Source organism: Vibrio sp. A2-1 (genome assembly GCF_021728355.1).
Classification (GTDB): domain Bacteria; phylum Pseudomonadota; class Gammaproteobacteria; order Enterobacterales; family Vibrionaceae; genus Vibrio; species Vibrio splendidus_K.
The window spans coordinates 1-57,671 of record NZ_JAKKCO010000005.1 but is presented as its reverse complement, the minus strand read 5'-3'; the positions used below and the strand labels follow the sequence as shown (position 1 = coordinate 57,671).

Here is a 57,671-nt window from a genome sequence, read left to right as displayed (position 1 = left end):
TTTACCGCGGGTTTGCCTTTCGATTCCGATTAATGATCCACACAGCATACATGCTGCGAGGCCTGCCCAGCTAAAGGGGGCAAGGTTGAGAGTTTGTTCTATAAATTGTGACATATCACCCCTCCTAAAGATTTAGAATAGAGCCGAGTATGCTAATAATAGACCGGACGATCGAACAAAAACTTTTTGTCTTAACGATTGGATTGTCTGCTTAAGGTTTAACAGCCGGTGGTGGTCAACGAGAAGGTAGGGGAGTTTTCTTTTGTCGCTTCTTGATGTTTAAGACGATAAGAAGCGACGATTATTCCAGATAGGGTTATTCAATGTGTAGATCGAGTGGCGTCTTGCTGCTACGGCCGCCAATCTCGCGAGTTAACTTAGGTACGAGGTAGCCAGAAACCTCAGAGATCAAACCCTTAAAGTGCATCTTTGCTTCTTCATCGGAGATATAGAAGTGAGCGGCGCCCTGAACTTTATCAAGTACATGCATATAGTAAGGTAAAACACCGGCATCGAATAGCTTTTCGCTTAATTCTTTCAATGAGTTAGCGCTATTGTTAACGCCTTTTAGCATCACCCCCTGATTAAGCAGAGTCGCCCCAGTTAGCTTTAGCTTATGAAAGGCTTGTTTGAGTTCTAAATTGATTTCATTGGCGTGATTGATATGACTGACCATCACCACGTTGAGGCGAGTTCGAGCTAACAATTGGCATAGCTCATCCGTCACTCGAGCAGGGATCACAACCGGTAATCGGCTATGAATTCGAACGGTTTTTACATGCGGAATCTGTTCGATGGCATTGATCAGCCATTCGAGTTCGCTGTCTTTGGCTATTAAAGGGTCGCCACCGGATAAGATAACTTCGTTGATCTCTGGATGAGTGGCTACATAGTCGAGGCTGGTTTGCCACACAGACTTCGAGCCCTTGTTATCTTGATAAGGGAAATGGCGGCGGAAGCAGTAGCGGCAGTTTACAGCGCACCCCCCTTTTACAATCATCAGTGCGCGGTTTTTGTATTTATGCAGCAGTCCAGGAATCGCGTTTTCTTGCTCTTCTAATGGGTCGGCTGAATAGCCTTGATGAACCTCGAACTCTTCATTGAGTGGTAACACCTGACGCAATAGAGGGTCGTGTGGGTTGCCTTTTTCCATTCGTTCTACAAAGCTAAGAGGGACTCGAAGTGAAAACAGCTCACGTGCTGCGAATCCTTTTTGCCACGGTGTTGGGTCTATTTCCAATGCTTGAAGCAGTTTTGTCGGGTCAGAGATCGCATTCGATAGTTGTTTGAGCCAGTTTTGCTCAACAGATTCGACTTTTCGGGTTATGATATGCGGCATTGAAATTAACTCAAAGATGTGGAAGAGAAAATCATGGCGTCAGTAAGCACCAATGAATTCAAAGGCGGTTTAAAATTCATGTTAGATAATGAGCCTTGCGCAATTATCGACAATGAATACGTTAAGCCAGGTAAAGGCCAAGCGTTTAACCGTGTAAAACTTCGTAAACTGCTGTCAGGCAAAGTGTTAGAGAAAACATTCAAGTCAGGCGAAAGCTTTGAGCTTGCAGATGTTGTTGACGTTGAACTAGGTTACCTATACAACGATGGCGAATTCTACCACTTCATGAACAACGAAACATTTGAGCAAATCGCAGCAGACATAAAAGCAGTCGCTGATTCAGCAAAATGGTTAGTTGAAAATGACGTTTGTACTCTAACGTTGTGGAATGATAACCCTATCACTGTTACTCCGCCAAACTTTGTTGAGATCCCAGTAACTGAAACTGATCCTGGCCTTAAAGGCGATACACAAGGTACGGGTGGTAAACCTGCAACTCTAGCAACAGGCGCGGTCGTTCGTGTACCTCTATTCATCGCTATCGGTGAAGTTGTTAAAGTTGATACTCGTACTGGCGAATACGTTGGTCGTGTAAAATAATTTGATTGTGCCCACCTTGTTTGAGGTGGCTCAGTGAAATAGAAAAGGTCGCTTATGAGCGGCCTTTTTTGTATCTGGCGATCTGGAAAAGCAGAAGGGCAGATGCGAGTAAACGAGATTCGGGATACGAAGAGCTTGAAGAGCAGGAAGAGCAGGAGCGAGTTAGAGGATAATAGATTCGACAAGCAATAAAAAAGCAGAGCTGGATAACCTAGCTCTGCTTTCGCTTTTCTGCTTTTAAGCTCTTCGATACTCGGTTACTCGAATTCCGTATCTGCTTTTAAGCTCTTCGATACTCGTTTACGCGAATCTCGTATCTGCTCTTAAATCATAAAGATGAAGATAACAGATAGCGCACTGATTAGGCCTGCAACGAAGTAGCAGCCAACTTTACCTGCAACGCCGACGTGGAACTTAAGGTCGTGCATGCCGTGGTGAAGACGGTGCATTGCGTGCCACATTGGTAGTGCTAGTGTACCGATGATGAATAGCGCACCGATAATGCTGGTGGCGAATTCAGAAACACGTTCGTAGCTCATTGCATCCGCATCGATAATGCCCATAGGCACTAAGATACCCAGCACTAGAATCGTGATTGGTGTGATCATCGCGAACCAAGTACCGCCAGCGCCGAATAGGCCCCACCAGATTGGCTCATCAGAGCGTTTAGGGTTTTGGTTAACAGACTTAAGGCGGTTAACATTGTAATTTGTGTTCATAACGAAGCTCCTTACACCACCATAAGAACGATTAAAGAAATAAATGCCACCGCTGCCCACTGGGTCAGTACGATGATTCTTTTATCTACCAATTTGCCTTTAAGACGGATTGGCATTACTTGAGGCATCATGCTGAAGAAGGTCTGAGCGTGCAGTAAGCTGCCTAGCAGTGCCACGATATTAATACCGATAACGATAGGGTTAGCCATAAAGCTTAACCAACCTTCCCACGCTTCAGGACCTTTCACTAGCGAACCCAAACCGAAGGTTAGGAACAGAGTGAATAGAATCAAAGGCAGTACAGTCGCTTCACGTAGCATGTAGAAACGGTAGAACGGATGGTTGCTCCACCACGTTCTCTTCATCTCACGAACATAAGGTTTACGATTGCTCATATTACGCTTCCTCCGTCGCTTTAACCGGTTCGCCATCAGGTTTGAACATCGAGATAACGAAGTCCATTGAAGACTCAACTTTACCTTGGTTTACTGCAGCCGCTGGGTCTACTTTCTTCGGACACACATCAGAACAGTAACCTACAAACGTACAGCCCCAAGCGCCATTGTCGCCATTGATAAGCTTCATACGTTCAGCTTTACCATTGTCACGGCTATCTAGATTGTAGCGGTGAGCAAGAGCAAGTGCCGCAGGGCCGATGAACTCAGGGTTTAGACCAAACTGAGGACACGCTGCGTAACACAAACCACAGTTGATGCAGCCAGCGAACTGTTTGTACTTCGCCATTTGCTCTGGAGTTTGGATGTTAGTGCCGTCTTCTGGCTTACGGTCGTTACCAATGATGTAAGGCTTGATTGCTTCAAGGCGCTCGATGAACGGCGTCATGTCGACAATCAAATCTTTCTCGATTGGGAAGTTAGCCAATGGTTCAATCTTGAAGCCATTCGGGTAGTCACGTAAGAAGCTTTTACATGCCAGTTTTGGCACGCCATCAACCATGATGCCGCAAGAACCACAAATCGCCATACGACAAGACCAACGGTAAGACAGGTCTTTATCTAGGTTATCTTTGATGTAACCAATCGCATCAAGTACTGACATGGTTTCATCAAACGGAACTTCAAAGGTTTGAAAGTGAGGTTCTGCATCGTGCTCAGGGTCATAACGCAGGATTTCAATTTTTTGGATTCGATTCGCTGACATTATGCTTGCTCCTCTTCGCTCTTCTTCGCATTCTCTTCTGCTGCTTTTTCAGCGGCAGCGGCTTTCTCGGCTGCTTCACCGTATAGACGAGCTTTAGGTTGAGATTTAGTAATCTTAACGCCGCTGTAGTCGATAGTTGGTGCTGCATCTTCGTTGTAGAAAGATAGAGAGTGTTTCAGGAAGTTCACATCATCACGTTCTGTGCAGTTGTCGTCTAGACGTTGGTGTGCACCGCGAGATTCTTTACGAAGAATCGCTGAGTGAACCATTGCTTCTGCAACTTCAAGGCCGTAACCCACTTCGATAGCGTAAAGTAGGTCAGTGTTGAACACTTTGCCTTTGTCTTTAATGCTGATCTTCTTGTAGCGCGCTTTCAGTTCAGTGATTTTGTCGATGGTTTCTTGCATCAAGTCTTCTTGACGGTAGATACCACAACCCGCTTCCATGGTGTGACCCATTTCAGTACGTATATCAGCCCAGTTCTCATCGCCTTCTTGAGCCAAGATGCCTGCAATGCGATCTTCAACCGCTTTAATTTGCTTAGTGATGGCTTCTTCATTCCAGCCTTTGAATTCAGCTGCACGTTTCACGGCTTGTTCACCGGCTACGCGGCCAAATACTACAAACTCAGCCAGAGAGTTAGAACCTAGGCGGTTTGCACCGTGCAGGCCAACTGAAGCACATTCACCAACGGCGAATAGGCCTTTAATGCGAGTCTCACACGTACCGTTAGTTTCAATACCACCCATGGTGTAGTGAACGGTAGGGCGAATTGGGATTGGCTCTTTTGCTGGGTCAACGTTTACGTACGCTTTTGCAAGCTCACAGATGAACGGAAGACGCTCTTGCAGATACTCTTCACCAAGGTGGCGAAGGTCAAGGTGTACGACATCACCAAGCGGGTGCTTGATGGTGTTACCTTTCTGCTGCTCGTGCCAGAATGCTTGAGAAACTTTGTCTCGAGGACCCAGCTCCATGTATTTGTTTTTCGGCTCGCCCACTGGAGTTTCAGGGCCCATGCCGTAATCTTGCAGGTAACGGTAGCCGTTCTTGTTGACGATGATACCGCCTTCACCACGACAACCTTCAGTCATCAAGATGCCAGTACCCGGTAGGCCTGTTGGGTGGTATTGAACGAACTCCATATCACGCAGTGGAACACCGTGGCGATAAGCCATTGCCATACCGTCGCCAGTCACGATGCCGCCGTTGGTATTACAGTGGTAAACACGACCTGCGCCACCGGTTGCTAATACAACAGATTTCGCTTTAATCGTAACAAGCTCACCTTCAGACATATGAATCGCGATTAGGCCTTGTACTTCGCCATCTTCAACGATCAAATCCACCACAAAGTACTCATCAAATCGTTTGATTGTGTCGTACTTCATCGAAGTCTGGAACAGAGTATGAAGCATGTGGAAGCCGGTTTTATCCGCTGCGAACCACGTTCTCTCTACCTTCATACCGCCGAATCGGCGTACGTTTACTTCACCGTTTTCTTTACGACTCCATGGGCAGCCCCATTGTTCCATTTGGATCATTTCGCGAGTCGAGTTTTCAACAAAGTATTCAACAACATCCTGTTCACATAGCCAGTCGCCACCGCCAACAGTATCGTTGAAGTGGTTATCTAGGCTATCTTCGTCTTTAATTACTGCTGCTGAACCGCCTTCTGCTGCTACCGTGTGCGAACGCATTGGGTAAACTTTAGAAATCAGTGCTACTTCCAATTCAGGATTAGCTTCAGCCGCAGCGATAGCTGTACGAAGACCAGCGCCGCCTGCGCCGATGACTGCGATATCTGTGGTAATTGTCTTCACAGTTATTCTCCAGTGTGATGCGGAGTATTCCGCTTGTTATTATAAAAAGCTTATTGGTAGTACTTACTAATTGGCAGTACTTACTTATTGAGAGCACTTACTAATCGATAGTACGTAAACGGCATCAACCGTTTATCACCCCTAAGCCTTAAGTGGTAGGTTCAGTGTACGAGAGGAAGGTATTTGAAAAGTTGATGTATTTGGGTTTTTAGGTCGGTAATGCATATGGAGGCATAGAAATTATAGGTTATGTGACTGCAATCACGGCAATGAATTGTTGATAACGATTAACCCACAGGACTGGTGTTAACGGCTTGTTGAGTATGATTTTCGTTATCAATGTTGATGTGGAAGCTGTATTGATAATTGTATTGTAGAACGTAATTTTCTGGCTTCATTAAAACAACATTTTGCTTTCATCAATAGACAGATAGAAGCTTACAAAAGAGACGAAAGGTGGTAATTTTCGTCGCCTAGAATTCAGTGATATGGAACTTAATAATGCACTCTACATGGCAACCGGCCGCAACCATTAAGCAGTTAAAGCAACGTGCTGATATCCTTAATCAAATTCGTCAGTTCTTTACAGAACGAAACGTGATGGAAGTGGATACGCCTGCGATGAGTCACGCTACGGTGACGGATGTGCATTTGCATACGTTCAAAACTGAATTCGTAGGGCCGGGTTATGCGCACGGCCAGCCATTGTTCTTTATGACCAGTCCAGAGTTTCATATGAAACGACTGTTAGCGGCGGGCAGTGGCTGTATCTACCAAATTTGTAAGTCTTTTCGTAACGAAGAAAATGGTCGTTACCATAATCCTGAGTTCACCATGTTGGAGTGGTATCGCGTTGGCTTTGATCATCATGACTTGATGGATGAAATGGATTTGCTGTTACAGCAGGTTCTAAAATCAGGTGTTGCGGAGCGAATGACTTACCAACAAGCCTTTATTGATGTGTTAGGTGTTTGTCCGTTGGAAGGCTCGATGGATACTTTAAAGCAGGCTGCCGCAAAACTAGGGCTCAGCGACATTGCAGATCCAGAAGACGATCGTGACACCTTGCTGCAGCTGCTGTTTAGTATTGGGGTTGAAGCTAAGATAGGGCAACAAGTACCTGCATTTGTTTATGACTTTCCGGCTTCACAAGCCGCACTAGCCAAGATTAACCCGAATGATTCACGAGTGGCGGATCGCTTTGAGGTGTATTTCAAAGGGATTGAACTAGCAAACGGCTTCCATGAGCTAGATAAACCTCAAGAGCAACTCAAGCGCTTTGAAGGTGATAATGCCAAACGTGTTGATATGGGCTTATCGCCTCAACCGATTGACCATCACTTGATTGAGGCATTAAAAGCGGGCTTACCAGACTGTGCCGGTGTTGCTTTAGGTATCGATCGTCTGATCATGTTGGCTTTGGGCTACGACCATATCGATGACGTGACGGCTTTTCCGTTCCCGCGTTCTTAGCTTTCTGTTCAGTTAGTCCTACTTACTGCTTGGCTAACTGACCAAAATACCAGTACCCACGACGGCAACAATAGCACCTATCCAAGCGTAGGCATTCGGCCTTTGCTTGGTGTAAAACCAAAGTATTGGTAACAACATGATTGGCGTGGTCGAAGATAACAGTGCGACCATACCGACATTGCCTTCCTGCAACGCATACAAAATCAGCGTCATTCCCACGGCCATCGCTAAAAAGCCATTAACCGCAGTAATTGCGAATATTTGTTTATTCATTGGATTGATCGCGCGTGAAAGTTTAGCGCCTGTTAAACGAAACAGCGAGTGAGCAACAAAGGCGGTGATCATTCGAATGGCAGAGGCTGCAATTGGGTCGATACTGGTTTGCATCACGGGTTTGGCAATAATGCCGCCCAATGCTTGGCAGATCGCGGCGGTGATTCCCAACGCAACACCAATCCACACCGTGCCCTTAATGGTTTCTAATTGGTTGTTCGCTTGTCCACGACGACCAAAGAAGATTGCGGTTAATACCCCACTAAACACCAACGCTGAGCCAATCAGCTCAACCGAAGTCATGCTTTCGCTAAACAGGAAGTAGCCGAGAATAGCGGAAAATACGGCGTGACAAGAGAACAGCAAACCCGCTTGGCGCGGTCCCATGCGGTTCAAACAGGCAAATAGGGCGGTATCACCAATGAAGATGCCAATTAGGCCAGATAGCATCATCGGCGTGACTAAGTCAGCTTCCACACTTGACCACCCACCCGTAAACCAAGCCATGCTCGATAAGATGATCGCGGTACAACCCATTCGCCAGCGGCTATAGGCAAAAGATCCTAAGTGTTGAGCAGGCTTTACTGACATCAGGCTCGCAATCGCCCAAAGAAAAGCGGCAGCTAGAGCTAACCATTCAAATCCCATCTGAATAACATCCTTGTGTCTGGGATAAATTAGCTCATCAATATGCATCAAACCGAACTGAGAACAAAGTGATTCTTATGAAAGAACGACTTTGTTTCAGTGATTAGTTTATGTCAGCTGTCGCTTGCTGGTGTGGTTCAACTTACTTTGCTTGAGGCGCGCTATACCTCAAAGCACTATACCTCAAAGTGCTATACCTTAAAGCGCTCTACGTCTTGGCGCATTGACTCTGCAGCGCTGCTCATCTCATTTGAGCTATTGCGGCTGCTTTCCGCTTGTTGTGCTAGATCGTCAGAGGCATCTTTGATTCCTTGCGTATTGCGGCTGATGTCCTCGCTTACGGCGCGTTGCTCTTCTGCAGCACTCGCGATTTGCAGCGCCATATCGTTGATTTCAGTGATCGCTTGCGTGATTTTAGTCAGGCTGCCATGGGCTTGTTCTGCGAAGCCAACACTATTCTCTGCCAGTTGAGTGCTGGTGGTCATGCTTTCAACGGCATGTTCGGTATTCTTTTGCAGCGTATCAATCATCACGCGGATTTCTTCGGTCGAGCCATGCGTTCGTTGGCTGAGCACTCGAACTTCATCGGCCACAACCGCAAACCCACGACCTTGTTCACCCGCACGAGCGGCTTCAATCGCTGCATTCAATGCCAACAGGTTGGTCTGTTCGGCAATGCCTTGAATGGTGGATAGGATCTGATTGATGCTTTGCGCATTGCTCTCTAATTCACGAATAACATTGGCGGCGTCTTCAACTTGAATCGCAAGGCCAGTAATCGCATCACGGTTTTGTTGGATTACCTCTTGGCCTTCATTACAAGCGGTAGCGGATGCCTGAGAAGCGGATGCCGTTAATTCGGCATGGCTAGCCACTTCGGCTGCGGTAGCCGACATTTCATGAATCGCGGTCGCAATTTGGTTGATATCGTTTTGTTGATTCTCAACGCTAATCGAAGATTGGGTCGCCAGTTGATTGGCTTTCTCTGCATGGTTGTTGAGATCGTGGCTGTGTTCTATCACGCCCTTCAACATGCTTTGCATCTGGCTTAAGAACTGGTTCACAAGCTCGGCAAGTTTACCAATCTCATCCATACGTGTGATATCAATGCGTTGGGTGAGGTCACCTCTGCCTTGAGCGAGCTGAGTCAGCGCTTCTGACAAGGTTTGTAATGGAGAAAGTAGGCGGTTGATGACCATTGTGCTCGCAATTGAAATGACGATGTACAAAATTAAAGAAGTCAGAGCGATGAATTGAATGGCATCGGATACTGCAGAAAACGCCATGTCTTTATCGATAACGATACCTAACGACCAATCGGTGTTCGGGACATTGGCAATATAGACCAGCTTATCGCCTTGACCAGGCCAAGTTAGAGTGGTGATCATTTGGTCTTGGAGCAGTTGTGACACCTTGCTGGTTGTTAGTTCTGGATTCAAACTGGTCAGTGGTTTCTGACTCAGTTCTTCATCACTGTAGGCCACAATGTTGTTATTGCCGTCGACTAAAAACGCAAAACCATCGTTCTCCAGTTTTACATTAAGCACGGTATCAATAATGCTGGTTACGGTTAGATCGGCCGCGAGAACACCTTGTCTATCACCACTGAATGCTTTCGCAAAGCTGATGACAATGCTGCCGTCAAAGTCCTGATAAGGTTCGGTAATGATGAGGTCTGATGTTGCGTTGGCATCTTTATACCAAGGGCGAGTGCGCGGGTCGTAGCCTGCTGGCCAATCTTCACCTTTGTCGCCATAGGCGATAGTGCCATCGCTGAACCCTGCATAAACAGACAAGAATTGTCCGGCTTGCTTGGTGATCAATAACTCGCGATCAGAGTTGCTATTGCTTGAAATGGTCGATTCATTGGCAAGCATCATATCACTGCGGATTGACAGCCAATCGGCAATGTAATTGGTGGTGCCAACACTGACATTTTTCATTTCTTGGTTGATCGCGACTTCAGTCTCTTGAGTCAGCTGATTAACCGATATCCAAGCTTGAGCGCCACTTACGACGGCAATAATGACCGCAATGGCGACCTGAATTTTAAACTTAATAGTATGTCTCAAGGTCCATTCCTCTTTATTAGACAAAAACCTAACTACGTACTTGATGGTGAATTGGTGTGTTTCTTATAGGGGTATATTGTCGTTGTCTTAGGCAGAATGAATGTGTTTAAAATCATAAATTCTAAATATATTTACTCTGATTTTTGTAAAACAGTGAAGTAAAGTCACAGTTATTTATTGATTTAAAAATCAATCACTTGTTGTGGCCATTGTGCGTAAGATAGCGCTAATAGGCGCTAAATTTACATTTAGCACCTTAGTCGGAATAAAAGTGATCGTTGAACGTCTATTAGGTGATGATGAACAACGCGAGGTAGACCATCAGCAAGCCGACGATCCCTAAGATGATACCCATCTTCGCCATGTCTTTACTTTCGATAAGCCCGGTCGAGTAGGCCAACGAGTTTGGTGGTGTCGATACGGGTAAAATCATACCTAGCGATGCAGAGAAGGCGACCACAACCAGTAGTCCTTGCAGGCCTCCTATCGCAACCAAGCTTTCCATGGATGCGCCAATCGCAGCGGCGATCGGCATCAGTAAGTTGGCCGTTGCGGTGTTTGACATGAAGTTCGCCATTAACCAACATACGATGGATAACGTTAGCACTACCGCCGTTGGTGAGAGCGACTCATAATCAATCGCGTGTGCGAGTGCCACGGCTAAGCCTGTTTTATCTAGTCCTATGCCAATCGCAATACCACCTGCTACTAGCCACAATACATCCCAGTTAATCAGCTTAAGTTCTTCTTTGCCCATGATGCCCGTTAGGGTAAAGACAGCCAGTGGAATGATAGACACCACATAGGTGTTCATACCATGCAGCTTGGTGGTCATCCACAATAGGATGGTGGCGGCGAAGGTGACGTAAACCACAATCGCACGCCAGCTTTTTCTAAATTGGCCATCAAGCTTGAGCACCATGTTTCTTTCCTTGGACGGGAAAAATTTCTGTAGAAGGAACCAAGCGATGGTCAGTTGAATGATTACGAAGGGCAAGCCCATCATCATCCAGCTAAGGAAGTCGATACTGTTCTCACCCGTCAGGTATTGAAGTGCGATGGCGTTGGGTGGTGTACCTATGGGTGTCGCGATACCACCGGTGTTAGCAGCAATTGGAATACACAACACCAACGCCTTGATCCCCATGTCGCCTTTTGGTGCTGACGCCACGATTGGACCTAGCAGTGCGAGCATCATTACCGTTGTTGCGGTATTTGACATGAACATTGAGAACACGGCGGTGATCAGCATTAAGCCGAGCATAATGAAGCGCGGTTCTGTACCAAATGGTTTGAGCAATACTCGGGCTAAGTTGTTGTCGAGTTCGTACTTAGATGCCGATATCGCGAGCGCAAAACCACCCATGAAGAGGATGATGATTGGTGACGAAAATGCACCGAATATGTCGGTATATTTGATTAAATCACCGAGATCGTGTCCCGCTGGTGGATTTCTAAATAGGTGTAAGCCTTTGTCGGAAATCATCACCAGTTCAAGCGCAATGATCAAAATGGAAGTGGCGAATACCGGAACGGGTTCAAGCACCCACAGTAGAGCGGCCAACAAGAATATTGCCAACAAGCGGTGTTGAATCAGCGTGAGATCATCGATTGGTATTGAATCTATCGGCATGAATAACACGCCCAAGGGAATCGCAAAACAAATCAACAGCTTGGCCAGAACGCCAACATTGAGTTTAGGCATGTACAAAGACCCTATGAATAAAATATCTTCAAATAGAGTAAGTTATCTGGATTTTTGGTACTTGGAGACGGGTTGTAAAATCGGAAAGTTGTTTAAGGTTTCGACAGTTGTTTTGTTTTTGGTCAATCTTTTTATGAGGCAATTCGACGTACTGCTCGTTGAGAATAAGGTTATCGGTAGTTAGATTGGTTGAAACCTTGAAGGGAAATGTCTCGAACTAGATAAGAAAAAGGCGCGTTATTCTCTAAAAATAGAAAACTAACGCGCCCTTAAAGCTTACTAAGTTAACTCAGAGAGTTAGACTTGGTCTGTGTTCTCTGTTGAATCAACAGCTTCAGTCTCAGCGTCTTTGCCCGCGATATGCGCGAAAGGGGTGCCTAGAACGGTTTTCTCGCCATTTTGCATCGTTTCGTCAAACTTGATTGCGTCTTTAGCGAACAGGTTGATAACCGTTGAACCAAGCTTAAAGCGGCCCATCTCTTCGCCTTTCTTCAAGACGACGGCTGTATCACCTTGTGCAGGGTAATCCCATTTGTAAACTGAGTTACCACGAGGTGGAGTAATGGTGCCAGCCCATACTTGCTCGATGCTGCCAACGATGGTTGCGCCAACCAGCACTTGTGCCATTGGGCCAAACTCAGTATCAAAGATACAAACTACACGCTCGTTACGTGCGAATAGGTTTGGAACGTTCTCTGCCGTTAACGGGTTTACAGAGAAAAGGTCACCCGGAACGTAGATCATTTGACGCAGTGTGCCGTCACATGGCATGTGCACGCGATGGTAATCACTTGGCGACAAGTAAAGCGTTGCGAACTTGCCGTCTTTAAATTCATCCGCTAGAACAGCATCACCACCAAGCAACTCACGTGCTGAGTAGTTGTGGTTCTTAGCTTGAATCAGTTGACCATCAGTAATTGGGCCAAACTGGCTTACACGTGCATCAGCGGGGTGAACAATCACGGATTCGCCTTCAGCGATAGGGCGCATGCCTTCTTTCAATTCACGTACGAAGAATTCATTGAATGTTTTAAAGTGTTTTGGATCGCTATGCAGAGCTTCATCCATGTTTACTTTGTATTGCTTGATGAACCAGTTGATGATCGCTGTCGTTAAGCCACCCGCTTTAGCAGATGCTAGTTTACCGACTAGGCGAGTTAGCCCATGCTGTGGGATCCAGTACTGCAATCCAACTTTAATCTTATCCATTGTATTAATTTTCCAATGCTAATTGTTTTTCAATTAAATCTGTCGATGACGGTTTAGGGCGCGAGATGTTACTTAAATTCGCGCCAATTGTCAGTAAATGCACACGTTTGTTCACAAAAACGCGATTAGAGATCGGCTTTCTTGCTTCGTGAGTACTGACGGTTATCTTTGTTGTCAGCCATTGTTTCAATAATGCGATGGTAGCTAGCAAAACGTAAGCGGCTAATTTTACCGTCTTCAACGGCTTCACGTAGCAGACATCCAGGATCGTCATTGTGTTTACAGTCACGGAATTTACAACCACCTAGGTATGGTTTGAATTCAATGAAAGCATCAGTGACTTCATCGGGTTCTAAATGCCATAGGCCAAATTCACGTACCCCTGGGGAATCGATAAGATCACCACCAGAAGGGAAGTGATACAAACGCGCTGCAGTCGTCGTGTGTTGACCCAGTCCTGAGTTTTCAGAAACCGCGCCTTCTTCAATGTCTAATGTTGGCATGAGTGCATTCACGACGCTGGATTTACCTACGCCAGATTGACCAACGAAAATGTTGATACGATCTTTCAGTTCGGCTTCCAACTCTTTGATGCCGTAACCCGACTCTTTACTGACGAACATGACTTTATAGCCGATTTTCTCGTATATTTTCAGCGTTTCGCGGTATTCGCTAATTTGTTGTTCTGTCAGCAAGTCGACTTTATTGAGCACAACTAACGGGGCAATATTCACCGTTTCAGAGGCGATCAAGTAACGGTCGATGATATTAAGTGATAGCTCTGGCAGTACAGCTGAAACGATAACCATTTGGTCAACGTTAGCAGCAACCGGTTTTAGGCCGTCGTAGTAATCAGGGCGAGTTAGCATTGACGTTCTTGGCTCAACGGCTTCTACAACACCAGAGATGCCGGCCATTGATTCAAGTCCTGCGCGCCAAATGACTTTGTCTCCAGAAACTAACGTTTCAATACTGCGGCGTAAGTTACAACGGTGAACTTCGTTGGTTTCAAGATCTTCGATATCGGCATGTTGACCAAAGCGCGTAATTACGAGTCCGCTTTTTGTTCCGCCAAGCATGTTCTCATCCCACTGGATAGAATCTTCTTTCTTGAGTCGCTTGTTCTGGTTGCTACGTACACGACGCACTTGACCTTTGGTTAACTTCTTTTTTTTAGCCACAATTTTTCACTTAACACATCTAACTTGATGATTGAGGACTCAAACGGAATGTTGTTGGTACCATTGATTTCGATGGCCCTAAAGCTAGTTTGAGTATAGTTATTTGGGTATAGTACCTCTTTTATACATAAACAAATAGGCGACGCCTTATGTCCTTTAGCGATCAGAACCTTATTTGGGTTGATCTAGAGATGACAGGACTTGATCCTGAAACTCATAAAATCATTGAAATTGCTACTATCGTTACTGATAGTGAGCTTAACATCCTGGCTGAAGGACCTGTTTTGGCTATTCACCAACCTCAGAGTGAATTGGACAAGATGGACGAGTGGTGTACAACCACCCACACCGGCAGCGGCCTAGTGAAACGAATTCAAGAAAGCACGGTTTCAGAGCAAGAGGCTATTCAACAAACGATTGAGTTTCTTGAGAAGTGGGTACCAAAAGGAAAATCACCGATTTGTGGTAACAGCATTGGCCAAGACCGCCGTTTCCTATACAAACACATGCCAGAGTTGGAAGAGTACTTCCATTACCGTTATGTCGATGTAAGTACCCTGAAAGAGCTGACTCGTCGTTGGAAACCCGAAGTACTCGATGGTTTTTCAAAGTCGGGAAGTCACCTTGCATTGGATGATATTCGTGAGTCGATCGCTGAACTGCAGTACTACCGAAAAACGATTATTAACATCTAATCAGATCAAATGATCACGTTTATCTAACTTTTCAGGGACATAAGAGCTGATTTTTTTGCAAATCTGCGTGCTTTTACAGCAGTTGAGTAAAAACTTTCGTAATTTTGCATTAAGGACTTGCATCACAAAAAAATGCTCTTATAATTCGCAGCCCTGAACGACGAAAGACGTTTCAGATTGCGATACTAGCTCAGTTGGTAGAGCGCAACCTTGCCAAGGTTGAGGTCATCGGTTCGAACCCGATGTATCGCTCCAAATTCTTTCTTAGGATTGATGTTGGAAATATAGAGTCATTAACTCAAATAATGCATCCGGACGCGGGATGGAGCAGTTTGGTAGCTCGTCGGGCTCATAACCCGAAGGTCGTCGGTTCAAATCCGGCTCCCGCAACCACATTACAGTTACACGTTGAACACTGCCTTGCAGTAGAACTTAGCTTCTTAGCAGACAGGATTAACGGTTAACTAATGCGATACTAGCTCAGTTGGTAGAGCGCAACCTTGCCAAGGTTGAGGTCATCGGTTCGAACCCGATGTATCGCTCCAATTTCTTTCTTAGGATTGATGTTGGAAATATAGAGTCATTAACTCAAATAATGCATCCGGACGCGGGATGGAGCAGTTTGGTAGCTCGTCGGGCTCATAACCCGAAGGTCGTCGGTTCAAATCCGGCTCCCGCAACCACATTACAGTTACACGTTGAACACTGCCTTGCAGTAGAACTTAGCTTCTTAGCAGACAGGATTAACGGTTAGCTTATGCGATACTAGCTCAGTTGGTAGAGCGCAACCTTGCCAAGGTTGAGGTCATCGGTTCGAACCCGATGTATCGCTCCACTTTTATTCGAACAAGAAGTAATATTCTTAGAAGTCATCTCCTAGAGAAAGTACTCAGAATGAAAATGGTTTAGTCTCATTGTCCTTAAACGGTAATGATGCGAAAAGAGAAACATCCGGACGCGGGATGGAGCAGTTTGGTAGCTCGTCGGGCTCATAACCCGAAGGTCGTCGGTTCAAATCCGGCTCCCGCAACCACATTACAGTTACACGTTGAACACTGCCTTGCAGTAGAACTTAGCTTCTTAGCAGACAGGATTAACGGTTAGCTTATGCGATACTAGCTCAGTTGGTAGAGCGCAACCTTGCCAAGGTTGAGGTCATCGGTTCGAACCCGATGTATCGCTCCAAATTTCTTTCTTAGGATTGATGTTGGGAATATAGAGTCATTAACTTAAATAATGCATCCGGACGCGGGATGGAGCAGTTTGGTAGCTCGTCGGGCTCATAACCCGAAGGTCGTCGGTTCAAATCCGGCTCCCGCAACCACATTACAGCTAAACGTTGATAGCTTCTTTGCAGTAAGAACTTAGTTTCTAGCAGACGAGTTTAACGGTTAACTAAGCGATACTAGCTCAGCTGGTAGAGCGCAACCTTGCCAAGGTTGAGGTCATCGGTTCGAACCCGATGTATCGCTCCAATTTCTTTCTTAGGATTGATGTTGGGAAATAGACTCATTGACTTAAACAATGCATCCGGACGCGGGATGGAGCAGTTTGGTAGCTCGTCGGGCTCATAACCCGAAGGTCGTCGGTTCAAATCCGGCTCCCGCAACCACATTACAGTTGAACGTTGATTACTTTCTTGCAGTAAGAACTTAGCTTCTTAGCAGAAAAGATGAACGGTTAGCTTATGCGATACTAGCTCAGTTGGTAGAGCGCAACCTTGCCAAGGTTGAGGTCATCGGTTCGAACCCGATGTATCGCTCCAAATTCTCTCTTTTTAGAGAACAGAGTCATTAACTTAAATAATGCATCCGGACGCGGGATGGAGCAGTTTGGTAGCTCGTCGGGCTCATAACCCGAAGGTCGTCGGTTCAAATCCGGCTCCCGCAACCACATTACAGTTGAACGTTGATTACTTTCTTGCAGTAAGAACTTAGCTTCTTAGCAGACAAGATGAACGGTTAGCTTATGCGATACTAGCTCAGTTGGTAGAGCGCAACCTTGCCAAGGTTGAGGTCATCGGTTCGAACCCGATGTATCGCTCCAAATTCAGTTCTTAGAAGTCATCTCCTAGAGAAAGTACTCAGAATGAAAATGGTTTAGTCTCATTGTCTTAAACGGTAATGATGCGAAAAGAGAAACATCCGGACGCGGGATGGAGCAGTTTGGTAGCTCGTCGGGCTCATAACCCGAAGGTCGTCGGTTCAAATCCGGCTCCCGCAACCACATTACAGTTACACGTTGATCACTGCCTTTCAGTAAGCGCTTAGCTTATTAGCAGAAAAGATGAACGGTTAGCTTATGCGATACTAGCTCAGTTGGTAGAGCGCAACCTTGCCAAGGTTGAGGTCATCGGTTCGAACCCGATGTATCGCTCCAATTTAAGCCTCATTGTCTTAAACAATGCATCCGGACGCGGGATGGAGCAGTTTGGTAGCTCGTCGGGCTCATAACCCGAAGGTCGTCGGTTCAAATCCGGCTCCCGCAACCACATTACAGTTACACGTTGAACACTGCCTTTCATTAAGCGCTTAGCTTCTTAGCAGACAGTATTAACGGTTAACTAATGCGATACTAGCTCAGTTGGTAGAGCGCAACCTTGCCAAGGTTGAGGTCATCGGTTCGAACCCGATGTATCGCTCCAGCTTTCTTCTAAAAAGCTATTAAGACTCTTTAAACCACCGTGTTTTTCTTTAGATCACAGAGTTTAAAGACGACCTTAAAGGTCACGCTCTTTCTTTAATGCTGCGAAGCATAATCCCCCCAAAAAGCAAATAATCCTCCATCATGGTGGATATTTTTTTGTCTTAAATTTTTCTTAGCAACTGGAATGCTAGTAAACATCAGGTCTCTGAAGCAGATACTTGAGGTTTTTCATATCTATAAACAGACTTATCCACAAAATGTTAGGTGTGGATAACTTGGTTGATAAAGTTATTTCAGACTTAATTCTTTACATATCCCCAAAAGATCTTTCTTGTTTTCAATATATTAGCTGAATTGTGGCGATCGTAACTTGTTGTTTTTTATCAGTTTGAGTGTTTATCTTGAATTTGATAAAAGATCGTTAACTTGTTGTTTTTTGATCTTAATCATTTATCGGTACTGTGTTTAACTTTGTGAGAGTGTCGGAAGTTTACGAGAGTTCTGAATTTTTTCCACATTGCTAAAATTGAGAACAAGGTCAAACATTGTTCTAAAATTATGTGCAACGAGTTGTCTTAAATCTTGGACTGTTGGCGTCCGCTAGTCCGCCAATCGTTGGTACCTAAAGGCTAGGCGTCTCTCGGTAGTCCTTTTTCCACGATACGGATAAGTCTGTGCTTTTTGGTGGAGACTTTATTCTTGCCTTCTTGGATGCTACTGGCATTCGGCAACTGTTGTAGTTGTTTATTCAAAGCCCACTCAATATGCACATCTAGCATTTCATTTTTGCCTTGATGAGATTCTAGTGTTTCAACAATGCGTTGTTGAAATGGCGCATTGCCCATCGCAACAAAGATATTGCGCAACCACTGGGTGTGGCCGATACGTCTTATTGCTGAGCCTTCCATTTTCTTTAGGAAGGTTGCTTCGTCCCAACTTGAAAGTGAAACCAGATCGGCTTCTTGGAAATCTTCTCTACGATGAAAGTCTGTTTGCTCTGTGAGTTCGGCATGACGATTCCACGGGCAAACTAACTGGCAGTCATCACAACCATAAATACGGTTACCAATTGCGTCTCTAAATTCTTCCGGGATCACACCATCGTATTCGATGGTTAAGTACGAAATACATTTTCGAGCATCCACTACGCCATCAGCAATAATGGCACCCGTTGGGCAAGAAGTGATGCATGCGGTGCATTTGCCGCACTCATCAACACTGGGCTCATCAACAGGAAGCGGGATATTAACCAACAGCTCTCCTAGAAAGAACCAAGAGCCCGCGTCTTTATCGAGAATTAACGAGTGTTTACCTGTCCAACCTAGCCCCGCTTTTTGAGCGAGCGGTCTTTCTAAAATAGGCGCTGAATCCACGAAAGGACGTGAGTCTAAACCTTCGACCTCTTTTTCGATTCTTTGTCCCAGCTTTTTCAACTGGTTACGGAACAATTTGTGATAATCGCGGCCTAAGGAATAACGGCTGATATAGCCTTGAGTGGTATCGCTTAGATTAGAAGCAAACTGAGCTTCTGGTGGCAGGTAGTTCATTCGGGCGCTGATCACTCGAATGGTGCCTGGATGAAGTTCATCAGGACGTGCACGCATCATTCCATGTCGAGCCATCCAATCCATTTCGCCGTGGTTGCCAGCATCTAGCCATGCTTGAAGAGGGGCTTCGTGTTCACTTAAATCAACATCGCAGATGCCAACTTTTTGAAAGCCTAGCTCTTTTCCCCAGATTTTAATTTTTTCAGCAAGATGGTCTAGATTCATGGCTTCATTCTTAATTCTTATTTCTTATTTTCTCTGTTTTACAATTAGAGATAAGGCTAATTAAAACTAGGTTCGGCAAAAATGGGGGCGGATCTTAACGGATCTTAGTGATATTGACCAGAACTGACGTGTTTTGATCAGTATTTTTCATAGAACTTACACTTGAGTGCTTGTCTACTAAAAGCATCACGGTTTACTATTCTTGTTCTTTTGATTTTTATATAGTCAACGATCGATTTTTAGAGAACGTATTCATGAGCACGAAACAATTTACTTTGAAAGATGAACAAGCAACGATTCAATTAGGGACGGAGCTTTCTAATCTTTGCTCACAGCAGACGACTATTTATCTGCATGGTGATCTTGGCGCAGGTAAAACGACCTTCAGTCGTGGCTTTGTAAAAGCACTTGGCCATCAAGGAAATGTAAAGAGCCCAACGTATACTTTAGTTGAACCTTATCAACTTGCCGATTGGCAGGTATATCACTTCGATCTTTATCGCTTAGCTGATCCTGAAGAATTAGAGTTCATGGGGATTCGTGATTACTTCACACCAGATGCTATCTGTTTGGTTGAATGGCCTGAGAAAGGCTATGGGATGCTACCAGAAGCCGATTTGGACATTGATATTCGTTACCAAGACGACCACCGTATTGTTTCTTTAACCGCTAATAGTGAATACGGACAGCGCTTACTTAGTCAGTTGGAGTTATGTTGATTTCTAGACGCCTTATTTCAGCAGTAGCCATGATGGCTGCTGTTTTTTCTATACTGTTTTCTTCACTTGTTTCTGCAAACTCACTGAAAAGTTTAAGGGTTTGGCCTTCCCCAGAAGAAACTCGTGTGGTTATTGACTTAAAATCAGAAGCGGACTTTAGCTATTTCACCTTGAGTAGCCCGAGTCGTTTAGTGGTCGATTTAAAACATACTAACCTTGCAACTAAGTTACCGGTCGTGGTGAAAGATAGCCCCGTTCTATCTAAGATTCGTAAGAGTTCTCCGCCAGACAAAAACACCTATCGCTTGGTTTTTGAGTTGAAGAAATCCTCTACAGCGGAGTTGTTTAAACTCAGCCCGACTCCTGGTGGTCAGTACGGACATCGTTTGGTGATCGATCTACCTCATGGTGCGGCAAGCAAGGGGACTACGACGTCGAAGCCGAGTAAACCAACGGTGAGCAAAAATATTAATCAGGTTAAACGTCAGAAAGACATTCTGATCGTGATTGACCCTGGTCACGGTGGTGAGGATCCAGGCTCTATTGGTCCAAGTCGTAAGTATGAAAAGAATGCGACTCTGAGTATTTCTCGTAAGCTTGCTGCACAGTTGAATGCGGTTCCTGGGATCAAAACTCGTATGACCCGTAACGCCGACTACTTTGTAAACCTTAACCGACGTGTCGCGATTGCTCGTGAAAACGAAGCTCATCTGTTTATCTCTATTCACGCCGATGCTTTTACGACCCCTCAACCAAGAGGTGGTTCGGTGTTTGTATTGAATACTCGACGCGCAAATACTGAGATCTCTCGATGGATCGAGAACAAAGAGAAGCAGTCTGAATTACTCGGTGGTAGCGGTGCGGCTTTCACTGGCAATATTGATGATAAGAACGTAAACCAAACTCTGCTTGATTTGCAGTTCAGCCACTCACAGAAAGAGGGCTATAAGCTCGCAACCACCATTCTGTCTGAGATGGGTAAGGTTGCTAAGCTTCATAACAGTAAACCAATCAATACCAGTTTGGCGGTATTACGTTCACCACAGATACCATCGGTCTTGGTCGAGACGGGTTTTATTTCGAATCCGACCGAAGAGAAGCTGCTCTTCCAACGTTCGCACCAAGATAAATTGGCACGAGCAGTGACCAAAGCGGTCGTTAAGTATTTGAAGGCTAACCCGCCAGAAGGGATTATCTTGTCTAATGCAACGTCGTCAACGGGTAGCGTGAGCCAACATAAAGTGTCTCGTGGTGAGTCTCTGTCTGTGATTGCGAGTAAATATGGCACCTCGACACAGACGTTGATGAAATTCAACAATCTGAAATCGAGCAGCCTAGCGATCGGCCAAGTGCTTAAGATCCCAAGCAGTGCTTCAGGGTCATCATCAAGCAGCGCAGTGAAAACCAAGACCATAACCCACACGGTTAAGTCTGGAGAGTACCTAGGCAAGATAGCCAGCCGTTACAAAGTACGGGTGGCAGATATCAAACGTGAGAACCGCTTGAAGTCTGAAACATTGAAAGTGGGTCAGAAGCTACGTATTACGGTTGAAGTGAAAGATGTCCCTCTGCGTAAACATAAAGTCGCAAGAGGTGATTATCTTGGCAAGATTGCGTCGAAATACGGCGTGAGTGTTAACAGTATTCGCCAAGCGAATAAGCTACGATCTGACAGCCTAGCGGTAGGGCAGGTGTTGATTATTCCGCACAAGTAAGCTTTTTAACGCAGACATGTTTCCATCAATGGCAGTAAGGTAGCTGTAAATATGACGATCAAAATACTGCCAGCTCGGTTAGCTAACCAAATCGCAGCGGGTGAAGTGGTAGAAAGACCAGCCTCTGTTGTAAAAGAGTTGGTTGAGAACAGTTTGGATTCAGGTGCCACACGTATCGATATTGATATCGAGAAAGGTGGCGCTAAGATGATCCGCGTTCGTGACAACGGCAAGGGCATCGTCAAAGATGAGCTTGCCTTAGCGCTGAGCCGTCATGCTACCTCTAAGATTCATACCCTTGATGACCTTGAGGCGATCGTCAGCCTTGGTTTCCGTGGTGAGGCGCTCGCGAGTATCAGCTCTGTTGCACGCTTAACCATGACTTCACGCCCTGCCACTCAAGATCAAGCTTGGGCAGCACACAGTGAAGGCCGTGACATGCAGGTGAAACTGCAGCCTGCGGCGCATCCCATTGGTACTTCGGTCGAGGTGTTAGACCTGTTCTTCAATACGCCAGCACGCCGCAAGTTCTTACGCACCGAGAAAACCGAATTCACGCATATCGATGAGCTGCTTAAACGCATCGCATTGAGTCGCTTTGATGTGACGATTAACCTTCGTCATAACGGCAAAATGATTCGTCAGTACCGCGCTGCCAAAACACAAGTTCAAGCAGAAAAACGCATCGCTGCGGTATGTGGCAATCCTTTTGTTCGTCATATGCTTAAGATCGAACTTGAGCATCAAGGCCTAAAACTTCATGGCTGGATCACCACGCCAGAAGGAGCAAGACAACAAAGCGATCTGCAATACTGCTATGTGAATGGTCGTATGATGCGTGACAAGCTGATCAATCATGCGATTCGTCAAAGCTATGAGACTAGCCTGCGTCCAGACCAATTCGCAACTTATGTACTGTTTATTGAATTAGACCCGCATCAGGTGGATGTGAATGTTCACCCTGCAAAACATGAAGTGCGTTTCCACCAAGCTCGCCTTGTGCATGATTTCATTTATCAGGCATTGAGTGATGGACTAGCCCAAAGCAAACAGATTAATGCGGTACCAATCAAGCAGTCTGCGTTTCATCAATCAGAAGCAACGAATTATCAGCAAGATAATGCAATTCCTGAATCTAGTGATGCGACGGGTTACCCAACGCAAGAAAGCACTGTCCCTGCTTATTCGGATCAAAACCCAGTATCTGATCAAAGCCCTCCATCTGAAAGGGCGCGACATGCTATTGAGCAAACGCCAGCCTACCCGAGAAAAGCTGAGTCTGAACAAGCGAATGATCAACCTCAACACAGCGTTAATGATGGTGGGCAACACTATGGATCAACAGCCAACCGAGGTTCATCGTCTAACAGAGGTTCTTCATCGAGTCTTGGTTCGTTATCTAGCCGAGGTTCGTTATCTAACATAGGCTCGTCGGCTCGCGAAACCAGTTTTACTGGGTCTCCTCGTCAAGAGTGGATCGAGTCTCGACCTGAACCTAAAAAAGAGAAAGAGCCACACCAGCATCATGGTGACCCGGCACCCTCTAAGCGAGAAGTGAAAGCCTACAAAGAGCTTCTGAAAACGCCAGATTTTGATGATCAAGTTGTAGCTCCATCATCTCCTCAAGAGCATGTGGCACCAGTAGGAACCAGAGACAACATAGAAAATAGAGAAAACATAGAAAATAAAGAAGCTAAGCCTGCTCAACAGAATCCTGTTCATTCAAAGCCAAGAGCACCTGTGACGGACTTGGGCAAAGCCGTCTCGGTAGTGGAACGCCAATATTTGGTAATGGGAAACAAAAACGGCAGTGTATTGGTGTCTCTAGCCAAAGCGGAATTGCTACGTGTGATTGGCCAACTTGATACTCGAGAAGGGGCGTTAAAAAGCCAACCGTTATTGGTGCCTTTATCGATTAAGCTTGGTAGTGAACTTGTCGAGGTTGCTAAGGCGTTGAGCCAAACACTGGCGTTATTGGGGATTGAGCTTAAGGCGCGAAACAGTGAAGCGGTAATGGTGATGGGCGTGCCTTCTCCTTTGAGGCAGCAAAACTTACAAATTTTGATCCCAGATCTGTTATCTTACGCGGCTTCATTAAACGCTCAGATTGTCGATAATCACGCAGATACTGTTTTTAACGATATGTTGCCATCATTGGTCAACTGGATCGGGATTCAAACGGCACAAGTAAAAAGCGACTACACTTTATCTGAAGCGGTTCAACTAGTTGGGGAACTTGAACAGCTTTGGCATGGTCTACTTCCACTAGATGATCCAGAGTTTGTCAATCCTATCGACTTTTCAGCGACCATAGCCGCGTTTACGGTTTAACTTTTTCGCGATGGCATTTGTCTTTTTAGCTGAATACGTCGCGACACAAAGCCCTTTTTTATAAAGCGCTCTAACAGAGAAACAAATACAAAATATCATGACTGAAAAATTACCTTTAGCGTTGTTTTTAATGGGCCCTACGGCATCAGGAAAAACAGATTTAGCTATCCGCTTACGTCAGAAATACCCAGTAGAGATCATCAGTGTCGACTCAGCATTGATCTACAAAGACATGGATATCGGCACCGCTAAACCGGATGCAGGAGAGCTCGCGCTCGCGCCCCATCGTTTGATTGATATTCTCGATCCAAGCGAAGCGTATTCTGCGGCAGATTTTCGTCGTGATGCGATCAATGAAATGAATAAGATTGTAGCGGAAGGAAAAATTCCGTTACTGGTTGGTGGCACAATGCTGTACTACAAAGCATTGTTGGAAGGCTTATCGCCATTACCGGCCGCGGATCAAGAGATTCGTAAGCAGATTGAAGCGGAGTCTATTGAACAGGGTTGGCAGGCATTGCATGATCAATTAAGAGAGATAGATCCCGTATCCGCTGAAAGAATACACCCAAATGATCCACAAAGGCTTTCAAGGGCATTGGAAGTTTACCGAATTTCGGGTAAAACATTAACAGAGCTAACTCAAACGAAAGGCGATAGCCTGCCATTTCGTGTAAAACAATTTGCAATAGCTCCCAAGGAAAGGAAAGAGCTCCATCGCCGCATTGAACTTCGCTTTGAGAAGATGATAGAGGCGGGGTTTGAAGATGAGATGAAGGCGTTATATGCCAGAGACGATCTTCACCCTGAACTGCCATCGATCCGATGCGTTGGTTATAGGCAGATGTGGGATTATTTAGATGGGAATTGCGATTTAGACGAAGCGGTTTTCCGTGGTGTCTGCGCAACCCGTCAATTGGCCAAGCGACAAATCACCTGGTTACGCAGTTGGGATGATTTAACTTGGTTGGATAGCGAAAACATTGATCAGGCGTTAGAAACTCTTTCAGATGCAATAGCATCTGATTAGTATTGCTGTGTATAATGTGATCGCTTTTTGCGTGAATATACTCTGAAAAGGATCAGTTATTGAGGCTTTTAAAAATCACAGCCTTTCAATAACAACGGAGTTTTTTTATTCGTTTAGCTCAGATGCAAAGGCCGCACCTTTTTGTGCACCACTAGCTAAATAATTACAACAAAATATAAATAAGGAAAATAAAATGGCTAAGGGGCAATCGCTACAAGACCCATTCCTAAATGCACTCCGTCGTGAGCGCATTCCAGTCTCTATCTATCTTGTTAACGGCATCAAGCTGCAAGGTCAGATCGAGTCTTTCGATCAATTCGTGATCTTATTGAAGAACACAGTAAACCAAATGGTTTACAAGCATGCGATTTCTACTGTGGTTCCTGCTCGTGCAGTTAGTCACCACAGCGGCGAGCAACAGCGTGCGCCATCTGATCGTCCAGAGAAGACTGAAGATTAATCGTTCAATTGATACAGCTTGCGCTGTAATAAGGAGTTGGTTGCTTGTTTGACCGTTATGAATCCGGCGAGCGAGCCGTACTTGTTCATATCAACTTCACGCAAGAGGGAGAATGGGAAGACCTAAGCGAATGTGAAATGCTGGTCTCCTCAGCGGGGGTAGAAACGCTACAAGTGATTACTGGTAGCCGACAATCCCCACTCCCTAAATACTACGTTGGAGAAGGTAAAGCCCTAGAAATCGCTCAAGCCGTTCAGCTGACCGGTGCTGAAATTGTGATTTTTAACCACTCTCTCTCTCCTGCCCAAGAGCGAAACCTCGAGCAATTGTGTAAATGTCGTGTGATTGATCGCACGGGTTTAATCTTAGATATCTTTGCACAACGTGCGCGAACTCATGAAGGTAAGCTACAAGTTGAGCTCGCTCAGCTTCGTCATATCTCTACCCGATTGATTCGTGGTTGGACTCACCTTGAAAGGCAAAAAGGTGGTATTGGTCTTCGTGGTCCAGGTGAAACTCAACTGGAAACCGATCGACGTTTGTTGCGTGACCGTATAAAAGCGATATTACGTCGTTTAGCGAAAGTGGCTAAGCAGCGTGAACAAGGACGACGTGCTCGTAATCGAGCTGAAATCCCAACAATTTCTTTGGTTGGTTATACCAACGCAGGGAAATCAACACTTTTCAATCAAATCACTAGTGCAGGTGTTTATGCGGCAGACCAACTGTTTGCAACTCTAGACCCAACACTACGTAAGATTGAATTGGCAGATGTCGGGCCTGCAATTCTCGCAGATACCGTAGGTTTTATCCGTCATCTACCACACGACTTGGTCGCTGCGTTCAAGGCTACGTTACAAGAGACGCAGGAAGCTGACATTTTGTTACATGTTGTTGATGCCAGTGATGACCGCTTTCGTGAGAACATTCAGGCTGTTCATGAAGTATTAGAAGAAATCGATGCTCATGAAGTGCCAACCCTTGTAGTCATGAACAAAATTGACTGCATGGAAGACCAAAAACCTCGAATTGAAAGAGACGAAGAGGGCGCACCACGCGCTGTTTGGGTTTCTGCAATGGAAGGAGAAGGGATTGAACTGCTGTTTGAGGCTTTAACTGAGCGTTTAGCGAGTCAAATGGTTCAATTCCGGTTGTGTATTCCACATCAACATCAAGGCCGTATTCGCAGCTTATTCTTCGAGATGAAATGTATTCAACAGGAAGAGTATGATGAAAATGGTAACTTGTTGATAGATATCCGAATGCAACAAATAGATTGGTCTAAACTTGAAAAAAGAGAAGGGGCGCTCTTAGGTGACTTTATCGTTACCAAAGAGACTGCTACAGTATAACGTCATATCAAATGATGGAGCTTTCTAATGGCGTGGAATGAGCCTGGAAATAATAACAACGGCGATAATAACGGCCGCGATAATGACCCTTGGGGTAAGAACAATAATCGCGGCGGCCGAGATCAAGGACCGCCAGACTTAGACGAAGTGTTTAGTAAACTAAGTCAAAAGTTAGGTGGCAAGTTTGGTAAAAAAGGTGGCAACGGTAACGGGCCATCTATTGGTGGTGGCGGTGCGATTGGCTTTGGTGTCATTGCTGTCATTGCGATTGCTATCTGGTTCTTCGCTGGTTTCTACACCGTTGGCGAAGCAGAAAGAGCCGTTGTACTTCGACTGGGTCAATTCGACCGTATCGAAGAACCGGGTCTTAACTGGCACCCACGCTTCATCGATGAAATTAAAGATGAGCAACTGGTTAACGTTCAAGCGATTCGTTCTCTACGTGCTTCTGGCACCATGCTAACGAAAGATGAAAACGTTGTGACGGTTGAAATGGGCGTTCAATACCGTGTTTCTGACCCGTACAAGTACTTGTATCGTGTAACGGATGCGGATGATAGCTTACGCCAAGCAACTGATTCTGCGCTTCGTGCGGTAATTGGTGACTCACTAATGGATAGTATCCTAACAAGTGGTCGTCAGCAGATTCGTCAGAGCACTCAAGAAACGTTGAACCGTATTATTGATAGCTACGACATGGGTATTCTGATTGTTGACGTGAACTTCCAGTCAGCACGTCCACCTGAGCAAGTGAAAGATGCATTTGATGATGCTATCGCGGCTCGTGAGGATGAAGAGCGTTTTGAACGTGAAGCTGAAGCTTACCGAAATGACATTCTTCCAAAAGCAACAGGTCGAGCTGAGCGTTTGAAGAAAGAAGCGGTCGGTTACTCTGAGCGTATTGTTAATGGTGCTTTGGGTCAGGTTGCTCAGTTCGAGAAGCTTTTACCTGAATACCAAGCTGCTCCTGAAGTAACACGTAACCGTATGTACCTTGATACAATGGAAAAAGTGTACTCAAGCACATCGAAAGTCCTGATTGATTCTGAATCAAGCGGTAACTTGCTATACCTACCAATTGATAAGCTAGGCGCACAAGGTGGTTCTCAGTCGGGTACTCGCCCTGCAAAAGCATCATCAACTTACGATCAAATTGAGTTAGAAACTCAAGCGGATCCAAAGTCTAGCACTCAAACTCGTTCAGACAGTTCACGTCAAGGGAGATACTAATAATGCGTAAATTAATGATCCCTGTATTAGTTGTGACGATTGCCCTTCTATTGATGTCACTATTTGTGATTCAAGAAGGCGAACGTGGCATGGTAATTCGTTTTGGTCGAGTTCTCGATGACAACGGCGTATCACGAATCTATGAACCAGGCTTGCATTTTAAACTGCCACTGTTTGATCGCGTAAAAGTACTTGATGCTCGTATTCAAACGATGGATGGTCGTTCTGACCGTTTCGTAACATCAGAGAAAAAAGACGTTCTAATTGATACCTACGCAAAATGGCGTATTGCTGATTTTGGACGTTTTTATCTGAGTACCGGCGGCGGCAATATCATGACGGCAGAAGCACTTCTTGAGCGTAAAGTGACAGATGTTCTTCGTTCTGAAATTGGTGCTCGTGAAATTAAGCAGATCGTGTCAGGCCCTCGTAATAAGGACATCCTGCCAGACTCTGCTGATAGCGAAGTTGTTACAACGGTAGCGGCTGCAGAAGCTCTAGAAGTTGATGGCGAACGCGACAAGATCATGGAAAACGTTTTGTCTGGAACGTCAGAAAGTGCGATGGCTGATTTAGGTGTTGAAGTTGTTGATTTCCGAATGAAGAAGATTAACCTTCCTGACGAAATCAGTGAATCTATCTACCGCCGTATGCGTGCAGAACGTGAATCGGTTGCTCGTAGACACCGTTCTCAAGGTCGTGAGAAAGCAGAAGTTATCCGTGCTCAAGCTGAGCTAGAAGTAGCAACAGTTCTTGCAGAAGCTGACCGTACAGCTCGAATCACTCGTGGTGATGCAGATGCAGAAGCAGCGAAGATCTACTCTGATGTGTACAGTAAAGATCCTGAGTTCTATGGCTTCATGCGTTCATTGCAAGCTTATGAGACTTCATTTAGCGATAAGAGCGACATTCTAGTACTGGATCCGAAGACTGACTTCTTCCAATACATGAATCAAGCGAGCGGCGCTCCAGCAAAATAAGCTGATGCGTTAGCGGATGCTTAGCTCAATAAGCAAAATACGTTAAAACTTAAAAGGCTCCCATTATGGGAGCCTTTTTGTTTTCTATTCTTTGAAGACTAAAGACTAAAGACTAAAGACTGAATATTGGCCATTGCGTCCTCGAGGGAAATCAAGCGACAGAGCCTTGCTTTGAGAGAGCCTAGCGGTAGGTCATGAAAGCGATAACGACGCCGGCAACCACAAGGCAACCGCCAATTCGGCGCAGTTGCGTGTCTGGCTGTTGGCTTAATTGAGCAACCATGTTTCTCCAGCCATTAGGTGCAATCAAGGGCCCTAGCCCTTCAACGATAAGAACAAGCCCGATTGCGAGCCAGATAGAATTAGACATGTTGCTGCCTTTTGCCTGTAAAAAGATAATAATATCAGCATCTTTACGGATCTTCGCGGTGTCATTGCAAATTTGCTTGTCGTTAGCTTTAACAATTATGAACAAAAAATGACTGCAAGAAATGTGATTCGGTGCTAGAATCCATTTTTAATTAGCAACAGAAATTGGAAAGATGGGAAATAACGTAGTCGTTCTAGGCACCCAATGGGGTGATGAAGGTAAAGGTAAAATCGTTGACCTTTTAACTGAAGATGCAAAATACGTGGTTCGCTACCAAGGCGGTCACAATGCAGGTCACACACTTGTAATTGACGGTGAAAAAACCGTTCTTCACTTAATTCCATCAGGTATCCTACGCAATAACGTTAAATGTGTTATTGGCAACGGTGTAGTATTATCGCCTGACGCACTTCTTAAAGAAATGAAACCTCTTGAAGATCGCGGTATCCCAGTACGTGAGCGTCTTTTCATCTCTGAAGCTTGTCCTCTAATTCTTCCGTACCACATTGCAATCGACAACGCGCGTGAAATCGCTCGTGGCGCTAAAGCTATCGGTACAACGGGTCGTGGTATCGGTCCTGCTTACGAAGATAAAGTTGCTCGTCGCGGTCTACGCGTTGGCGACCTTTTCGATAAAGAAGCATTTGCTGAGAAGCTAAAAGAAGTTATGGAATTCCACAACTTCCAACTAGAGCACTTCTACAAAGCTGAAACAGTAAGCTACGAAGAAGTTCTTGAGCAAGCGATGAGCTACGCAGACATGTTAACTGCGATGGTTATCGACGTAACTGACGAACTAGACGCAGCACGTAAGCGCGGCGACAAGATCATGTTCGAAGGTGCTCAAGGTACGCTACTAGATATCGACCACGGTACTTACCCATACGTAACGTCTTCTAACACGACTGCTGGTGGTGTTGCTGCAGGTTCTGGTTTTGGTCCTCGTCACATCGGTTACATCCTTGGTATTACTAAGGCTTACTGTACTCGTGTTGGTTCAGGTCCATTCCCAACTGAGCTATACGATGGCCTTGAAAAACAAGACCCAGTTGGTAAGCACCTAGGCGATGTTGGTCACGAGTTTGGCGCAACGACTGGTCGTCTACGCCGTACTGGTTGGTTCGATGCTGTTGCTATGCGTCGTGCAATCCAAATCAACTCTCTATCTGGTATCTGTCTAACTAAACTAGACGTTCTAGATGGCCTAGAAGAACTGAAAATCTGTACTGGTTACAAGATGAAAGATGGTTCTATCCTAGAAGTTTCTCCAATGGCTGCTGAGTCATTCGAAGAAGCGACGCCAATCTACGAAACAATGCCTGGTTGGTCTGAAAACACATTTGGTGCTAAATCTATCGACGCGCTTCCACAAGCTGCTCTAGATTACATCAAGCGTATCGAAGACCTAACTGGCGTTCCAATTGATATCGTATCAACTGGCCCAGATCGTAACGAAACTATCATCAAGGTTCACCCATACGGCGCATAATGCCCGCTGAGTGATTACCAGGCACTAACCGTGCTGTGGTAATTAAAGTACTTTGTTACTTTGTTAATTAGTTAATTAAAGTGCTCTGATAATGAAATAGTTTTCTAAAAGCCGACTTTATTAAGTCGGCTTTTTAATACCTGCAATTTAGCCACGCACTCTTTGATGGTGATCTTTTAAGCGTCATCAGGCAAAATATTGCCCATTAGCGGCAAGTTTTGTCTAAAGCCGTCAGGGTTATTGCCGATACAGATATCATGGAAAGTGAAGTTCACCCTGTTTTGTGCGTGTAGAAATCCTCTGCGGCCCTCAATAGATAACTTTAGCGACAGATAATAGAGTGCAGGTATGAAGCTACGAATTGTAGCAGCTTCATTAATAATGGCGCTGAGCTCACCCTTGAGTCATGCAAATTTGACTGACGTGGGAGAGCCCGTTCCAATATATACAGAAGCTGAACTGATTAATTTAATCGAGAATAATCAACATCTAGAGCGAGTGAAAGCTGATAAGTGCCAGTTAGTTGAAGATATCGTTGCTCGTGCGACGCGTATTAGCTTGCCTTCTTATGAGTTTTTATACGGTGATATGTTGGCTTGGGGCGTGTGTGTTCCACAAGATGTCGAGCTTGGCATTTACTATATGGAAAACGCGGCGCATCAAGGTTTACCGGCTGCACTAGAGCAGCTAGGTCGTTATTATTCTCGTGGAACCTTGGTTCAACAAGACAAAGAGCGTGCGATTCCGTATTTACGTGAAGCGGCCTCTATGGGTAATCTAAGTGCAAGCATTCACTTAGCGGAACTCTTGCTGCGTGATTACGGTAGCCCGTTAGATTATGAAGATGCTTACCGCTGGTTATACAACTCGGTGACTGCGGATGATAGGCAACACAAACGCATCACCGTGCTTCGTAGCGGTCTGGAACAGAGAATGCCGGACAACATTATCGCTCGAGCAAAACGTCGAGACGTGTTCTGGTAATTACGAATATTTATTAAGGTTGATGGTGAACGACTGCACTCGTTAGCTATCTATCTTGATATAGAAAGATATCGTATTAAAAAGGCCTCGTAGGTAAATACCTATGAGGCCTTTTTTGATCTTAACTGCTTTTTTGTTTAACCGCTTTTTAGATTAAAAAGAAAGCGCAGTGATTTATAGTCCTAGCCATTATTGAACAACTTCACCAGATTCAATCACCGTCTTACGAACGACTTTGGTGAAATCGAGTGCTTCTTGGCGAATCTTATCTTCATCGACCGTTAGCATGTCGCGGTCTTGCATGATGATCTTACCGTCAACGATGGTGTGGCGAACGTTACCAGAATTAGCTGAGTAAACTAATGCAGAGTATGGGTTGTAGACTGGAACCATGTTTGGCGCTTTCGTATCGATCACTATGATGTCGGCGAGTTTACCTGTTTCAAGAGAACCGATCTTATCTTCCATGTGTAGCGCTTTTGCTGCGCCCATTGTTGCCATGTCGATCACTTTGATCGGCGGCATTGCGGCACGATCTTTATTAACCAGCTTGTGAACTTTAGCGACTTGGTTGAATTCATCAATGGTGCTCAGTGTGTTACCAGACATCGGGCCATCAGTACCTAAACCAATACGAACGTTTTCGTCATACATCTTAAGTGCAGGAGATACGCCTTTTGCTGACTTGATGTTAGCACTCATGTTGTGAGCCACACCCATATCCGATTTTTTCACCAGCTCGATATCATGATCGTCAACAAGGATCATGTGTGCACCCACCAAGTTTTTGTTGAGTGCGCCAATGCTGTCCATGTATTGAACCGGTGATAGCCCATCTGAACGCTCGGCGATTTTCTCTTCTTCACGGTGTGATTCTGCTAGGTGAATCATTACTGGTACATCGAGCTCTAGAGAGAGCTTAGAGATCTTCTGCAGTATCTCTGTGGTGTTGGTGTAAGGCGCGTGTGGTGCAAACGCGGGTGTGATACGCGGGTGGTCTTTGTATTCTTCAATGAAATTCAGCGCGTATTGGATGCCTTCTTCCGCGTTGGCTGCGTCTGCGACTGGGAACTTAATCACGGTTTCACCAAGAATGGCACGCATGCCGATCTTATCGACAGTTTTCGCAACTTCATCTTCGAAGTAGTACATGTCGGCGTAAGTCGTGACACCGCCTTTTACCATTTCAACGTTACCGAGATTAGCGCCAATGCGTACCATGTCTCGCGATACCAGTTTCTTCTCTAGAGGGAAGATATAACGGTGAAGACGGTCAGGCACATCATCGGCCAACGAACGGAAAACCGTCATCGATACGTGAGTATGAGTATTGATGAGACCTGGCATCACGATATCGCCATCCACGTCTAACACTTGTTTCGCTTGGTACTGCTTCTCTAGTGAAGCATCACCAACGGCAATGATTTTGTTGTCTTTTACGACAACCGTTCCGCTCTCATAAACCGTTTTGTCTTGGTTCATGGTTAGAACCATCGCATCGGTAATCATCAAGTCAGCTTTTTCCATTGCTGAACTCGCAAATGGAAATAGAGCGAGGCTTGCCATTGCTGAAGCCAATAGGGTGCGTTTTAGTTTCATATCAATACTCAGAACAGGAGTTGGTAAAGTGTCAGGATAATAGTGTATTTCATTCATGGCGCAAACGTTTGTTTTATCGTTTGCTTGAAATTTTGATGATAGTCCGCCTCTATGAAGCGATGTTTCACAAAGTGAAGATATGTATCAATCTTAGGTTATTTTAGGCTTTTCCAAAGCATATCTGTAGCTTACCCCTAGCATCAGATATACTAGGGGTATATACATTCCTTGCTTAAGCAGGCCCGCCTATGTCAAAAAACACACCAATGTCAGAAAACACGACAGCGACAACCACTGTTGATCCTTTTGCCGACCGAGAGTCGAAAAATTACGAAAACCCAGTACCAAGCCGAGAGTTCATTATTTCGTTTCTAACAGACGCGAATATCCCAATGAACCGTAACGATCTATTCGAAGCTTTGGGTTTGGCTGGAGAGGAACAATATGAAGGGCTGCGTCGTCGTTTACGTGCAATGGAACGTGATGGACAGCTTATCTTTACCCGTCGTCAGTGCTACGCATTGCCTGAGAAGATGGAATTGATTAAAGGCTATGTGATTGGTCATAAAGACGGTCATGGTTGGGTTCGCCCAGACGGCAGTGTGGGTAAAGACAATGATATCGTGTTGCCGCATCACCAGATGAAAACCATCATGCACGGTGATTACGTACTGGCTCAGCCTACTGACAACAGTAAGCGTGGTCGTCGTGAAGGTCGTTTGGTTCGTGTTCTTGAAGAGCGCAAAACCCCACTTGTTGGTCGCTTCTTCTTAGAATATGGCCATTCTTACGTGGTTGCTGATGATTCGCGTATTAGTCACGACATCCAGATCCCTACCGAGCATAAAGGCGGTGCTCGAATGGGTAATGTGGTTGTGATTGAAATTACGGATCGTGGTGGTCGTTCTCGTAACATGATGGGTAAAGTGACCGAAGTTCTTGGTGAAAACATGGCTCCGGGTATGGAAACGCAGATCGCGATCCGTACTCACCAGATCCCACAAGAGTGGCCTGAAGCGGTAGATAAGCAAATCGTAAACCTCGGTGAGCACGTTCCTGAAGAAGCAAAAGAAGGACGTGTTGATCTACGCAAACTGCCATTGGTTACCATTGATGGCGAAGATGCACGTGACTTCGATGATGCGGTTTACTGTGAAGCGAAGAAAGGCGGAGGCTGGCGCCTGTGGGTAGCGATTGCTGACGTAAGTTACTACGTTCGCCCAGACACTGCGCTAGACAAAGAAGCGATTAACCGTGGTAACTCGGTATACTTCCCGTCACAAGTTGTGCCAATGCTGCCAGAAGTCCTTTCTAATGGCCTATGTTCATTGAACCCTCAAGTCGACCGTTTATGTATGGTGTGTGAGATGACTATCTCAGACAAAGGTAAACTGTCAGGTTACAAGCACTACGAAGCGGTAATGAACTCTCATGCCCGTCTGACTTACAACAAAGTTGGCGCTATCTTAGATGGCAATGAAGAACTTCGTGAGCGTTACGAGCCTGAAGTACCACATCTTGAAGAGCTTCATAAGATGTACAAGGTACTTAAGAAAACGCGTGACGAACGTGGTGCGATTGAGTTTGAAACGGTAGAAACTAAGTTTATCTTCAATGCGGATCGTAAGATTGACCGTATTGAACCCGTCATCCGTAACGATGCACACAAGATCATCGAAGAGTGTATGATTCTTGCGAATATCGCATCGGCGTCTTACGTAGAAAAAGCGAAAGAACCTGCACTGTACCGTGTTCACGATACTCCGGGAGAAGAGCGCTTAACTGGCTTTAAGAGCTTCCTTAGTGAGCTAGGTTTAACGCTGGAAGGTGGCCTGTCGCCATCACCAGTAGACTATGCACAACTGATGCAACAGATTAATGAGCGTGAAGATCGTGAGTTAATCCAAACCATGCTACTGCGCTCGATGAAGCAAGCGGTATACAACGCGGACAACGCAGGTCACTTTGGTTTAGCTCTTAAACGCTATGCTCACTTTACCTCGCCAATTCGTCGTTACCCAGATTTGCTATTGCACCGCGCGATTAAGTACCTTATTGCGAAAGAAGAAGGCCGTCAGAGTGAGCGTTGGACGCCAACCGGTGGTTACCACTACACTTTCGATGATATGGACTTCTACGGCGAGCAGTGTTCAATGACTGAGCGTCGTGCTGATGATGCTACGCGTGAAGTGAACGACTGGCTGAAGTGTGAGTACATGCAAGACCATGTCGGCGAAGTGATGGATGGCGTAATTGCTAACGTGACTGGCTTCGGCTTCTTTGTTCGTCTCACTGAACTGCACATTGATGGCTTGGTACATATCTCAGCGCTAGCGAATGATTACTACCAATTTGATGCTGTTGGTCAGCGTTTAGTCGGTGAAAGCTCAGGTAACATCTACCGCTTAGGTGATTCGGTTAAAGTGAAGGTTTCTGCGGTTAATCTAGAAACTCGCCAAATCGACTTTGATTTAGAAGACACCGATCGTCAGCCTCGTGGTAAAGGTAAAACAGCCAAGAAGCGTGCGGCTGAAGCGATGAAAAAGGCGAAAAGCAAAAAGCGTTCAGCGGTGAAGAGTAATAAGCCGGGTGTACCTGCGACGCCTTTAGTTGAACCTACTAAGCGACCAGACGGTAGCTCTGAAAGTTCAGCTAAGAAGAAGTCAGCGAATAAAACCGGTGCTGCGAAGGCGCGAGCTAAGAAAAAGCGTACTGCAAGTCGTAAGCCAAAGGCTGATAAGTCTTAAGTTTATAAGTCTTAAGTTTATAAGCCTTAAGGTTAATAAGTCTTAAGCTTAATAAGGCGCTTTGCTAATTAGGTTTAGCACAGCGCTAGTTTAATGTGATATGACTTTAACGCGAAAAGATTTTAATGCGAGAGTATCAGGCGCAAGACGCATACTCTCGAAATAAACAACACAGGGGTGGGTGCATCGGGTTTGATGTCATTCATCTCTGAGCAATAAGAGTAACCAGAGACAATGAGTAACGAATTTATTTACGGTATTCACGCGGTGAAAGCCGTACTAGAAAAAGATCCAGCGCGCTTTATTGAAGCGTACGTGCTTAAAGGTCGTCAAGACGATCGTCTTCTTCCATTACTGAATCAACTGCAGCAATTTGGTGTGTCGATTCAACAAATGGGCCGTAAGCCGCTTGATGAAAAAGCCCAGGGTGCAAATCACCAAGGTCTTATTGCTAAGGTGAAGCCTGCTAAGCAGCTTAATGAAACTCACCTAGACGATATCCTAGCGCAGCACGAACAGCCTCTGCTGTTGGTTCTAGATGGTGTAACAGACCCTCATAACCTAGGTGCTTGTCTACGTAACGCGGATGCTGCGGGTGTGGCGGCTGTTATCGTACCTAAAGATCGCTCTTCACCGCTAACGGCAACCGTAAGTAAGGTTGCTTGTGGCGCAGCTGAAACCGTTCCTCTAGTACGCGTAACCAACCTAGCTCGTACAATGCGTGCACTGCAAGAGCAAGGTGTATGGTTCGTGGGTACCGCAGGTGAAGCAACGCATGATATCTATCAAGCGAAGCTAACGGGTCCTCTTGCCGTAGTTATGGGCGCAGAAGGTGACGGTATGCGTCGTTTAACGCGTGAAACGTGTGATGACCTGATTAAGATCCCAATGTCAGGCAGCGTGTCGAGCCTAAACGTTTCGGTAGCATCGGGCATCTGCTTGTTCGAAGCGGTACGTCAGCGCCTAGCTCAATAGCGTTAAGCTGAGTCAAAAGGCAAAACGACTCTAAGTCTATGAATTTATTAGCGCTCACCACTTGCTGGTGGGCGTTTCTTTTTAGGCTGTTATGACGGAATCGTTTGGTTTGTCAGATGGCTAGATGGCGAAAGAAAAACTGTTTCATTATTAGCCAAATACCGCTTGCCAATACCGGGTTCTTTCTATAATATTTGCCGTCCTTAAAACTCGGTCATTTTTCTTTAGTTCCTTGCTTCCCTTGGACGACCGAGCCTTTCGTGGAAGCTAATAATCCGTAAGGAGCAACCAAATGCGTCATTATGAAATCGTATTCATGGTTCACCCTGATCAAAGCGAGCAAGTTGCTGGCATGATCGAGCGTTACACTGGTTCAATCACTGAAGCTGGCGGTACTATCCACCGTCTAGAAGACTGGGGCCGCCGTCAAATGGCTTACCCAATCAACAAACTTCACAAAGCTCACTACGTTCTTATGAACGTTGAAGCTGGCCAAGAAGTGATGGACGAGCTAGAAACTGCTTTCCGTTTTAACGATGCAGTTCTACGTAACATGATCATGCGCACTAAAGGCGCTGTGACTGAGCAATCTATCATGCTTAAGCAAAAAGAAGAGCGTGCAGAGCGTGCTCCTCGTCGTGATGACCGTGAAGAACGTGCACCACGTCGTGAAGAAGAAGCTAAGCCAGAAGCTGCTGCTGAGTAATTCTTTTTTGGCCTTTTAGGTCATTAAATTTTATTCAACTCGTTTAGGTATTTTCACTACAAGCATTTGCTTACGCTTATTTATAAGCCTGTGTTAATACCGCATTATTAAATTTAGATCAGGAGATAGCCCATGGCTCGTTTCTTCCGTCGTCGTAAATTCTGCCGTTTTACTGCAGAAGGCGTACAAGAGATTGACTACAAAGACGTAGCAACTCTAAAAAACTACATCACTGAAGCTGGTAAAATTGTACCTAGCCGTATCACTGGTACAAGTGCTAAATACCAACGTCAGCTAGCTCGCGCTATCAAGCGTTCTCGTTACCTAGCTCTACTACCGTACACTGACAAGCATCAGTAATCGGTAATAGTTAACAATAGTTTAAGAGGACTAAGATAATGCAAGTTATTCTACTTGATAAAATCGGTAACCTAGGTGGCCTTGGCGACCAAGTAAACGTTAAATCTGGTTACGCTCGTAACTTCCTTATCCCACAGGGTAAAGTAGTTATGGCAACTAAAGACAACGTTGCTATGTTCGAAACTCGCCGTGCTGAACTAGAAGCTAAAGTTGCTGAGCAACTAGCTGCTGCAGAAGCTCGCGCAGAGACAGTTAACACTCTAGAAGGCGTTACAATCGCTTCTAAAGCTGGTGACGAAGGCAAACTATTCGGTTCTATCGGTACTCGTGACATCGCAGATGCTATTACAGCAGCTGGTGTTGCAGTAGTTAAGAGCGAAGTACGCCTACCTGAAGGCGCTCTACGTAACATCGGCGAATTCGAAGTAAGCATCCAACTTCACTCTGAAGTTTTTGCTACTGCGAAAATCGCTATCGTTGCAGCTGAGTAATTTCAGTACCAAGACGAATTCTTTCTTTTGAAAGTTTTAAACACCAGCTTCGGCTGGTGTTTTTTTATGTCTGAAATATAGGAAAGCATAGCGAAGGGGTTATGGTAAGTAAAAAGCTTACAGTGATCCAAAAGCCCTTATTGCTGAACAGTCTGTTCTCAAGGTTAGAAGTGGCCTTAAGACTAGAATTGCTCTTGAGATTAGAACTGCTCTTGAGACTAGAGTTGCTCCTGAGATTAGAACTGAAAGAGCAGGTTAATCGACAGCACTGAGTCTTCTTTGCTTAATCCGTGAGGCACTTTATCGTGGTATTGACGAGAGTGGGCAATCTTCAGTGCGATATTGTCAGTAATATCGTTGATCGCTTCTAATTCTGTATCAAATTTCAGGTTACTGTGGCCAGATACTAACGTCACATCAGCCTTGAGCTGCAAATTCTTCAACACCTGCCATGATGTATTCACATTGCCACGGAAAATCGCCTCTTCAACAATCTCTGGGAAGATGATGTCATCGTCGTCCAATTCATCGAGATTAGGTTCTTGGTAACGAAAACCCGGTCCGACTTCGACTTCCAACACAAACTCTTCAGTGTTCGAGAACTGATAACCCAAACCACTAGAAACGGTATAGTCCTTAAAATAAGCGCTATAACGTGAGTCGACACCTTTGAAGCTGCCGTAAAGGTAGGTTTTAGGGCTTAACTTGTAGTCACTCTGAGCCGAGTAAGTCGATTGCCTTTTATCTTCTTCACCGTCTTTGTAGAGGTTGTAGTATTTCCATTCGCCACTGGTTCTATGACGGCCAGCCGTATACTCACCGTTTAGGCGGGCATTTAGCGATCGTGAATCAGAATTACCAGTATGCGACTGATACCCAAATTCGACTTCCGTCTTGAGTGGGTTCGGCAGTTCTGTGTCACTCGTATCACTTGGTGCGATATCCATATCTTTTTCAGGTGTCGGTGCAACGACGATCGGCTCAACAGTAGGTTCTGAAACTACTATAGAGTCGAGGATTGCATCGACAGAGGCTTTAGCATCATCATCAGCTAAGGCCAACGGAGAGCTCAGAAGGCTGGTGCTTAGAAGACCAGAGCTTAGAAGACCAGTGCTCAGAGCCAATAATTTGGACACGCATACCTCTAGTTATACAGTGAGTGAATGGCAGGATCGTAATGCTACCCTTGGTTAATTCCGTCAGCAATAGGTAAATTCTTCCTGAAGAATAAAACAAACGCTTAGGAACGGATTACAAATGAGTGTTCTTGGGTATAATGAACGATCATTATTAGTTATTGAGTGTAGTCATAGTGGATACCAAAAGTCAGAAATCAGCCAACGATCAGGTGGACGCCATCAAAGTCCCACCACATTCATTAGAAGCTGAGCAATCTGTTATTGGCGGTTTGTTATTGGATAACGAACGCTGGGATACAGTTGCTGAAAAGGTTGTGGCCAAAGACTTTTATAGCCGTCCTCACCGTCTGATCTTTGAAGCGGTAAAGGATATCCTTGAAGAAAGTTCTCCTCTGGACCTGATTACACTCTCTGAACATTTAGAGCTTCGTGAGCAGCTAGAAGACGTAGGTGGCTTTGCTTACCTTGCTGACTTAGCCAAAAACACCCCAAGTGCCGCTAATATTAATGCGTATGCGGATATCGTGGCACAGCGAGCACTGGTTCGTAGCCTGATCGGTGTGGCGAATGAGATCGCGGATTCTGGTTATGACCCTCAAGGTCGTACATCGGAAGAGCTGGTTGATCTTGCTGAAAGTAAAGTCTTCGCGATTGCAGAAGGCCGAGCAAGTGAAAACGAAGGTCCACAAAACGTTGATAGCATTCTCGAGAAGACGCTAGAACGTATCGAAATCTTATATAAATCGCCACAAGATGGTGTGACAGGTGTCGATACTGGCTTTAACGACCTCAACAAGAAGACAGCAGGCCTACAGGGTTCTGACTTAATCATTGTTGCTGCGCGTCCATCGATGGGTAAAACCACCTTTGCGATGAACTTGTGTGAAAACGCGGCGATGAAGCAAGACAAACCGGTTTTAATCTTCTCTTTAGAGATGCCAGCCGAACAGCTGATGATGCGTATGCTTGCGTCACTTTCTCGTGTCGACCAAACCAAGATTCGTACCGGTCAATTAGACGATGAAGATTGGGCTCGTATTTCGTCGAGTATGGGTATTCTGATGGATAAGAAGAATATGTATATCGATGATAGCTCGGGTCTAACGCCAACCGAAGTTCGTTCTCGTGCTCGACGTATTGCTCGTGAACACGATGGTATCTCTATGATCATGATAGATTACCTTCAATTAATGCGTGTTCCTTCATTATCAGATAACCGTACTCTTGAAATTGCCGAGATTTCTCGCTCATTGAAAGCGTTGGCGAAAGAACTGAACGTTCCGGTTGTCGCACTTTCTCAGCTTAACCGTTCCCTAGAGCAACGTGCAGATAAACGCCCAGTTAACTCGGATTTGCGTGAATCAGGTTCGATCGAGCAAGATGCCGATTTGATCATGTTTATCTATCGTGATGAGGTTTATAACCCAGACAGTTCATTGAAAGGCATCGCAGAGATCATCCTTGGTAAGCAACGTAACGGTCCTATCGGTTCGGTTCGTTTGACATTCCAAGGTCAACACTCCCGATTTGATAACTATGCAGGCCCTGCATTTGATGATGAGTAATCGCTAATGACTTACATGAAAGCAGCGACGGCAAGCATTGACTTAAACGCGCTCGAACATAACTTGAACCAGATAAAGTCGAAGGCTCCACAGTGTAAAGTTATGTCGGTTGTGAAGGCGAATGGCTACGGGCACGGCTTACTGCATATCGCCAAGCACTCTAAAAACTCAGATGCTTTTGGTGTGGCGCGTATTGAAGAAGCCTTACAACTGCGAGCTGGTGGCATTGTTAAACCCATTTTGTTGCTGGAAGGGTTTTACTCTTCGGGTGATTTACCCATTCTGGTAACCAATAACATTCAAACCGTGGTGCATTGTGAAGAGCAATTAAGCGCGCTAGAGAATGCAGATTTGGAAACACCGGTTGTGGTATGGCTTAAAGTCGACAGTGGCATGCACCGATTAGGTGTTCGCCCTGAGCAATACCAAAACTTTGTAGAGCGTTTGCATCAATGTGCGAATGTTGCCAAACCTCTACGTTACATGAGCCACTTTGGTTGTGCTGATGAACTTGATAGAGCAACCACCGTTGAACAGACTGAGCTTTTCTTATCTCTCACTGACGGTTGTGAAGGTGAGCGTTCACTTGCTGCCTCTGCGGGTCTATTGGCTTGGCCTAACAGCCACCTTGATTGGGTTCGCCCGGGAATCATTTCTTACGGTGTTTCGCCTTTTGCTGATAAATCAGCGCAAGAGCTTGGCTTTAAGCCTGTGATGACTCTGACCTCACATCTGATTGCGGTTCGTGATGTTAAAGCCGGTGAAAGCGTAGGCTATGGCGCTAACTGGACCAGTGAACGTGATACAAAGGTTGGCGTGATCGCGATTGGTTACGGTGATGGTTATCCACGCATGGCTCCTAACGGCACTCCAGTGTTCGTTAATGGACGAAAAGTACCGATCGCAGGACGTGTGTCAATGGACATGCTAACGGTCGACCTTGGCCCTGATGCTGCAGATCAAGTGGGCGATGAAGCGACTCTGTGGGGTAAAGGCTTACCTTCAGAAGAAGTAGCAGATCATATCGGCACTATCGCGTACGAGTTAGTCACTAAGCTGACTTCACGTGTTGCGATGGAGTATGTGAAGTAGCTATGGATCTTGTAAACTAAATGATGTTCAAGCGAACGACTCGACACTGGTTAACGTCAGCTATGGCATTGCTCGGTGTTAGCTTTTCTTCTTCTGTTTTGAGTGAAGAAAAAGATTCAGCCTTTGTCCCTTTCTATTTTAGTACTGAAACATTGGGTAATACCTTTGGGGTTGCGGGTGTCGCAAAGGGTGTTTGGCAACCTCAAGCCGCTCTGTTTGGTATGGCGCTTTATTCAGACAAAGACAGTTACGTCGGTTTTCTATCGGCCTTTAACTACGCTTTGTCTGAAAATGTTTTGTTCAGTACTCAGATGTACCAAGCGCGCTTCAACGACAATCCTTATTACATTGGCTCTCAAGGCGACAACGATTCATCTATTGATGATAAAACCATTGCCGATGGCTTAGAGCAAAACTATCAGTTTGAATTTAAGTATTTGCTACCTTGGGGCAATGTTGCAGAACATGGCTTGTTAGGGGCTTTTCAGCCAATCAAAGATGTGAGCTTTGCTTCGCCCGTCGAGTCGGGTGTCAGTTCGATTATCTTCACGCCTTTTTATACGGCACGTGAGCTAGAAGGTTTAAATAATACTGAAGAGGCGACAGGCTTTAGTCTGGCATTGGATTGGGATAACCGTGATAGCACACGTAACCCAACCACGGGCTCTCATACTAACCTTGAATTCACGACTGGCGCAGAAAGCTGGTCTAACGATGATTTATGGTTGAAGTGGACGTTCCAAAACAGTCAGTACTTCGCATTAGGCCCTTTAGGGGACCTGTTCGACCAACAAGTTGTGGCACTCGATTTCTATACCGCTGATACACCAACCTGGGATAACTGTTCTGGGCAAGATTGTGCTCGTCCACCGGAAACTGAACAAGCTCGATTGGGTGGCTTGTATCGTTTACGAGGTTATACCGGAGGTCGCTATCATGGACGTTCTGCGGTTCATTACTCTGCTGAGTACCGAGTGATTCCTGACTGGCAACCTTTGGGTGATATCCCACTGATTAACTACTACGATTTGCCTTGGTGGCAATGGGTGGCGTTTGCCGAAGTCGGGCGCGTTGCGGATGAGTACGATATAAAAACACTGCACTCGGATATGAAATGGAGCCTAGGTGGCGCGGTTCGTTTCCAAGTAGAGGGTATTGTTGTTCGTGCTGAGTTAGCTCGAGGTGGTGATGAAGGGACCTTTAGGGTCATGATAAACCAGCCTTTCTAATCTGGTTTTACTAACTCGAATATCTCATATTTTAAAGGGTGACACATAACTGTGTCACCCTTTTTTGTTTTCTATCATTATGTTTTTAATAATGTTTTATAGCTGGTTACTTAAGGTTATTCACCTTGAATGGTCGCAATAACCGTACGGCTTCCACCACAATCTCGGTGTTCTCCTAAGTAAATGCCCTGCCATGTTCCTAAAGCTAAACGACCATTGCTAATTGGTATTGTCACACTGGTGCCAAGTGTCGATGCTTTAATGTGGGCTGGCATGTCATCATCGCCTTCATAGGTGTGTCTGTAGTAGGGTGCTCGCTCAGGTACAAACTTATTAAAGTGTGATTCCATATCGGTACGGACGGTAGGATCAGCGTTCTCGTTTAGCGTGAGGCTGGCAGAGGTATGTTGGATAAAAAGATGTAATAAACCAACAGATAGAGAATTGATATCGTGTATCTGTTGTTCAATTTCATCAGTAATGAGATGAAATCCACGCTTTCGTGCATTTAGGTGTATAGTCTTCTGAATCCACATACGCCATCCTTTATAATGTATTTGGAAAAAAAGTGGTTTAACGCTATCTTTTGAACTTGAATTTATCAGGTATCGCTCACATTTAATTATGTTAGAGCTAGAGTCTGTACCGATTCTTGTATCAGGAAATCGAATCCTGATTTATCTCAAGGTACAGCTCTTCATATGCGGCATAATACGTCGTGAAAAAAAATTACAAAGAATCTTTCAGTGGTGACGCGGTTTGGTCATCACAGAAAAATATAAACTTTCGCCTAATCGGGGGTTCTATTCATCACCCAGGTGACGTTTAGAATAAAACCTACAGTAACATCGGGATAGATACCATGTTGAAAAATATCAACCCAACGCAAACACAAGCGTGGAAAGCTCTAACTGCACATTTTGAGTCTGCTCAAGATATGGATATGAAAGAGCTGTTTGCTCAAGATGCAAAGCGTTTCGAGAGCTTTTCTACTCGTTTCGGTTCTGACATCTTAGTGGATTACTCTAAGAACCTTATCGATGCTGAAACGATGCAGCACCTATTTGCTCTTGCGAACGAGACTGAAGTTAAGTCTGCAATCGAAGCAATGTTCGGCGGTGATGCAATCAACAAGACTGAAGGTCGTTCAGTACTTCACACTGCTCTACGTAACCGTAGCGACAACCCAGTAATGGTTGATGGCAAAGACGTAATGCCAGCAGTGAACGCAGTACTAGCAAAAATGGAACTGTTCACGCACCGCATCGTTTCTGGTGAGTGGAAAGGTTACACAGGTAAAGAGATCACTGATGTAGTTAACATCGGTATCGGCGGTTCGGACCTTGGTCCATACATGGTGACTGAAGCACTTACGCCATACAAAACTCGCCTGAACATGCACTTCGTTTCTAACGTAGATGGCACTCACATTGTTGAGACACTTAAGCCTCTTAACCCAGAGACAACGTTGTTCCTAGTAGCATCTAAGACATTTACGACTCAAGAAACAATGACGAATGCACACTCTGCTCGTGATTGGTTCCTGGCTGAAGCGGGTGATGACGCACACGTAGCTAAGCACTTCGCAGCGCTATCAACTAACGCAACATCAGTTGCTGAGTTTGGTATTGATACTGACAACATGTTCGAATTCTGGGACTGGGTTGGTGGTCGTTACTCACTATGGTCTGCAATCGGCCTTTCTATCTCTCTTTCTATCGGCTTCGATAACTTCGCTGAGCTACTAGATGGCGCACACGAGATGGATAACCACTTTGCTTCAACTGAGTTTGAAAGCAACATTCCAGTGATCCTTGCGCTTATTGGTGTTTGGTACAACAACTTCCATGGTGCTGAGTCAGAAGCGATTCTACCTTACGATCAATACATGCACCGTTTTGCTGCTTACTTCCAGCAAGGCAACATGGAATCAAACGGTAAGTTTGTTGACCGTGAAGGCAACCCAGTAGAATACCAAACAGGTCCTATCATCTGGGGTGAACCTGGTACTAACGGCCAACACGCTTTCTACCAACTGATTCACCAAGGCACTAAGCTGATCCCATCAGACTTTATTGCTCCTGCTATCAGCCACAACCCAGCATCTGATCACCACCAGAAGCTAATGTCTAACTTCTTTGCTCAAACTGAAGCACTAGCATTCGGTAAGACAAAAGAGACAGTGGAAGCTGAATTCCTAGCGGCTGGTAAAACAGCAGAAGAAGCAGCGGAGCTTGCTCCTTTCAAAGTATTTGAAGGCAACCGTCCAACGAACTCAATTCTTGTGAAGCAAATGACTCCTCGCACTTTAGGTAACCTAATCGCGATGTACGAGCACAAGATCTTCGTTCAAGGCGTTATCTGGAACATCTTCAGCTTCGACCAATGGGGTGTAGAACTTGGTAAGCAGCTAGCAAACCAAATTCTTCCTGAGCTTGCTGACGATGCTCAAGTAACCTCTCACGACAGCTCAACTAACGGTCTAATCAACGCATTTAAAGCGTTGAAAGCTTAAGACTGTTTAAGTAACACCAAGTAATAACTGTTAACGCCAACCTTTCGGTTGGCGTTTTTTATATCCGTTGATTTTACGGCAATAAAAAAGGCTGACGTATGTACGTCAGCCTTTCATTTTTTATTTACTCGATTGTCTCTATTCGAAACAGATCTCGATGAAGGCATTACCCCACTGAGATGTGAAAGGCATGATGATAATAGCACCTTCACACTTATGACGAATGGTGTGGCCTTTACCTGAAACGACGATTGGCGTTGCCATGTCGAAATCAAAGCCGCTTTCTGCAAGAATACGTTTTGCACCACCAGTCACCATATTAGTGATTTCACCCACCATATCGGTCACTTCTTCGTTCAAGCCATTTGGTCGTTCACCCAACATGTTTTCCATGATTTCTAGGGCAAGACCTTCATCAAAAGTGATCGACATTGAGCCACGAGATTGTGTGCCAACCATACCAATTAGGCCGGATACATCACCACGAGCGATCTCATCTTTCTTTACTCTTGGTTTTTGTGGCTTCAATTCAAGAGAAGCCATCGTTTTTAGTACATTCATCAAAGAAGCTAAAAACGGGTTTACAAATTCAGCGCGCATAATGTTCTTCTATAATCTTATTCTTTCATTTCGGAGGAGCAAGATTGGCAAATGCCATGCGATTCAATGACATGATTGGTCAATTGAAAGCCATGCTTCTCAGCGTTACTAGCGAGTAGAGTGACAAGCGCATCGTCTTGCAATTCTATCACAGTGCCACATTTATCGCAGATCAGTAGTTGGGAGAAATGTTTGTTTGCATTGCAAGAACAGCAACATATGAAGCTATTGGTTGATTCAACTCGGTGAATGAAACCTTGTTCCAACAAGAAATCCAAAGCACGATAAACTGTAGGAGGCTTGGCTTGCGGTTCACTGACTTTCAGCTGCTCTAATAATTCATAAGCGCTAGAGGCTTTTTTATTAGAGAAAATGAGCTCAAACACTCGCTTTCTCTGAGGTGTTAATCTAACGCCTCGAGATGCGCATATCCCTTCAACTTGCTCTATTAATGTGTGGTCCAAATTTTTCACCATTCAATCGGACATCCCTATTCAAACCCTATTTCTAGGTTACTACGTTTTGGGAGCCAATGATTTCTATTAAAGTCAGGTACAGAGCGTATTGTGACCCACGACTTTGAATAAGACAAGGTAACTCAAAATGACAGTGTGACTCAAGGCATAACTGATTAATGAGGCTGAATTAGAGATCTGGTGAATGTGTTTATAAAAAAATGTGCAATAAGGTGCTTTTATAAAATGCTTTCAATCGACATTGGCTTGTCATCGACTAAGAAAGATTTAGCGTTACTGGGCGCGGGAGCGGCTTTGGTAGTTGGTCACCTTGAACTTGTCACCGCGAGCGTATCGGCAGACGGTGCTCAATTCGGTGGCATTATTGGCGCAAGTGCTCCAATAGTATTTGGCCTATGGGAAACCCTACGCAATGAGTTCAAGTAATGGCAGAGTCTCAAACAATAATTGTTGCCGTTGTTAGTGCCTTGTCTGGTGGGGTTGGTGTAGGCATTACACTTAAAACCGATGTTAAGTGGTTGCGTTTAATGATGGAAAAGATGGATGAGCGTTTGACTCGACTTGAAAGCAAAAGCCCTCAGTGAAGGGCTTTATTGCTTAAGGAAATCATGATTCTTGTCGTATAGGGGAAACCGACACTTTATTTTTGTTCGGGTCGCGTCACAATCGCTACTTTATGATTTTGCATTATCTTCTTCTACAAATAAGCACGTAGTAGAATATATTTCTTTTTCTATTGAGGTATCTATGGAAAGAGGTGTTGTTTTATCCCCTAAGTTTGTTGAACTCCCAACGGGTAGCGTACTTTTTGAGTCAGCTGTAGATGACTTTGAACTTCGTAAGTACCTAACTTATTGGGATAAAATAGAAGTCCCACGAAGCTCCATGATTGAGTTTGACTGCTGGCAGTTTAAGCACCTTGAACAAGCTGGGTATTTGACTCGAACAGTTTATGGCCACCCTCAAGCTTTCAGAGCTGTTAGCATGGAGCAGAGCCAACAAATTTATATTGGGTACTGTGATAGTGCTGAGATCATTGACTGCAAAGATATAACTCTCAATAAAACGTGTGGTAATCAGATATTATCTGCACATGAAGATGTTTTTGCTCTCAAAGCATCAACAGAACCTGGGGTTTGGTCCAAAGCTCAAGTATCTACGAACCTAATGTCCTCAGATAGCCTAGCCAAAGAAGCTATCGAGATGGAACTATATAACATGCTTCCTGTTCCCGCCCCTAATACTCCGCTAGACGATATAATAAAGTTCAAAGAGACGCGACATGATCAGTTGATAGCGTTTCGATGTTATTTAGATGATATTTACCAGTCAGTTCTCGTGGCCGGAGATGTACCTAAAGCGAAAAGCACAGCATTAAATCGCTTGGAACTTTCGTTAATAGATATAAATAGAACAATGAAAGAGTCAAAAATTAATTATGTCCTAGACTCCCTTCGCTCTGTTGCTTCTGATACAACAGGTATCGGTGGTTTGGCCTTAGGTGGTGCTGGTGCTGCATCTATTCTTTCAATGAACCCATACATTGCAGCAATAGCATCAGCTGGTATTGGTATTGCTTCAAAGTTCATTCCTCAATCTAAGGATACGACTCCAAATGAGCTTACATATTTGAAAAGTGTGAGAAGCTCATTCTCTAAATAAATATGTTTGTAGTGAAGATGAACTTTAGTGCTCATCTTCTTCTTATTTTCTTTAATCGGTTACTAAGCTTTTTTATGAAGTTTATGAGGAAACAATTGAGTATAAACCTGCCACAAAATGTTTAGATTTCTATGCCCAGTAACCTGTGCAACTTCTTCAACCGAGTAGCCTTTCTCAAACAACCGACTGGCTCCCTCTCTTCGTAGGTCGTGATACCTCAAATCCTCAATTCCTAATTCGTTTCTTACACGCTGAAAGCCTGCATTAACACTTCGTGAGTTGTACGGGAAAATAAGTTCGTCTTTGTTCCTGAATGTTTTCGATTCCCTGTGTATAATCGCCCAATTATTTTTGACTACAATGTCCACTGTGAAGCGTGATTCACCGCTTTGAAGTGTTCTTTTTTTAATGCTAAATGATGCCTTCGTCCCACTCCGTCGATACGTACTATATGCGTACTGAACGGGTGAGTTTGCGGCAGAACTAGCGAGTTTCTGTATATATATGCAGTGTATAGATTTTGAGTAACGCTTTATGAAACCTGACAATACCAGTAAATACGCGGCTAACCGCTTATCCGTTGCACCCATGCTCGATTGGACTGACCGCCACTGTCGTTACTTTCACCGTTTGCTTTCTCAGCAGACGCTTCTGTACACGGAAATGATAACAACAGGTGCGATCTTACATGGTAAGGGCGACTTTCTAGAATATAACGAGCAAGAACATCCTCTTGCACTTCAACTCGGCGGTTCAAACCCGGTTGATCTAGCGGCTTGTGCCAAGCTTGCTGGTGAGCGTGGCTATGATGAAATCAACCTTAATGTCGGTTGCCCTTCCGACCGAGTTCAGAATGGTCGCTTTGGTGCTTGCCTAATGGCTGAGCCTGAGCTGGTGGCAGATTGTGTGTCGGCGATGAAAGAAGTCACTGATATTCCAATTACCGTGAAAACGCGTATTGGTATCGACGACCAAGACTCTTATGAGTTCTTAACTAAGTTTGTTTCGACGGTTTCTGAAAAAGGCGGCTGTGAACAATTTACTATTCACGCTCGTAAAGCGTGGTTGAGTGGTCTTAGCCCTAAAGAAAACCGTGAGATCCCACCGTTAGATTACGATCGTGCATACCAAATCAAGAAAGATTTCTCTGATCTTGTGATTGCCGTGAATGGTGGCGTTACTACTCTTGAGCAAACTAAAGAGCACTTGCAACACCTTGATGGTGTGATGATTGGTCGTGAGGCTTACCATAGCCCGTTTATCTTGGCTGAAGTCGATCAGCAGATCTTTGGTCTAGACACGCCAATCAAGAAGCGCTCACAAGTGGTTGAAGAAATGTACCCGTACATTGAGCGTGAGCTTTCAAATGGTGCAAGCTTAGGACACATCTCTCGTCATATGCTTGGTTTGTTTCAAAGCATGCCGGGCGCAAGACAATGGCGTCGTTACATCAGTGAAAACGCACATAAGAAAGGTGCAGGTATCGAAGTGATGCAGACTGCATTAGCTAAAATCCCTAAAGAGCTAAACGTATAACCTCCCTCGAGGTTAAAAGCCCAAGGTTAGAAACTTAAAGTTAAAAAACCAAGCTTAAAAACTTAAGCTTAAAAACCTAAGGTTAAATTCGCCACTAGAGGCTAAATTTGCCATTGATAGTTTCTTTAAAAGCCACGCATTTAGATGTGTGGCTTTTTATTTATCTGATAAGTAAGGGTTTTATTGGTTTTACTAACTTGGTATGGAAGCTGCAATGTTAGAAAGTAGGAAAGATAGGTCATTAACTCATTAGGGAGACCATTATGTTTGAATTAATCTTTGTTCTTATTTTCGTCGCAACTCTACTTGTCACTGGTATCACGTTTATGACGGTATTGGCTGCAACCGGAATCGCGTTAGTCGTCATGTTGGTCTTAGGTATGATGGGGGTTGTGTTTAAGTTGCTGCCTTGGTTAATTGTGATTGCATTGGGTATCTGGTTTTTCAAAAACTTTGTACACAGTTCTAACCAAAGACGTTACTAAGGTCATGGTGTCGTCAAATCTTTGATCGTCATCGGTTTATCGTTTTAGAATTTAAGATGTGTGATAGAATTTTCCCCAATAATCTATGAATGTGCATACAATTAGCACAACGATATGGAATTGGAGCTATCTCAAATGAATAAAATGCCATTAATTGCTTTAGTGGGAATGCTATCTTTAAGCTCGGCAGTGTCTGCTGAAGAAGAGTTTTCTTACACGGCTAAAGTCGGTGCCGATATGTGGTGGGGAAGTACAAAGCTAAACGAAGTTAGACAAGATGATGATTCTAACTCACCTTCGTTGTATCTCGCATTTGAGCATAATGCCCCGATGCTACCAAACGCTAGCTTTCGCTATACTTCTGTTGATGCAGATTCATTGGCTTTCGATAAGTACGACTACACCTTCTATTACACGTTGTTAGATCATAAGCTGATGAACTTCGATGCGGGTGTGACGTTTACTCAGTATTCAAACTCGAATTACATCGAGCCTCAAAATGGCACTCAAACAAGCTTTGATGAATTCACTTGGAGCTTCTACGGCAACGCAGAGATTAATGTTCCTGAGACCAATTTCGATATCATCGGTACGATGGAGTTCGGTGATAGCAGTGGTATTAAGAGCACGGATTTGATGGCAGGTGTTCAGTACCGAATTCCTGTAGCAGAAACTGAGATAGCACTGCGTGGTGGTTACCGCGTGATCGACCTTGATTCGGAAGAGTTCTTCTCTTCAGAGGTTGGCAAAGAGTTTGTCATGGTTGATGGCTGGTTTGCTGGCGCTGAAGTGCGCTTCTAGGCCATAGAAAGCAAATTTAGAACGAATTTTGAGAACGCCACTTTATTAAGTGGCGTTTTTTTATATCTATTGGTTATATCCTTCTGGAATTAGTTAGCACATTCATCACTTTCGACCATCCTTTATACAGAGAGCTAATTAGCGTCTATTCTTATAAGGTCTATGTTGTGAGGTCAAAGCAAGGGATGGAATATGACACTCAATGAATTACGAAATTTATATAGAGAAAATCTGTTAGTTGAAGCGATCATAGAGCCCTCAATTCAAGAAGGGTCTTGGGTTGTGGAGTTTCGCCATATGGGAGGTGGCTTTGTTCTGCTTACTGATGTTCATGGTGAAGAGTGCCATTACGCGGATCTAGATTTAGCATCTAAGTCGGCAATGGCGGTTGGCTTTCAGCAAGTACGCATTGAAAACCAGTAAGCCAATTTATGTTTCAATCGGTTTTTACTTCCAAAAAGTTATAAAACATACTTTTCTATTCTTTCTTGTTATTAAAAGGAGTGGTTAATCTATCGTCACGCAATGATTAGGGATGTCGTGACCATGTCTTTAAATAAGAAAGAGTCTTCACAAAATAATAATGCACAGTCTGGGGCTAATGAGTTACCTGGGCTAGCAGCACCACTTAATGACCAACAATTGGGTCATCTTCAACACACTGTTTCTGAGTTATCTTCACAACAACTGGCATGGGTCAGTGGTTACCTTTGGGGAGTTAGCCAAGCTCAGCCTGTCGGTGCAGCTGCGCCAATCGCTCAAGCGGCTGCTGCAGTAGCGGCTAAACCAGCGGGTAAGCTCAGCATTATCTTCGCATCTCAAACAGGTAATGCTAAAGGTGTCGCTGAATCGCTTGAGGCAGAAGCTAAAGCCTTAGGTATTGCTGTCGAGCTTTTCGATGCAAGTGATTATAAAGGTAAGAACCTAGCCAAAGAGACACACGTCATTTTTGTGGCTTCAACCAATGGTGAGGGCGAAGCCCCTGATAACGCTATTGAGTTGCATGAATTCCTACAATCGAAGAAAGCGCCAAAATTATCAAACCTACAATACGGTGTGATTGGTTTAGGTGACTCAAGCTATGAGTTCTTCTGCCAAACGGCTAAAGACTTCGATAGCTTCCTCGCTAAGCTTGGTGCTAAATCGTTTGTCGACCGTCTTGATTGTGATGTTGATTACGAAGAATCAGCAACGGAATGGCGCGCTAAAGCATTAGAGCAAGTAAAAGAGACGCTATCGACAGGCACTGAAGCTGATGTGGTTCAATTACCAGTCGGTCAAGCGGCTGCCGGTCATTCGCAATACACTAAACAAAATCCATACACCGCGACACTATTGACGAGCCAAAAGATCACCGGCCGTGATTCGGGCAAAGATGTTCGTCATATCGAGATTGATCTTGATGAGTCGGGTATTACTTACCAACCGGGTGATGCGCTAGGCGTATGGTTTGAAAACAGTTCAGAACTCGCTAATCAGATTCTTTCTAAGGTTGGGTTGTCTGGTATCGAAAGTGTTGATGTCGATGGTGACAACTTATCTATCCACAGCGCACTCGTCAGTAAATTCGAAATTACATCTTCAAATCCTCAACTAGTGACTAAGTTTGCTGAGCTTTCGGGCAGCAAGAAGTTAATTAAGCTGGTGGAAGATAAAGACAAGCTTCGTGAATACGCGGGTAATACTCAAGTTGTCGATGTTTTAGCTGAGAAGAAAACTAAGCTATCGGCTGATGAATTGATTGGTCTACTACGTAAGCTGACACCGCGTCTCTACTCTATTGCATCAAGCCAAGCTGAAGTGGATGAAGAAGTTCACTTGACGGTTGGTTTGGTTGAATACCAAAAAGGCGATGAATCTCGTTTAGGCGGAGCTTCTAGCTTCTTAGCTCAGCGCTTGGAAGAAGGTGGTGAAGTGAAGGTGTTTGTTGAGAACAACAATAACTTCAAACTACCACAAGACGACAATACACCAATTATCATGGTTGGGCCGGGTACCGGTATCGCACCGTTCCGCAGTTTTGTTCAAGAGCGTGAAAACAATGATGCTGAAGGCAAAAGCTGGCTCTTCTTTGGTGACCGAACTTTCACTCAAGATTTCTTATATCAAGTTGAATGGCAGAAGTACCTTAAATCTGGTGCGCTAACCAAGCTTGATGTTGCCTTTAGTCGTGACCAAAAAGAAAAGGTTTATGTTCAAGACCGCTTAATTGAACAAGCAGCTCAGGTTTGGCAATGGCTTCAAGAGGGCGCGTACCTCTATGTATGTGGCGATGCGACTCGAATGGCGAAAGATGTTCATGAAGCGTTAGTTACAATTGCGGAAAAACATGGCAATCAGAGCCGCGAGCAAGCTGAACAATATATTAATGATTTACGTAAAGCGAAACGTTACCAAAGGGATGTGTACTAATGAGCAAGCAAGTAATAGAGCAAGAAGTGCTAGGTCAAGTACTGGGACCTTTGGCTGATAACGAACGTCTTAAGCGTGAAAGTAAAAATCTTCGCGGTACGATTGAACAAGATCTCCAAGATAGAATTACGGGTGGTTTTACTGCTGATAACTTTCAGTTGATTCGTTTCCACGGTATGTATCAACAAGACGACCGTGATATTCGTAATGAACGTACCAAGCAAAAGCTAGAACCTTTACATAACGTCATGCTGCGTGCGCGTATGCCTGGCGGGATCATCACTCCGAAGCAGTGGCTCGCGATTGATAAATTCGCAGATGAAAGTACCTCTTATGGTTCTATCCGTCTCACAACTCGTCAAACTTTCCAGTTCCATGGCGTGTTGAAGCCGAACATTAAGTTAATGCACCAAACACTAAACAGTATTGGTATTGATTCCATTGCGACGGCGGGTGACGTAAACCGAAATGTTTTGTGTACCACAAACCCGGTTGAGTCTGAGCTCCATCAAGAAGCTTATGAGTGGGCGAAAAAGATCAGTGAACATCTATTACCTAAGACTCGTGCTTATGCAGAAATCTGGTTAGATGGTGAAAAGCTAGCAACAACGGACGAAGAACCTATCTTAGGTAGCAACTACTTACCACGTAAGTTCAAGACGACGGTTGTAATTCCTCCGCAAAATGACGTAGATGTTCATGCTAACGATCTTAACTTCATCGCGATTGCTAAAGACGGAAAGCTGGTGGGCTTTAACGTATTAGTGGGCGGTGGTCTTGCAATGACGCATGGCGATACTTCTACTTATGCACGTAAAGCTGACGATTTTGGTTTTGTGGCATTAGATAAAACGTTAGATGTAGCAGCGGCGGTGGTAACGACTCAGCGTGATTGGGGTAACCGTTCGAACCGTAAGAACGCAAAAACCAAATACACACTAGACCGTGTTGGTATTGATGTATTTAAAGCAGAAGTAGAAAAACGTGCAGGCGTTGAGTTTTCTGAAAGCCGTCCTTATGAGTTTACTGGCCGTGGCGATCGTATTGGTTGGGCGGAAGGCATTGATGGTAAGCACCACTTAGCGTTATTCATCGAAAATGGTCGTTTACTTGATTTCCCTGGGAAAGCGCTGAAAACAGGTGTTGCTGAAATAGCGAAGATCCACAAAGGTGACTTCCGCATGACAGCGAACCAAAACCTAATTGTTGCAGGTGTGCCTAAGAGCCAAAAGGCAAAAATTGAAAAGCTGGCACGTCAATACGGTCTGATGGATGATGCCGTTTCCGAGCAGCGTAAAAACTCAATGGCTTGTGTGGCATTCCCAACATGTCCTTTAGCAATGGCAGAAGCTGAGCGTTTTCTTCCTGAGTTTGTAACGGATGTTGAAGACATTCTGAAGAAACATGGATTACCAGAAGAAGATAACATCATCCTTCGTATCACGGGTTGTCCAAACGGTTGTGGTCGTGCAATGTTGGCTGAACTGGGGTTAGTCGGTAAGGCTCCGGGGCGTTACAACATGCACTTAGGTGGCAACAAAGCCGGAACTCGTATCCCGAAGATGTATAAAGAGAACATCACTTCAGCTCAGATCTTAGAAGATATTGATTCGCTGGTGGGACGTTGGGCTACAGAACGTAACGACAATGAAGGGTTCGGTGATTTTACAATCCGAGCTGGCATCATCGAAGAGGTGATAATTTCAAAGAGGGATCTGCATGCATAATTCTGTCGCTTCAAAACTGAAGTTAGCAGAGCTACTCGCATTGACTAAGACGGAGCAAATACTTCGTCTTGGACAAATCAATGCTGAGTTAGAGCAGCTAACCGCACTAGAAAGAGTTAAGTGGGCACTAGAACATTTAGAAGGGACACATGTTGTGTCTTCTAGTTTCGGAATCCAAGCGGCGTTGATGCTGCACTTAGTGACTCAAGCAAAACCCGATATTCCGGTTATTCTTACGGACACTGGGTATCTATTCCCGGAAACGTATCGCTTTATCGATGAGTTAAGTCAGAAGTTGACTCTAAACCTTCAAGTCTTTCGTTCTCAGCAGAGTCCTAATTGGCAAGAAGCGCAATATGGCAAACTTTGGGATCAAGGTATAGAAGGGATAGAGAAGTACAACAAGCTTAATAAAGTTGAACCGATGAGAAGAGCGCTGGATGAGCTCGAGGCGGGCACTTGGTTTTCTGGGTTGAGAAGAGAGCAATCTCAATCGCGTGCAAACTTGCCTATCTTATCTATCCAAAATGGTGTGTTTAAGTTCTTGCCAGTAATTGATTGGACAAATAAAGATGTTCATTATTACTTAGAAGAGCATGGTCTCAGTTACCACCCACTTCGCGAGCAGGGATACCTTTCTGTTGGAGATACTCATACAACTAAGAAATGGGAACCGGGTATGACTGAAGAAGAAACCCGTTTTAATGGTCTAAAACGAGAATGTGGTCTCCATGAAGACGATGGAGAGCAATATGGCTCTGGGATTTAGACTCATTGCCATTTCAAAAGCTGCCATAAGGCAGCTTTTTTGTTTTCTAGCATGAAAATTAGAGCAATTGTGGATAAGTCTGTGGTTATTCTGTAAGTACTTTGTAGTTAAACCTGCATAAATAAGGCTTTGAGTGTTTATTCGTCATCTAACCGTTATTTTTACATTTTTCGACAATAAACACTTGCCAATGTGAGGAACATCTCTATAATGCCGCCTCACTGACACGGTAGACGCCACAAGGCTTCAGCGAAGAATGTTAGTAAGGCAACTAGCTTTAAGCGATTATTCGCTTCTACTTTTTAAAAGTAGAAATTAATTTTCAAAAGTGTTTGACACTGAGAATTAAAACGCTAGAATGGCCGCCTCTTCCAAAGTGATGTAAGTCACAACGAAGAGAAGCTCTTTAACAATTTAAACCTATCAATCTGTGTGGGCACTCGTTGATGAATATCAAAACGTTTTATCTTCCCTTTTTATTAAGAGAAGTAAAACAGATTCCTCGGAATCAACTTTGGTTTCAATGAACTGAGTGACCAATACGAATAACTACTTTCTCTTGTAGAAAGAAAGTATTTGGCACAGTCAATTCATTATCTTTCTGTTGGAAAGATAATAGCTTTAGAATTACATGTTCATGTTTACATGAATATTAGTTTTGAAGTCAGTATTCATTGAGCCGACAAAATCTTAAATTGAAGAGTTTGATCATGGCTCAGATTGAACGCTGGCGGCAGGCCTAACACATGCAAGTCGAGCGGAAACGACACTAACAATCCTTCGGGTGCGTTAATGGGCGTCGAGCGGCG

51 protein-coding genes, 17 tRNA genes and 1 rRNA gene (1 of these 69 running past the window's edge) are annotated in these 57,671 nt (G+C 44.7%); 50 read left to right on the top strand and 19 right to left on the bottom strand.

The genetic code is table 11. From position 1 onward, the window contains the following. Positions 1–114 carry the start of an MgtC/SapB family protein gene (locus tag L3V33_RS16780; protein ID WP_237290841.1) on the bottom strand. The gene continues 375 nt to the left of window position 1, outside the view, so only the first 114 of its 489 coding nucleotides appear in the window; its start codon is at positions 112–114; the stop codon falls past the left edge of the window. 202 nt (positions 115–316) lie between these two features. Next, positions 317–1,339: an EF-P beta-lysylation protein EpmB gene (epmB, locus tag L3V33_RS16775; protein ID WP_237290840.1), complete on the bottom strand. Its 1,023-nt coding sequence runs from the start codon at positions 1,337–1,339 to the stop codon at positions 317–319. A gap of 33 nt (positions 1,340–1,372) precedes the next feature. Between epmB and efp the strand changes: the two genes are divergently transcribed. Next, on the top strand, positions 1,373–1,939 hold the full coding sequence (gene efp, locus L3V33_RS16770; protein WP_237290839.1) for an elongation factor P: 567 nt from the start codon (positions 1,373–1,375) through the stop codon (positions 1,937–1,939). 323 nt (positions 1,940–2,262) lie between these two features. On the opposite strand, the gene frdD is transcribed toward efp, so the two are convergent. Genes frdD through frdA form a run of 4 tightly spaced genes read right to left on the bottom strand, consistent with a single transcriptional unit; the run spans position 2,263 to position 5,642 of the window. Beyond that, positions 2,263–2,658: a fumarate reductase subunit FrdD gene (gene frdD / locus L3V33_RS16765; RefSeq protein WP_237290838.1), complete on the bottom strand. Its 396-nt coding sequence runs from the start codon at positions 2,656–2,658 to the stop codon at positions 2,263–2,265. An 11-nt stretch (positions 2,659–2,669) separates the two neighbouring features. Then, positions 2,670–3,053: a fumarate reductase subunit FrdC gene (gene frdC, locus L3V33_RS16760; RefSeq protein ID WP_017076351.1), complete on the bottom strand. Its 384-nt coding sequence runs from the start codon at positions 3,051–3,053 to the stop codon at positions 2,670–2,672. Position 3,054: 1 nt separating this feature from the next. Next, on the bottom strand, positions 3,055–3,819 hold the full coding sequence (locus L3V33_RS16755) for a succinate dehydrogenase/fumarate reductase iron-sulfur subunit (protein ID WP_004733343.1): 765 nt from the start codon (positions 3,817–3,819) through the stop codon (positions 3,055–3,057). Further along, positions 3,819–5,642: a fumarate reductase (quinol) flavoprotein subunit gene (frdA, locus tag L3V33_RS16750; RefSeq protein WP_004733344.1), complete on the bottom strand. Its 1,824-nt coding sequence runs from the start codon at positions 5,640–5,642 to the stop codon at positions 3,819–3,821. The genes L3V33_RS16755 and frdA overlap by 1 nt, the downstream gene beginning before the upstream one ends. A gap of 501 nt (positions 5,643–6,143) precedes the next feature. Here frdA and epmA point away from each other — a divergent pair. Then, on the top strand, positions 6,144–7,115 hold the full coding sequence (gene epmA / locus L3V33_RS16745; RefSeq protein WP_237290837.1) for an elongation factor P--(R)-beta-lysine ligase: 972 nt from the start codon (positions 6,144–6,146) through the stop codon (positions 7,113–7,115). A gap of 33 nt (positions 7,116–7,148) precedes the next feature. Here the strand turns inward: epmA and L3V33_RS16740 are convergent, their stop codons facing one another. The 5 genes from L3V33_RS16740 to rsgA form a co-directional block, all read right to left on the bottom strand. Then, positions 7,149–8,036, bottom strand: a complete 888-nt coding sequence (locus L3V33_RS16740) for a DMT family transporter (RefSeq protein ID WP_237290836.1) — start codon at positions 8,034–8,036, stop codon at positions 7,149–7,151. A gap of 191 nt (positions 8,037–8,227) precedes the next feature. Next, complete coding sequence (locus L3V33_RS16735; RefSeq protein WP_237290835.1) at positions 8,228–10,108, bottom strand: methyl-accepting chemotaxis protein; 1,881 nt, start codon at positions 10,106–10,108, stop codon at positions 8,228–8,230. 289 nt (positions 10,109–10,397) lie between these two features. Continuing rightward, entirely contained in the window at positions 10,398–11,813 is a 1,416-nt protein-coding gene (locus L3V33_RS16730) for an SLC13 family permease (protein ID WP_065207275.1), read from the bottom strand. A gap of 297 nt (positions 11,814–12,110) precedes the next feature. Next, positions 12,111–13,022, bottom strand: a complete 912-nt coding sequence (gene asd / locus L3V33_RS16725) for an archaetidylserine decarboxylase (RefSeq protein ID WP_237290834.1) — start codon at positions 13,020–13,022, stop codon at positions 12,111–12,113. 125 nt (positions 13,023–13,147) lie between these two features. Beyond that, the gene (gene rsgA / locus L3V33_RS16720) at positions 13,148–14,203 is read right to left on the bottom strand and encodes a small ribosomal subunit biogenesis GTPase RsgA (RefSeq protein WP_004733350.1); all 1,056 of its coding nucleotides are present in this window, start codon (positions 14,201–14,203) and stop codon (positions 13,148–13,150) included. 149 nt (positions 14,204–14,352) lie between these two features. Between rsgA and orn the strand changes: the two genes are divergently transcribed. The 18 genes from orn (at position 14,353) to L3V33_RS16630 (ending at position 17,542) form a co-directional block, all read left to right on the top strand. After that, positions 14,353–14,898, top strand: coding sequence for an oligoribonuclease (gene orn / locus L3V33_RS16715; RefSeq protein ID WP_004733351.1), 546 nt, complete (start codon positions 14,353–14,355; stop codon positions 14,896–14,898). Positions 14,899–15,077: 179 nt separating this feature from the next. Further along, a tRNA-Gly gene (locus L3V33_RS16710) sits at positions 15,078–15,153 on the top strand. A gap of 61 nt (positions 15,154–15,214) precedes the next feature. Next, a tRNA-Met gene (locus L3V33_RS16705) sits at positions 15,215–15,291 on the top strand. A 76-nt stretch (positions 15,292–15,367) separates the two neighbouring features. Then, a tRNA-Gly gene (locus tag L3V33_RS16700) sits at positions 15,368–15,443 on the top strand. Between the two features lie 61 nt (positions 15,444–15,504). Further along, positions 15,505–15,581: transfer RNA gene (locus tag L3V33_RS16695), tRNA-Met, on the top strand. Positions 15,582–15,657: 76 nt separating this feature from the next. Then, positions 15,658–15,733, top strand: a tRNA-Gly gene (locus L3V33_RS16690). A gap of 121 nt (positions 15,734–15,854) precedes the next feature. Then, positions 15,855–15,931, top strand: a tRNA-Met gene (locus L3V33_RS16685). Positions 15,932–16,007: 76 nt separating this feature from the next. Next, positions 16,008–16,083 (top strand) — tRNA-Gly (locus L3V33_RS16680). Between the two features lie 62 nt (positions 16,084–16,145). Then, a tRNA-Met gene (locus tag L3V33_RS16675) sits at positions 16,146–16,222 on the top strand. A 75-nt stretch (positions 16,223–16,297) separates the two neighbouring features. Further along, a tRNA-Gly gene (locus L3V33_RS16670) sits at positions 16,298–16,373 on the top strand. Positions 16,374–16,433: 60 nt separating this feature from the next. Then, a tRNA-Met gene (locus tag L3V33_RS16665) sits at positions 16,434–16,510 on the top strand. Positions 16,511–16,587: 77 nt separating this feature from the next. Next, positions 16,588–16,663, top strand: a tRNA-Gly gene (locus tag L3V33_RS16660). Positions 16,664–16,714: 51 nt separating this feature from the next. After that, positions 16,715–16,791 (top strand) — tRNA-Met (locus tag L3V33_RS16655). Between the two features lie 77 nt (positions 16,792–16,868). After that, a tRNA-Gly gene (locus L3V33_RS16650) sits at positions 16,869–16,944 on the top strand. 103 nt (positions 16,945–17,047) lie between these two features. Next, a tRNA-Met gene (locus L3V33_RS16645) sits at positions 17,048–17,124 on the top strand. Between the two features lie 77 nt (positions 17,125–17,201). Then, positions 17,202–17,277: transfer RNA gene (locus L3V33_RS16640), tRNA-Gly, on the top strand. A 35-nt stretch (positions 17,278–17,312) separates the two neighbouring features. Beyond that, positions 17,313–17,389 (top strand) — tRNA-Met (locus tag L3V33_RS16635). Between the two features lie 77 nt (positions 17,390–17,466). Beyond that, positions 17,467–17,542, top strand: a tRNA-Gly gene (locus L3V33_RS16630). Between the two features lie 631 nt (positions 17,543–18,173). On the opposite strand, the gene queG is transcribed toward L3V33_RS16630, so the two are convergent. Further along, positions 18,174–19,316: a tRNA epoxyqueuosine(34) reductase QueG gene (gene queG / locus L3V33_RS16625; RefSeq protein ID WP_171331057.1), complete on the bottom strand. Its 1,143-nt coding sequence runs from the start codon at positions 19,314–19,316 to the stop codon at positions 18,174–18,176. A gap of 254 nt (positions 19,317–19,570) precedes the next feature. Between queG and tsaE the strand changes: the two genes are divergently transcribed. The 8 genes from tsaE to hflC all read left to right on the top strand — a co-directional run bounded on the left by tsaE (position 19,571) and on the right by hflC (position 29,133). Then, positions 19,571–20,035, top strand: coding sequence for a tRNA (adenosine(37)-N6)-threonylcarbamoyltransferase complex ATPase subunit type 1 TsaE (tsaE, locus tag L3V33_RS16620; protein WP_004735870.1), 465 nt, complete (start codon positions 19,571–19,573; stop codon positions 20,033–20,035). Then, a complete protein-coding gene (locus tag L3V33_RS16615; RefSeq protein WP_065205755.1) occupies positions 20,029–21,750 on the top strand; it encodes an N-acetylmuramoyl-L-alanine amidase in 1,722 nt (573 codons plus the stop codon). Before tsaE ends, L3V33_RS16615 begins: the two co-directional genes overlap by 7 nt. 51 nt (positions 21,751–21,801) lie before the next feature. Continuing rightward, complete coding sequence (mutL, locus tag L3V33_RS16610; RefSeq protein WP_237290833.1) at positions 21,802–24,081, top strand: DNA mismatch repair endonuclease MutL; 2,280 nt, start codon at positions 21,802–21,804, stop codon at positions 24,079–24,081. A 97-nt stretch (positions 24,082–24,178) separates the two neighbouring features. Continuing rightward, positions 24,179–25,111 (top strand): tRNA (adenosine(37)-N6)-dimethylallyltransferase MiaA, encoded by a 933-nt coding sequence (gene miaA / locus L3V33_RS16605; protein ID WP_054548395.1) that lies wholly within the window; start codon positions 24,179–24,181, stop codon positions 25,109–25,111. A 193-nt stretch (positions 25,112–25,304) separates the two neighbouring features. Beyond that, positions 25,305–25,571, top strand: a complete 267-nt coding sequence (gene hfq / locus L3V33_RS16600; RefSeq protein ID WP_004735866.1) for an RNA chaperone Hfq — start codon at positions 25,305–25,307, stop codon at positions 25,569–25,571. Between the two features lie 44 nt (positions 25,572–25,615). Further along, complete coding sequence (gene hflX / locus L3V33_RS16595; protein WP_004735864.1) at positions 25,616–26,923, top strand: ribosome rescue GTPase HflX; 1,308 nt, start codon at positions 25,616–25,618, stop codon at positions 26,921–26,923. Positions 26,924–26,950: 27 nt separating this feature from the next. Next, positions 26,951–28,153: an FtsH protease activity modulator HflK gene (hflK, locus tag L3V33_RS16590; protein WP_017078236.1), complete on the top strand. Its 1,203-nt coding sequence runs from the start codon at positions 26,951–26,953 to the stop codon at positions 28,151–28,153. A 2-nt stretch (positions 28,154–28,155) separates the two neighbouring features. Then, positions 28,156–29,133, top strand: coding sequence for a protease modulator HflC (gene hflC, locus L3V33_RS16585; RefSeq protein WP_054548394.1), 978 nt, complete (start codon positions 28,156–28,158; stop codon positions 29,131–29,133). A 181-nt stretch (positions 29,134–29,314) separates the two neighbouring features. Here hflC and L3V33_RS16580 read toward each other — a convergent pair whose 3' ends face one another. After that, a complete protein-coding gene (locus L3V33_RS16580; protein WP_026012244.1) occupies positions 29,315–29,503 on the bottom strand; it encodes a DUF2065 domain-containing protein in 189 nt (62 codons plus the stop codon). 172 nt (positions 29,504–29,675) lie between these two features. Between L3V33_RS16580 and L3V33_RS16575 the strand changes: the two genes are divergently transcribed. Then, the gene (locus tag L3V33_RS16575) at positions 29,676–30,992 is read left to right on the top strand and encodes an adenylosuccinate synthase (protein ID WP_017078237.1); all 1,317 of its coding nucleotides are present in this window, start codon (positions 29,676–29,678) and stop codon (positions 30,990–30,992) included. A 348-nt stretch (positions 30,993–31,340) separates the two neighbouring features. Further along, complete coding sequence (locus tag L3V33_RS16570; protein WP_004735859.1) at positions 31,341–31,976, top strand: tetratricopeptide repeat protein; 636 nt, start codon at positions 31,341–31,343, stop codon at positions 31,974–31,976. 189 nt (positions 31,977–32,165) lie between these two features. Here the strand turns inward: L3V33_RS16570 and L3V33_RS16565 are convergent, their stop codons facing one another. Further along, positions 32,166–33,575 carry an amidohydrolase gene (locus tag L3V33_RS16565; protein ID WP_237290832.1) on the bottom strand — a complete coding sequence of 470 codons (1,410 nt, stop codon included), beginning with the start codon at positions 33,573–33,575 and terminating at the stop codon, positions 32,166–32,168. 248 nt (positions 33,576–33,823) lie between these two features. Here L3V33_RS16565 and rnr point away from each other — a divergent pair, with 248 nt between their 5' ends. From rnr to rplI, 5 genes are all read left to right on the top strand, one after another. Beyond that, positions 33,824–36,322 (top strand): ribonuclease R, encoded by a 2,499-nt coding sequence (gene rnr, locus L3V33_RS16560; RefSeq protein WP_017078239.1) that lies wholly within the window; start codon positions 33,824–33,826, stop codon positions 36,320–36,322. A gap of 234 nt (positions 36,323–36,556) precedes the next feature. Continuing rightward, positions 36,557–37,297: a 23S rRNA (guanosine(2251)-2'-O)-methyltransferase RlmB gene (gene rlmB, locus L3V33_RS16555; RefSeq protein WP_004735856.1), complete on the top strand. Its 741-nt coding sequence runs from the start codon at positions 36,557–36,559 to the stop codon at positions 37,295–37,297. Positions 37,298–37,589: 292 nt separating this feature from the next. Beyond that, positions 37,590–38,003 (top strand): 30S ribosomal protein S6, encoded by a 414-nt coding sequence (rpsF, locus tag L3V33_RS16550; protein ID WP_004735855.1) that lies wholly within the window; start codon positions 37,590–37,592, stop codon positions 38,001–38,003. A gap of 132 nt (positions 38,004–38,135) precedes the next feature. Next, positions 38,136–38,363, top strand: coding sequence for a 30S ribosomal protein S18 (gene rpsR, locus L3V33_RS16545; protein WP_000090472.1), 228 nt, complete (start codon positions 38,136–38,138; stop codon positions 38,361–38,363). A 38-nt stretch (positions 38,364–38,401) separates the two neighbouring features. Continuing rightward, positions 38,402–38,854 (top strand): 50S ribosomal protein L9, encoded by a 453-nt coding sequence (gene rplI / locus L3V33_RS16540; RefSeq protein ID WP_004735854.1) that lies wholly within the window; start codon positions 38,402–38,404, stop codon positions 38,852–38,854. 236 nt (positions 38,855–39,090) lie between these two features. Here rplI and L3V33_RS16535 read toward each other — a convergent pair whose 3' ends face one another. Continuing rightward, on the bottom strand, positions 39,091–39,990 hold the full coding sequence (locus tag L3V33_RS16535) for a DUF481 domain-containing protein (protein ID WP_237290831.1): 900 nt from the start codon (positions 39,988–39,990) through the stop codon (positions 39,091–39,093). A 176-nt stretch (positions 39,991–40,166) separates the two neighbouring features. Here L3V33_RS16535 and L3V33_RS16530 point away from each other — a divergent pair, with 176 nt between their 5' ends. The 3 genes from L3V33_RS16530 to L3V33_RS16520 are packed head-to-tail and all read left to right on the top strand — an operon-like array spanning position 40,167 to position 43,879. Beyond that, a complete protein-coding gene (locus L3V33_RS16530) occupies positions 40,167–41,558 on the top strand; it encodes a replicative DNA helicase (protein ID WP_004735852.1) in 1,392 nt (463 codons plus the stop codon). A 6-nt stretch (positions 41,559–41,564) separates the two neighbouring features. Continuing rightward, on the top strand, positions 41,565–42,650 hold the full coding sequence (alr, locus tag L3V33_RS16525; protein WP_017078240.1) for an alanine racemase: 1,086 nt from the start codon (positions 41,565–41,567) through the stop codon (positions 42,648–42,650). A 23-nt stretch (positions 42,651–42,673) separates the two neighbouring features. Beyond that, positions 42,674–43,879, top strand: a complete 1,206-nt coding sequence (locus L3V33_RS16520) for a BamA/TamA family outer membrane protein (RefSeq protein WP_029224181.1) — start codon at positions 42,674–42,676, stop codon at positions 43,877–43,879. Positions 43,880–43,995: 116 nt separating this feature from the next. Here the strand turns inward: L3V33_RS16520 and L3V33_RS16515 are convergent, their stop codons facing one another. After that, positions 43,996–44,415: a secondary thiamine-phosphate synthase enzyme YjbQ gene (locus tag L3V33_RS16515; RefSeq protein WP_004735849.1), complete on the bottom strand. Its 420-nt coding sequence runs from the start codon at positions 44,413–44,415 to the stop codon at positions 43,996–43,998. A gap of 326 nt (positions 44,416–44,741) precedes the next feature. Between L3V33_RS16515 and pgi the strand changes: the two genes are divergently transcribed. After that, the gene (pgi, locus tag L3V33_RS16510; protein ID WP_102553516.1) at positions 44,742–46,394 is read left to right on the top strand and encodes a glucose-6-phosphate isomerase; all 1,653 of its coding nucleotides are present in this window, start codon (positions 44,742–44,744) and stop codon (positions 46,392–46,394) included. Positions 46,395–46,532: 138 nt separating this feature from the next. Here the strand turns inward: pgi and L3V33_RS16505 are convergent, their stop codons facing one another. Continuing rightward, positions 46,533–46,994: a chemotaxis protein CheX gene (locus L3V33_RS16505; RefSeq protein WP_004735847.1), complete on the bottom strand. Its 462-nt coding sequence runs from the start codon at positions 46,992–46,994 to the stop codon at positions 46,533–46,535. A gap of 17 nt (positions 46,995–47,011) precedes the next feature. Further along, a complete protein-coding gene (zur, locus tag L3V33_RS16500; RefSeq protein WP_017078243.1) occupies positions 47,012–47,470 on the bottom strand; it encodes a zinc uptake transcriptional repressor Zur in 459 nt (152 codons plus the stop codon). Positions 47,471–47,716: 246 nt separating this feature from the next. On the opposite strand from zur, the gene L3V33_RS16495 reads away from it, so the two are divergent. The 3 genes from L3V33_RS16495 (at position 47,717) to L3V33_RS16485 (ending at position 49,132) form a co-directional block, all read left to right on the top strand. Next, positions 47,717–47,896: a hypothetical protein gene (locus L3V33_RS16495; protein WP_237290926.1), complete on the top strand. Its 180-nt coding sequence runs from the start codon at positions 47,717–47,719 to the stop codon at positions 47,894–47,896. Then, positions 47,896–48,054, top strand: a complete 159-nt coding sequence (locus tag L3V33_RS16490) for a hypothetical protein (protein WP_237290830.1) — start codon at positions 47,896–47,898, stop codon at positions 48,052–48,054. The genes L3V33_RS16495 and L3V33_RS16490 overlap by 1 nt, the downstream gene beginning before the upstream one ends. Before the next feature lie 163 nt (positions 48,055–48,217). Then, positions 48,218–49,132, top strand: a complete 915-nt coding sequence (locus tag L3V33_RS16485) for a DUF6236 family protein (protein ID WP_237290829.1) — start codon at positions 48,218–48,220, stop codon at positions 49,130–49,132. Between the two features lie 62 nt (positions 49,133–49,194). Here the strand turns inward: L3V33_RS16485 and L3V33_RS23190 are convergent, their stop codons facing one another. Further along, positions 49,195–49,500 carry a tyrosine-type recombinase/integrase gene (locus L3V33_RS23190; RefSeq protein WP_346730229.1) on the bottom strand — a complete coding sequence of 102 codons (306 nt, stop codon included), beginning with the start codon at positions 49,498–49,500 and terminating at the stop codon, positions 49,195–49,197. 166 nt (positions 49,501–49,666) lie between these two features. Between L3V33_RS23190 and dusA the strand changes: the two genes are divergently transcribed. The 8 genes from dusA to L3V33_RS16440 all read left to right on the top strand — a co-directional run. Then, positions 49,667–50,668 (top strand): tRNA dihydrouridine(20/20a) synthase DusA, encoded by a 1,002-nt coding sequence (dusA, locus tag L3V33_RS16475; RefSeq protein ID WP_017080832.1) that lies wholly within the window; start codon positions 49,667–49,669, stop codon positions 50,666–50,668. Positions 50,669–50,931: 263 nt separating this feature from the next. After that, positions 50,932–51,153: an envelope stress response protein PspG gene (gene pspG / locus L3V33_RS16470; protein WP_004735816.1), complete on the top strand. Its 222-nt coding sequence runs from the start codon at positions 50,932–50,934 to the stop codon at positions 51,151–51,153. Between the two features lie 135 nt (positions 51,154–51,288). Beyond that, entirely contained in the window at positions 51,289–51,954 is a 666-nt protein-coding gene (locus tag L3V33_RS16465) for a TIGR04219 family outer membrane beta-barrel protein (RefSeq protein WP_237290827.1), read from the top strand. Positions 51,955–52,146: 192 nt separating this feature from the next. After that, on the top strand, positions 52,147–52,377 hold the full coding sequence (locus L3V33_RS16460; protein ID WP_004735813.1) for a hypothetical protein: 231 nt from the start codon (positions 52,147–52,149) through the stop codon (positions 52,375–52,377). A gap of 123 nt (positions 52,378–52,500) precedes the next feature. Then, on the top strand, positions 52,501–54,366 hold the full coding sequence (locus L3V33_RS16455) for an assimilatory sulfite reductase (NADPH) flavoprotein subunit (RefSeq protein WP_054548389.1): 1,866 nt from the start codon (positions 52,501–52,503) through the stop codon (positions 54,364–54,366). Then, complete coding sequence (gene cysI / locus L3V33_RS16450; RefSeq protein WP_237290826.1) at positions 54,366–56,093, top strand: assimilatory sulfite reductase (NADPH) hemoprotein subunit; 1,728 nt, start codon at positions 54,366–54,368, stop codon at positions 56,091–56,093. Before L3V33_RS16455 ends, cysI begins: the two co-directional genes overlap by 1 nt. Then, positions 56,086–56,862 carry a phosphoadenylyl-sulfate reductase gene (locus L3V33_RS16445; RefSeq protein WP_017080080.1) on the top strand — a complete coding sequence of 259 codons (777 nt, stop codon included), beginning with the start codon at positions 56,086–56,088 and terminating at the stop codon, positions 56,860–56,862. The genes cysI and L3V33_RS16445 overlap by 8 nt, the downstream gene beginning before the upstream one ends. Before the next feature lie 692 nt (positions 56,863–57,554). After that, positions 57,555–57,671: ribosomal RNA gene (locus L3V33_RS16440) — 16S ribosomal RNA — on the top strand; the annotation flags it as partial.

Coding starts and splice junctions, on each gene's coding strand:
- epmB (WP_237290840.1), bottom strand. CDS start 1,339: ATGCCGCATATCATAACCCGAAAAGTCGAATCTGTTGAGCAAAACTGG.
- efp (WP_237290839.1), top strand. CDS start 1,373: ATGGCGTCAGTAAGCACCAATGAATTCAAAGGCGGTTTAAAATTCATG.
- frdD (WP_237290838.1), bottom strand. CDS start 2,658: ATGAACACAAATTACAATGTTAACCGCCTTAAGTCTGTTAACCAAAAC.
- frdC (WP_017076351.1), bottom strand. CDS start 3,053: ATGAGCAATCGTAAACCTTATGTTCGTGAGATGAAGAGAACGTGGTGG.
- L3V33_RS16755 (WP_004733343.1), bottom strand. CDS start 3,819: ATGTCAGCGAATCGAATCCAAAAAATTGAAATCCTGCGTTATGACCCT.
- epmA (WP_237290837.1), top strand. CDS start 6,144: ATGCACTCTACATGGCAACCGGCCGCAACCATTAAGCAGTTAAAGCAA.
- L3V33_RS16740 (WP_237290836.1), bottom strand. CDS start 8,036: ATGGGATTTGAATGGTTAGCTCTAGCTGCCGCTTTTCTTTGGGCGATT.
- L3V33_RS16730 (WP_065207275.1), bottom strand. CDS start 11,813: ATGCCTAAACTCAATGTTGGCGTTCTGGCCAAGCTGTTGATTTGTTTT.
- asd (WP_237290834.1), bottom strand. CDS start 13,022: ATGGATAAGATTAAAGTTGGATTGCAGTACTGGATCCCACAGCATGGG.
- orn (WP_004733351.1), top strand. CDS start 14,353: ATGTCCTTTAGCGATCAGAACCTTATTTGGGTTGATCTAGAGATGACA.
- queG (WP_171331057.1), bottom strand. CDS start 19,316: ATGAATCTAGACCATCTTGCTGAAAAAATTAAAATCTGGGGAAAAGAG.
- tsaE (WP_004735870.1), top strand. CDS start 19,571: ATGAGCACGAAACAATTTACTTTGAAAGATGAACAAGCAACGATTCAA.
- L3V33_RS16615 (WP_065205755.1), top strand. CDS start 20,029: ATGTTGATTTCTAGACGCCTTATTTCAGCAGTAGCCATGATGGCTGCT.
- mutL (WP_237290833.1), top strand. CDS start 21,802: ATGACGATCAAAATACTGCCAGCTCGGTTAGCTAACCAAATCGCAGCG.
- miaA (WP_054548395.1), top strand. CDS start 24,179: ATGACTGAAAAATTACCTTTAGCGTTGTTTTTAATGGGCCCTACGGCA.
- hfq (WP_004735866.1), top strand. CDS start 25,305: ATGGCTAAGGGGCAATCGCTACAAGACCCATTCCTAAATGCACTCCGT.
- hflK (WP_017078236.1), top strand. CDS start 26,951: ATGGCGTGGAATGAGCCTGGAAATAATAACAACGGCGATAATAACGGC.
- hflC (WP_054548394.1), top strand. CDS start 28,156: ATGCGTAAATTAATGATCCCTGTATTAGTTGTGACGATTGCCCTTCTA.
- L3V33_RS16580 (WP_026012244.1), bottom strand. CDS start 29,503: ATGTCTAATTCTATCTGGCTCGCAATCGGGCTTGTTCTTATCGTTGAA.
- L3V33_RS16575 (WP_017078237.1), top strand. CDS start 29,676: ATGGGAAATAACGTAGTCGTTCTAGGCACCCAATGGGGTGATGAAGGT.
- L3V33_RS16570 (WP_004735859.1), top strand. CDS start 31,341: ATGAAGCTACGAATTGTAGCAGCTTCATTAATAATGGCGCTGAGCTCA.
- L3V33_RS16565 (WP_237290832.1), bottom strand. CDS start 33,575: ATGAAACTAAAACGCACCCTATTGGCTTCAGCAATGGCAAGCCTCGCT.
- rnr (WP_017078239.1), top strand. CDS start 33,824: ATGTCAAAAAACACACCAATGTCAGAAAACACGACAGCGACAACCACT.
- rlmB (WP_004735856.1), top strand. CDS start 36,557: ATGAGTAACGAATTTATTTACGGTATTCACGCGGTGAAAGCCGTACTA.
- rpsF (WP_004735855.1), top strand. CDS start 37,590: ATGCGTCATTATGAAATCGTATTCATGGTTCACCCTGATCAAAGCGAG.
- rpsR (WP_000090472.1), top strand. CDS start 38,136: ATGGCTCGTTTCTTCCGTCGTCGTAAATTCTGCCGTTTTACTGCAGAA.
- rplI (WP_004735854.1), top strand. CDS start 38,402: ATGCAAGTTATTCTACTTGATAAAATCGGTAACCTAGGTGGCCTTGGC.
- alr (WP_017078240.1), top strand. CDS start 41,565: ATGACTTACATGAAAGCAGCGACGGCAAGCATTGACTTAAACGCGCTC.
- L3V33_RS16520 (WP_029224181.1), top strand. CDS start 42,674: ATGTTCAAGCGAACGACTCGACACTGGTTAACGTCAGCTATGGCATTG.
- L3V33_RS16515 (WP_004735849.1), bottom strand. CDS start 44,415: ATGTGGATTCAGAAGACTATACACCTAAATGCACGAAAGCGTGGATTT.
- pgi (WP_102553516.1), top strand. CDS start 44,742: ATGTTGAAAAATATCAACCCAACGCAAACACAAGCGTGGAAAGCTCTA.
- L3V33_RS16505 (WP_004735847.1), bottom strand. CDS start 46,994: ATGCGCGCTGAATTTGTAAACCCGTTTTTAGCTTCTTTGATGAATGTA.
- zur (WP_017078243.1), bottom strand. CDS start 47,470: ATGGTGAAAAATTTGGACCACACATTAATAGAGCAAGTTGAAGGGATA.
- L3V33_RS16490 (WP_237290830.1), top strand. CDS start 47,896: ATGGCAGAGTCTCAAACAATAATTGTTGCCGTTGTTAGTGCCTTGTCT.
- L3V33_RS16485 (WP_237290829.1), top strand. CDS start 48,218: ATGGAAAGAGGTGTTGTTTTATCCCCTAAGTTTGTTGAACTCCCAACG.
- dusA (WP_017080832.1), top strand. CDS start 49,667: ATGAAACCTGACAATACCAGTAAATACGCGGCTAACCGCTTATCCGTT.
- pspG (WP_004735816.1), top strand. CDS start 50,932: ATGTTTGAATTAATCTTTGTTCTTATTTTCGTCGCAACTCTACTTGTC.
- L3V33_RS16465 (WP_237290827.1), top strand. CDS start 51,289: ATGAATAAAATGCCATTAATTGCTTTAGTGGGAATGCTATCTTTAAGC.
- L3V33_RS16460 (WP_004735813.1), top strand. CDS start 52,147: ATGACACTCAATGAATTACGAAATTTATATAGAGAAAATCTGTTAGTT.
- L3V33_RS16455 (WP_054548389.1), top strand. CDS start 52,501: ATGTCTTTAAATAAGAAAGAGTCTTCACAAAATAATAATGCACAGTCT.
- cysI (WP_237290826.1), top strand. CDS start 54,366: ATGAGCAAGCAAGTAATAGAGCAAGAAGTGCTAGGTCAAGTACTGGGA.
- L3V33_RS16445 (WP_017080080.1), top strand. CDS start 56,086: ATGCATAATTCTGTCGCTTCAAAACTGAAGTTAGCAGAGCTACTCGCA.